Genomic DNA, 55,458 nt, shown 5'->3' with positions numbered 1-55,458 from the left:
CGCGCCGGTGCCACCGGGGGCCGCCCGCACGTATTCGGTGGACAGCCAGACGCTTACGGGCTTGATGCCGCGCGGGAAGTACGCGCCGGCCGGGGACGCGATCACGAAGTAGCGGTACTCCTTGGACGGCCGTACCCCGAGGCCGGGCTCGGTGGCGATGACGAACGGCCGCAGATACAGCGCATCCTCGCCACCGGCCGCAGGCACCCACTGCCCGTCGACCGCGATCAGTTGGCGCAGCGACTCGATGAACACCTCGTCGGGCAGCTCGGGGATTGCCAGCCGCCGGGCTGACGACCGCAGCCGCGCGGCGTTGGCATCCGGGCGGAACGACACGATCGAGTCGTCAGCCCAGCGGTAGGCCTTCAGCCCTTCGAAGATCTCCTGCGCATAGTGCAGCACGATCGCCGACGGGTCCAGCTCGACCGGACCGTAGGGAACCACCCTGGCGTCGTGCCAGCCTTGACCGTCGGTGTAGTCGATGCAGACCATGTGGTCGGTGTGGTGCTGCCCGAACGGCGGGTTCGTTACGAGTGCGGCACGCTGCTCATCGCTCGCCGGGCGCGGATTGCGCTGGACGGTGAACTCGAGAGGACCGCTTTCCATGCGAGCGATTGTACGACGCAGCGCTAGCGAGTTTTTGCCTCGACAAAGGGCAGGTCGACGACCTCGCACTCCAGTTTGCGGCCACGGACGTCGACGTCCACACGCTCGCCGGTTTCCACGCCGGTGGCCGTGTCGATCAACGCCAGGCCGATCCCGAGTTTCAGTGTGGGAGAATAGGTTCCCGACGTAGTGCGGCCAACCGCGGTGGCGCCGCTGAGCACCTCCAGACCTGGGCGCAGCACGCCGCGTCCGGTAGCTTTCAGCCCGCGCAACAGCCGCCGCGGCCCAGACTCACGCTCGGCCAGCAACGCGTCGCGGCCCCAGAACGCGTCTTTGCGCCAGCCAATCGCCCAGCCGCAGCGCGCCTGCAGCGGTGAAATGTCAAGCGAAAGATCGTTGCCGTGCAGCGGATATCCCATCTCGGTGCGCAACGTGTCGCGCGCACCGAGGCCCGCGAGCTCACCGCCCAGGTCGCGGACCGCTTCGGCCAGCGGATCGAATACCACCGCGGCGCTATCCCATGGCGGCAGCAGCTCATACCCGTGCTCACCGGTATATCCGGACCGGCAGACCCGCACCGGCACGCCGTCGAAAGTCGCGTCCGCATATCCCATGTAGTCCATGCCGGTGGGCAGGCTCAGCCGCGTGAGCACCTCGGTTGAACGAGGCCCTTGCACGGCGAGTACCGCGAACGAGCGGTGGAGATCGGAAACTGAAATATCTTGTGGTGCAGCATCTTTCAGTGCAGCCACCACCGCAGCGGTGTTTGCGGCGTTAGGCACCAGAAAGAGCTCCTCGTCGGAGACGTAGTAGACGATCAGATCGTCGACCACTCCCCCGGATTCATTGCAGCACAGTGTGTATTGCGCTTTACCCGGCGCGATCCGGCGAAGGTCGTTGGTGAGCGCCGAATTGACGAACTCCGCGGCATGCGGCCCGCGGACCGACGCTTTGCCGAGGTGGCTGACGTCGAAAAGGCCGACGGTCGTGCGCGTCGCGATGTGCTCGGCGACCGTACCGGCATACGAGACGGGCATCAGCCAGCCGCCGAACTCAGCGAAGGACGCGCCCAGCTCGCGATGGCGCTCTTCAAGGGGCCCGTGCTGGATGTCGGTCACCGCCGCAACCCTAATAGGCTGGGCGGTTGTGAACGCCACCGCAGTCGGCTACCAGCCCCCCTCCGTGACCGTCAGCTCGTCGTTGCCCCGGCGCGGAGCCTCCGACGCGGTGTTGATCGTCCCGGTCGCCAGCGCCGATGACCGCGCAACGGTGGTGGCCGCGGACCGATACCTCGACAGCGATGACGTCGCGGCGATCGAGAGCACGCTTGGCGCCCTCGGCGCAACCGGAGCAGCCGAGCAGCTGCATCGATTCGTTGTGTCCTCGCTGCCGGTTGGCAGCGTGCTGACCGTCGGGCTGGGCCCCGAGCGCGATCAGTGGGCGCCAGAGAAGATCCGTCGCGCCGCCGGCGTCGCAGCCCGTTCGCTGGACAAAGTCGAGGCCGTGATCACCACGCTGTCTGCGTTGGACCTCGCCGCCGCGGTGGAGGGCTTGATCCTCGGCGCCTACAGGTTCAAGGAGTTCCGCAGCGCGAAGACCGCCCCGAAGGAGGAGGTGCGCCTCAGCGACATCACGGTGCTCGCCCCCGACACCAAGGCACCGACGAAGGCCGCGGCAGCGCGCGCCAGTGCGGTCGCAGCCGCTGTCGCCACCGCCCGCAACTTGATCAACACCCCGCCCAGCCACCTCTTTCCCGCAGAATTCGCCTCTCGCGCACAAGCTTTGGCTGAGGCGGCCGGACTCGAGGTCGAGATTCTCGACGAGAAGGCACTGGCCAAGAAGGGATACGGCGGGGTGATGGGTGTGGGCAAGGGGTCCTCGCGGCCCCCGCGGCTTGTCCGACTCACCTACCGTGGCGCCCCAAAACGTAAGGGCGCCAAGACCGTCGCGCTCATCGGGAAGGGCATCACATTCGACACCGGCGGCATCTCGATCAAGCCCGCGCAGAACATGCACTACATGACGTCCGACATGGGCGGCGCAGCGGCGGTGATCGCGACCACGGTGCTGGCCGCGCAGCTCAAGCTGCCGCTCGATGTCATCGCGACGGTGCCGATGGCCGAGAACATGCCGTCGTCCACCGCCCAGCGGCCCGGCGACGTGCTGACCCAGTACGGCGGCACGACTGTCGAGGTGCTCAACACCGACGCCGAGGGCAGGCTCATCCTTGCCGACGCGATCGCCCGTGCGTGCGAGGACGATCCGGACTATCTCATCGAGACATCCACGCTCACCGGCGCGCAGACGGTCGCGCTCGGCGCCCGCACGCCGGGGGTGATGGGCAGCGACGAGTTCCGCGACCGGGTGGCCGGCATCAGCCAGCACACGGGCGAGAATGCCTGGCCGATGCCGTTGCCCGAGGAGCTCAAGGACGACCTGAAGTCGACGGTCGCCGACCTCGCCAACGTCAGTGGTTCGCGCTTCGCCGGAATGCTGGTCGCCGGAACGTTTCTGCAGGAGTTCGTGGCCGAAGGCGTGCAGTGGGCCCACATCGACGTCGCGGGGCCTGCGTACAACACCGGCGGCCCATGGGGCTACACGGGCAAGGGCGGAACGGGTGTGCCGACCCGCACGATGATCGCAGTGCTGGAAGATATCGCCGAGAACGGTTGACGGGCGCTAGATCACCTGTCCACGGGCGGTGCTGCGCAGCGCTTGCGGCGCCAGCCGCGAGGCGCCGTATAGCAGGTAGGCCTCAGGCGTCACCGGACGCATCGCCTTGTTCTTGCGCACCGCCGAGACGATCGCCTTCGCCGCCTTCTCCGGGCCGTATCGCCGGGCGGCGAAGACTTTGTCCCATTGCTTGCGGCGACCACCGGCGCGCGCGGCCTGCCCCGGCGGGGCGTCGAACCGGGCCGTGTTCACGATGTTCGTGTGCACCGGCCCCGGGCAGATAGTCGTCAAACCTACTCCGGCAGAAGATAACTCGGCCCGCAGACAGTCGGAGAACATGTACACCGCCGCTTTGCTGGTGCAGTAGGCATTGAGCGACTGAAGCGGCGCGAACGCGGCCGCGGACGCGACGTTGACGATGTGCCCGCCGGTGCCACGCGCAACGAGCCGGGCCCCAAAGGCCCGGCAGCAGTTCACGACACCACCGAGATTGATGTCGAGCACTCGATCCCACTGTTCGGCTGGCGTGTTGAGGAACCGGCCGGCCTGCCCGACGCCGGCGTTGTTGACAACGATGTCCGGGATTCCGTGTTCGCCGCACACCTCGTCGGCGAACGCCTCGACGGCGTCGGCGTCGGACACGTCGAGTGTGTACGCGTGCGCGACGCCACCCGAGGCGGCGATCTCGGCGGCAGTGGCCCGAACGCTGTCTTCGTCGATGTCGCTGACGACGACTTCGGCTCCCAGCCGGGCGAACTCCTGCGCCGTGGCCCTGCCGATACCGCTGCCCGCACCCGTCACCGACACCAGCGTGTCGCCGAACGGCTCTCTGCGCCCGCCGACCTGAGCGCGCCGCATCGCGCGGCTTGGCGGCCTCCCCTCGACCACGTCGACCATCTCGGCGACGGAGGCCGCCAGCACCTGCGGGTGCGAGAACGGCGACCAGTGGCCTGCCTCGATGTCGCGGCGCCACAGTCGCGACACCCACCGGGGCAGGTAATCGAAGAAGCCAGGGCGAACGAAGCGATCCTTGGTGTTGACGATCACCTGGACCGGGATGTCTATCCGCACGTCTCTGCGAACCTTGCCCGAGAAGGAGCGAAAGTAATTGGCGCGGTAGATCTTCAGCGTGTTAGCGGCTTCGCGGGCGAGGTCGTCGGAGTGGTGGATCTGCTCAGCAGGGATGCCGTCGGCGAGCGAGAGCACGCGCCCGATCCGGCCGGGGCTCGCGATCGCGCGGACGACACCGGGCGTCAACAGGGGCACGGAGAACGCGGCCATGTAGCTCAGCCGCACCACCTGGTCGAGCGCCGTCAAAAACGGCCTCAACCGGTACGGGCGTTTGAGGCTGTCGAATATCCAGCCGACGAGCAGGTCCTGTGAGGGACCCGACACCGACGTGAACGACGCGACGCGGCTGCCCGCCTCCGGTCGCGAAAGGTATTCCCACACCGCCACCGATCCCCAGTCGTGGGCGATCACGTGCACCGGCCCCTCCGGGCTGATCGCGTCGATCACCGCAGCGAAATCGTCGGCCAGGCGGGCCATCGTGTAGTCGGTGTAGGCCTTCGGCGACGACGAGGCGCCGACACCGCGGTTGTCGTAGGTGACGACACGAAAGCGATCGGCCAGCAGCGGCACCACGCCGTCCCACAATCTGTGCGAATCAGGCCAGCCGTGCACCATCACCACCGCGGGCCCGTCGGGATTGCCCTGCGGGTGCACGGCGATCCTCACATCACCGCTGAGGATGTATCCCTGCGCGCGCTCCACCGGCAGTGCTGTCATGTGTCGCGATCGTAGCCAGCCCGTCTTTGCGCACGGCGGCGGGCGTCGTAGTCACGCATCCGCTGTGGATAGCCGACCCGTTGTACGTCGTACATCGGAATACCGAGCTGCTCCCCCAGCCGGCGGGCGCCGGCCTCCCCGCCGGCCCGGCGTCGCGTCCACTCGCCGTCGCTGGCAACCAGGACGACGGTCACTTCCGTCACGCTGGTCCGGGGCTCGACATAGGCCTCCACGCCGGCGTGCGTATGTGCCCACTCGCTCAGGTAGCGGTGATCTGCCGCCGAGTCGGTTTGCGGCCCGCCGCCGCGGCGTCCACGAAATCTGTCGAACAATCCCACCGAAGCTTCTCCTCATCGCACTGTCTTCGATAGTGCCACGGGTCAGAACACCCCCGAGGGCATCGGCGGGTGGCGCTGTGGTGAAGGATGAATCGTGCATTCCACGTCGGTGTACTAACCGCAAGCGAATTAACTGCAAGCTGTACCACCCGCGACGCTGGGCTGTGGTAAGCCAGAGGTCGACCCGTACGAGGCGAGTTCGAGGAGTCAGCAGAGATGGCCTTCTCCGTCCAAATGCCCGCACTCGGTGAGAGCGTGACCGAAGGCACGGTGACCCGTTGGCTCAAGCAGGAAGGCGACACCGTCGATCGCGACGAGCCACTGCTCGAGGTGTCAACAGACAAGGTGGACACCGAGATTCCGTCGCCGGCGTCAGGCGTGTTGGAAAAGATCGTCGCCCAAGAGGACGACACCGTCGAGGTCGGTGGCGAGCTCGCCGTGATTAACGACTCCGGCGAGTCGAGCGCTGACAAGCCCGCGGCCGAGGAAAAGCCCGAGCCGGAGCCCGAACCTGAGCCCGAACCCGAGCCCGAGGCCGAGGCCGAGCCCGAGGAGAAGGCTGCACCCGAGAAGCCTGAGGAGCCGGAGCCCAAACCCGCTGCGAAGCCGGCCGCAAGCGGTGGCGGCAAGTCCACGTCGGTGAAGATGCCCGAGCTCGGGGAGTCGGTCACCGAGGGCACCGTCACCCGCTGGCTGAAGAAGGTCGGCGACCATGTCGAGGCGGACGAACCGCTGCTGGAGGTGTCCACCGACAAGGTCGACACCGAAATCCCGTCGCCGGTCTCAGGGACGCTGGTATCAATCACCGCCGAAGAGGACGACACGGTCGATGTCGGCGGCGAGCTCGCGAAGATTGGCGATGCCGATGCCGATGCCGGCGCGGAAGCCAAAGAGGCCGAAACGAAAAAGCCGGAACCAGAGCCCGAACCCGAGCCGGAACCAGAACCCGAAAAAGAAGAAAAAGAGCCCGAGCCGATTCCGGTCAAGAAGGAAGAACCCAAGCCGGAACCGAAGCCCGAACCTGAGCCGAAAGCAGAGCCGGCGCCGGCTGCGGCGTCCACGGACGGCGACGGCAGCCCATACGTCACCCCGCTGGTGCGCAAGCTGGCTTCGGAGAACAACGTCGATCTCGACAGCGTGAAGGGCACGGGCGTCGGGGGCCGCATCCGCAAGCAGGACGTGCTGGCCGCAGCGGAGAAAGCCAAGGCTCCAAAGGACCAGCCCACCCAAGCGCCGAAGGAACCCGCCAAGGCACCGGCCGCCCAACCGGCAGCGGCATCGTCGGCACTGGCGCACCTGCGCGGCACCACCGCCAAAGCCAGCCGGATCCGTCAGCTCACAGCGAAGAAGACACGCGAATCCCTGCAGGCCACAGCACAACTCACGCAAACCCACGAGGTCGACATGACCAAGATCGTGGCATTGCGCGCACGTGCCAAGACCAACTTCGCCGAGCGTGAAGGCGTCAACCTGACGTATTTGCCGTTCATCGCGCGCGCCGTCATCGACGCGTTGAAGCTGCATCCGAACGTCAACGCGAGCTACAACGAGGACACCAAGGAGATCACGTACTACGACGCCGAACACCTCGGCATCGCGGTCGACACCGAGCAGGGCCTGCTTTCGCCGGTGATCCACAACGCCGGTGACCTGTCGCTGGCCGGGCTGGCACGCGCAATCAAGGATCTCGCGGACCGGGCGCGCACCAACAATCTCAAACCCGACGAGCTGTCGGGCGGCACCTTCACGATCACGAACATCGGCAGCCAGGGCGCACTGTTCGACACGCCGATCCTGGTGCCGCCCCAGGCGGCGATGCTGGGCACGGGCGCGATCGTCAAGCGGCCGCGGGTGATCATCGACGAGTTCGGCAACGAGTCGATCGGCATTCGGTCGGTCTGCTACCTGCCGCTGACCTACGATCACCGGCTGATCGACGGCGCCGACGCCGGCCGCTTCCTGACCACGATCAGGCGGCGACTCGAAGAAGGGGCATTCGAGGCCGACCTGGGTATCTAACCAGCATGGCCGACGCACTGATCGCAATCGCCGGATCCTCCGGACTCATCGGCTCCGCGCTGGTGAGCGCGCTGCGGGCGTCCGACAACCGGGTCATGCGCATCGTCCGGCGGCCTCCCTCGAACCCCGACGAGCTGCACTGGAACCCCGTGACCGGCGACTTGGACGCTCGCGCTCTGCAGGGTGTCGATGCGGTGGTCAATCTGTGCGGCGCCGGTATCGGGGACAAGCGGTGGTCCGGCGCCTACCAGCAAATGCTCCGCGACAGCCGCATCGCCCCGACCGAAGTGCTCGCGACCGCAGTCGCCGATGCCGGCGTGCCGGTTCTGATCAACGCGAGCGCCGTCGGCTACTACGGCAACACCGGCGACCGGGTGGCTGACGAGACCGCCCGGCAGGGAGCAGGCTTCCTCGCGCAACTCTGCGCGGACTGGGAGGCGGCGACGCTGCCCGCGCAGCAAGCCGGCGCACGGGTGGTGCTTGCCCGCACCGGGCTGGTGCTGTCCTCCAGGGGAGGAATACTGGGCCGACTGAAGCCGCTGTTCTCCTTCGCGCTCGGCGCGCGCCTGGGCAACGGCCGCCAATACATGCCGTGGATCAGCCTCGAAGACGAGGTGCGCGCGCTGCTGTATGCGATCTCACACAATCTTGCCGGTCCGGTGAACCTGACCGGCCCCGCACCCGTGACGAATGCCGAGTTCACCGCCGCGTTGGGCCGCGCGGTCAATCGGCCCACGCCGTGGCTGCTGCCTGGCTTCGCGCTGAAGCGGCTGCTCGGCGAATTCGCCAAGGAGACGCTGCTCATCGGGCAGCGCGCGATACCGGCGGCATTGGAACGCGCCGGATTTCAGTTCCACCACAACACGATCGGCGAGGCGCTGTCATACGCCACCATGCAGCCGGTGTCGCACTAGTACCGTCGGGTTATGCGTCCCGTCCGGAAGCACACGACGCCGATCGACGTGCGGCAGCTCGGCATGGTCGAGTATCGCCAGGCCTGGGAGTTGCAGCGGCGACTGGTCGATGCCCGCGTCGCCGACGGCCCCGACACCCTCCTGCTACTCACGCATCCGTCGGTCTACACAGCGGGAAAGCGCACACAGCCCCATGAGCGGCCGCTCGACGGCACCCCCGTCGTCGACACCGACCGAGGCGGCAAGATCACCTGGCACGGACCTGGCCAACTGGTGGGCTATCCGATCATCGGCCTCGCAGACCCGATCGATGTGGTGAATTACGTTCGACGCCTTGAGGATTCGCTGATCGCCGTTTGCGCCGGCGTTGGCCTCGCGGCTGGGCGCGTGGAAGGACGCTCTGGGGTATGGCTGCCCGCCGACGAGGTACGGCCGGCCCGCAAGGTGGCGGCGATCGGCGTGCGCGTGCAGCGCGCCACCACCATGCACGGGTTCGCGCTGAACTGCGATTGCGATCTGAACGCGTTCGGCTCGATCGTGCCCTGCGGGATCCCCGACGCCGGGGTGACTTCGCTCAGCACCGAATTGGGCCGCCGGATCAGCGTCGACGACGTGCGGGCGCGAGTCGCCGACGCGGTGTGCGAGGCCCTCGACGGCCGTCCCGCACTAGCATCGATCTCATGACCGCCCCTCGCGAAGGCCGCAAGCTGCTGCGCCTCGAGGTGCGCAATGCGCAGACCCCCATCGAGCGCAAGCCGCCGTGGATAAAGACCCGCGCCAAGATGGGGCCGGAATACACCGACCTCAAGAACCTGGTCCGCCGGGAAGGTCTGCACACCGTCTGCGAGGAAGCCGGCTGCCCGAACATCTACGAGTGCTGGGAAGACCGCGAAGCGACCTTCCTGATCGGCGGCCAGCAGTGCACCCGTCGCTGCGACTTCTGCCAGATCGACACCGGCCGCCCCGCCGAACTCGACCGCGACGAACCGCGTCGGGTCGCCGAGAGCGTCGCGGCGATGGGCCTGCGGTACTCGACGGTCACCGGTGTCGCTCGTGACGACCTGGCCGACGGCGGTGCATGGCTGTACGCCGAGACCGTGCGGCAGATCAAGGCGCTGAACCCGAACACCGGTGTCGAGCTGCTGGTCCCCGACTTCAACGGCAAGCCCGAGTTGCTGGCGCAGGTCTTTGATTCCCGCCCAGAAGTGTTGGCGCACAACGTGGAAACGGTTCCGCGCATCTTCAAGAGCATCCGCCCGGCGTTCGACTACCAACGCAGCCTCGACGTGCTGACGGCCGCGCGCGACGACGGCCTCGTCACCAAGAGCAACCTGATCCTCGGAATGGGCGAGACCAGCGATGAGGTGCGCATCGCGCTTCGCGATCTGGCCGACGCCGGCTGCGACATCGTCACGATCACGCAGTATCTGCGCCCGTCGGTGCGTCATCACCCCGTCGACCGCTGGGTCCGGCCAGAGGAGTTCGTGGAGCTGTCGGACTTTGCCACCGGACTGGGTTTCGCGGGTGTCCTCGCCGGGCCGCTGGTGCGGTCGTCGTACCGGGCCGGGCGGCTGTATCAGCAGGCCGCCTCGCGGGGGGCTCACGCCTAGCGATGAGCGCTTGCGCGAAGAGCAGATAGCTCAGCCCGACCCGTATCCTTGGCGCATGGCCAAGACCCGGGATCCCAACGCGATCAAGTCCGCCAAGGCGGAGGCGAAAGCAACCCGCAAGGCAGCGTCGAAAGAGCGTCGCAGTCAGTTGTGGCAGGTCTTCAAGCTCCAACGCAAGGAAGACAAGTGGCTCCTGCCGTGGATGATCGGCGCGTTCGTGCTGATCGTCGGTGTTTCGGTCGGCGTGGGCGTGTTCGTGCTCGGCGGAGGCTTCGCGGGGCTGATGCTGATCCCGCTCGGGGTCGTCCTCGGCGCGCTCGTGGCGTTCAGCATCTTCGGCAGGCGCGCCCGGCGGGCGGTCTACACCAAAGCGGAGGGCCAGACGGGCGCCGCGGCCTGGGCGCTGGACAACTTGCAGGGAAAGTGGCGGGTGACACCGGGGGTGGCCGCCACCGGCCACTTCGACGCGGTGCACAGGGTGATCGGGCGCCCGGGTGTCATCTTCATCGGCGAAGGCTCATCCACTCGCGTCAAGCCGCTGCTGGCTCAGGAAAAGAAGCGCACGGCCCGGCTGGTCGGCGACGTGCCTATCTATGACGTGATCGTCGGCACCGAGGAGGGCCAGGTGCCGTTGGGCAAGCTGGAGGCACACCTTCGCAAACTGCCCGCCAACATCACCGTCAAGCAGATGGATTCGCTGGAGTCGCGGCTGTCCGCGCTCGGATCGCGCACCGGCACGGCCGGTCTGCCGAAGGGACCGATGCCGACGCAGGCCAAGATGAAGGGCGTGCAGCGCACGGTGCGCAGGCGCTGACTTACCGCACCACGACGGCGGTGCTGCTGAGGCGGTCCTGCAGGCCGCGGCCGTCGGAATCGGCGAACAGCGGCGGCACGACGAGCGCGACGAGAGCGACGCGGATCACCGCGCGGCCGATCCCCACATGTCGCCGGTCGTCGGCGGACACCACGCGCAGCCCGAGAAGGTATTGGCCCGGCGTGAAAGTGAACAGCCGCACCGAGATTGCGCCAAGCACAAGCCACACGACCTCAAGCGCCAACGCCCGGTAGTGGTCGACATGTCCGGTCCGGTCCAGCACCATCGCCCAAGCGACGAGACCGTAGGCGATCAGCCAGTCGAGAAACAAAGCACCGATGCGCCGGAGGAATGACCCGAGCGAACCAGAGCCGGTCGGCGGCAAGCCCAATCGCTCCCCGGGGTAGGTTGCATCGGTCGGCGTTGTCATCGCCCCAGCATAGGTAGCGGGAGATTGCGTAACGTCGGCGCAACATGCGGTTGACTGGGGTGCAACATCGGCTCCCTAGCGTCATTCGGCGGGTTTGATCAAGCGAAGGAGACCACCGACAGTGAGCGACGAAACGACGGCCGAAGACATCTTCAAGATGATCAACGACGAGGATGTCGAGTACGTCGACATCCGCTTCTGCGACCTTCCCGGCATCGTCCAGCACTTCTCGATCCCGGCCAAAGCGTTCGACGAGAGCGTGTTCGAGGACGGGCTGGCGTTCGACGGGTCGTCGATCAGGGGCTTCCAGTCGATTGACGAGTCGGACATGATGCTTCTGCCGGACCCTTCGACCGCCCAGATCGACCCGTTCCGCGCAGCCAAGACGCTCAACATGAACTTCTTCGTGCACGACCCGTTCACCCGCGAGCCGTACTCGCGTGATCCGCGCAACGTGGCCCGCAAGGCCGAGAACTACCTCAAGAGCACGGGGATCGCCGACACCGCGTACTTCGGTGCCGAGGCGGAGTTCTACATTTTCGACTCGGTCTCATATGACTCCACCATCAACGGCACGTTCTACGAGGTCGACTCGGAGGCCGGCTACTGGAACTCCGGCAATGCCACGGAGGCTGACGGGAGCCCCAACCGGGGGTACAAGGTGCGCCCCAAGGGTGGCTACTTTCCCGTGGCCCCGTACGACCACTACGTCGACCTGCGCGACCAGATGGCCACGAACCTGCAAGACGCCGGCTTCACACTCGAGCGCGGCCATCACGAGGTGGGCACTGCGGGACAGGCCGAGATCAACTACAAATTCAACACCATGCTGCATGCGGCCGATGACCTGCTGCTGTTCAAATACATCATCAAGAACACTGCGTGGCAGGCGGGCAAGACCGTCACCTTCATGCCGAAGCCGCTGTTCGGTGACAACGGGTCGGGCATGCACGTGCATCAGTCGCTGTGGAAGGACGGCACGCCGCTGTTCCACGACGAGTCCGGCTACGGCGGGCTCTCGGAGCTCGCGCGCCATTACATCGGCGGCATCCTGCACCACGCGCCGTCGCTGCTGGCGTTGACGAACCCCACCACCAACAGCTACAAGCGCCTGGTGCCGGGCTTCGAGGCGCCGATCAACCTGGTGTACAGCCAGCGCAACCGTTCGGCGTGCGTGCGCATCCCGATTACCGGCAACAACCCGAAGGCCAAGCGTCTTGAGTTCCGTTGCCCGGACTCGTCGGGCAACCCGTACTTCTCGTTCGCGGCGATGCTGATGGCCGGCATCGACGGCATCAAGAACAAGATCGAGCCGATGGCCCCGGTGGACAAGGACCTCTACGAGCTGCCGCCGGACGAGGCCGCCAACATTCCGCAGGCGCCGACGTCATTGTCATCGGTGATCGACAAGCTCGAGGAAGACCACGAATACCTCACGGAGGGTGGTGTTTTCACGCCCGACCTGATCGACAAGTGGATCGAGTACAAGCGCGAAAACGAGATCCTGCCCGTGCAGGTGCGGCCTCACCCGTACGAGTTCGCGCTGTACTTCGACGTGTAAGCCAGCTAACGCCGCTGACCTGCACGGGCACGCTGATGGCTGCTATTTCGTCCGCAGTCCGTCCGCAGTAAGCCGCAATGAGTCCATCCGCTCGGCAATCACAGCGCCGACAGCTGAGCGGGTGGACTCATCCGCGTCGGGCCACATATGGCCGTACACATCGAGCGTTGTTCGCGCAGTGGCATGCCGCATCCGTTGGTTCCTGCTGCCCGGGTATGAACTCTCTGGGAAGAGGGGTCGGCCCGCCCACCCCCGGAGGATGACGGGATCGACACCTGCTGGCGGGGGGCATTGATGGGCAGTCAGCAGTGACGACATAGCTGCGCTGGAGCGCCACTCTGGCAGTAGAGCTACCGCAAGTCATCGCAAGGAGTAAGCAAGCGGGCAGGAGGGCGTCGGTGTGGCAAGTCTGCCCGTGTATTCGCACCCGGAGGCCGTCACCGGCACCGTGATCTTTCTCGGCTTCTACATCGCTGTGGCAGCCGCAATAGCCCTGGGGTGGTGGCGGCAAACGCAGAGCAAGCATCGCACCCAGAGAATTCGCGGTGTGAGCAAGCCAAAATAGAGAGCCGGCCCGCCACCCAAGCAGGATGACGGGCCGATCTGGCGGGTTGAACCCCGACGAGCAGCCGGAGGGCCTACTTTTGACGCGTGGACATCTTCGGGGTGTACATGCCCCCGGAATTGGACGTGACCGCGATGCTTAAGGGGTTCGTGGCGGCTGCCGATGATCTTGACAGCGCTTGGCGTCAGAGGATGTTCCTTGCGCTTCTCGGTGGCGCAGTGATCGAACAGGGAGAGCGGCTCGGTGCGCTGCGGCATCGTCTCGACGCCGCAGGACGGGACGAATAAGTCGGCCCGCCACCCTCGCGGTAGGTGGCGGGTTGAGGTGCAAGGAACACACCTCATCAGACTCGGACTGGTTCGTTTTAGCGGCGATGGGGACCGGGTTGCGCTGCTGCTGAACGCGGGGCGGGGTTGATACCCCCCCGTCCCCATCGCCTTGCCGAAACGGCTACCCGGCAAGGCTTTTGATAAACGGGGTCGGCCCGCCGCCCCGGAGGATGACGGGGCCGCATGAGGTCAGCTCAGTTGCCAGACACGGACCGTGCCGCCCCATGCCGACACGGTCCCGGTATTGCAGCCTCCGGGCACACCCTCGGCGCGCACCGCAACGAAATGCGAACCAGAGCGCTTTATCGGAATCTCGTATCCGCCGTCGGTCTGGCCGGGATGGACAATGTTGGATCCCCACTCGGCTCCGTCGAAGAAGAGATGGGCGATCATGTCGGCGCAGTGATTCGCGTTCGCGGTGAATTCGACTTTGATCGAGGGTTGGTTGGCGTTAAAGGCGTACTGGATGAGGTTGTTGTTGGGTGTGCCGGCGGGGCAGATTTGACCGGAACCTCCTTGGCGGCTGCAGTCGGCAACCCCAATGTATTTCTGACCGATCAATGTCTCGTCCGCCGATGCTGGGCCGGCCAGCGTGAGTGCGGCCAAGCTAGTCGCGGCGGTGATTACGGCAGCCCGGGTAACGGCCCGACGGGTCCTGGTAGCGGTGGTGGTCATTTGGGCGCCTCCATTTTGGGCTGTTCGTTCCCGACCGCTTCGAAGTTAGCAGTAAATCCGCAGGCAGCTTGGCGTTTCCGCAACAGCGTTCGATTTGCCAGAAGAGTGGGTCCGTGCCCAACAGGGAATCGGCCCGCCACCCGGGAGGATGACGGGCCGACGGGGGTGATGTGACGTCTATCCCCGGATGACGCGAAGCGTTGGAGGGCCAACCGGGCACTGGTCCCGCGACGCGTCTACAGCCCGTCGGCTGCGGGAGAGAACTCGGGCATGGACCGGAGCCAGTACCGCCAAGATTGCAAGGATCTCGGCGGCCGATAAATCCGCCTCTGGGTCGATGTCGTCCATCATCCCGCGGACCACCCACAAGTTGTGTCGCGCCATTACCGTGCTGGTGGCCGACGAGCTGCAAAGCGCGGAGTTGATGCGCTCCTTTAGGTCGGTCAGTGCGGGATCGTCGGTGTCGGATGTGGCGCTCATCGCTTGGCCTCCCTGTCGATTTCGTCGGCCACCTCGATCAGCTGGGCGGCGTAGCGGCGCGCCTCATCAGCAGTCATCAACACGCTGCTGTCCATATCCAGATACTGGTGTTCGACGGGCGGTAAATGTGCAGGTGACGTTTCTTCGAGGCTCAGCGCCACGTAATGATCGCTTCCCCAGCAGGTTTGGTCGGCGCGCCCGGTCTCGGTGACGTGGCCGTTGCCGTCCGTGCACCACGGCGCACACTGCACGGGAGGCAGGAACCGCCGCTTCTCTTCCGTCGTGGTCATCGTCCAACCCACCCGTCGATCTCGTCGGCAGCCGCGATGATCACGGCCGCCAGCTCGCGGGCTTGGGCACTGGTCATGCCTCGGGACTCGGCGTTTTCGACGACCACGTTCGGTGCCTCGACTTTGCCCTAGACATCGATGCTGCCGTCCGTGAATTGTGCTGCTCCGGTCCAGAACTCGATGTCGTAGCCGTCGATGCCGCGACGCTGACCCAAGATCGGCCGGCAGCCGTCCTCCCATGTGTCGGTCGTAGTGCCGTCTGGCACCGGAACATCCGGGTAGGTAGTTTTCGTGGTCATATCTTCCTTTCGCGAATGGCACGGCATTACGCACTTTAAGGTATGCCGTTAAGTGCATACGGGTCAATACCCGTTTAGGCACACACCTTCAAATAGAATCAACTGCTGTGAGGGTGTATCTAAGCGTGAGCGAAGTGGCTGATCGTACCGGCCTCGCGCTGAACACCGTCAAGGCATACAGCCAGGACACTCCGCGACTAATGCCTAAGCCCGACGCCATGATTGGACGCGTCAAGGGGTGGACGGCTCAGACCATCGACGCGTGGCACGCAGGCAAGTCAGGAAACCAGCCGCAACCACGTCCGTCCGCAGTCCGTCCGCAGCAGGGTTAACAACAGCTTGACGTGGCCAACACTCTCAACGCCTTTAGCAGCGGAAATGCGACGTAACCAACGCAGCTAACACTGCGAAACGCACTGCAGGTAGTTCGCGCTGTACTTCGACGTGTAGGAGCTCCGGTCACGAAACCGGCCGCCTGGATTTCTCGCGCGGGCGGTTTCGTTTTCAAGAAGTCTCCAAGACGGACGGCAGATACTTCACAGCAAGTAATCAGAAATCTGCATGGCCCTGTCGAACGGAGACTCAGATGACGGTCTTGGCCCGCTCAAGTGGTATCTCAGCAGCGCCGTGGTGGGTGTTCGCGCTAGCTCTCGGCGGCTTCTTCGTCTTCGGCTATGGCGTGTACTTCGTGACACGCGTGATGGAGAAGAAGCGTCAGCGGCATCGACAATCGGGGCAAGTCGACATCGACCGCGCCGATGGAGCGACCCGGTTCGAGGCAAGTGACATGTGGGGAAAGACCGTCATCGCCGTGGCCCGCGACGGCGTGCTCGTCGACCAAAAGTCCGGCGTGGTCTTCCCTTTCAGCGGGGTGAAGCTGGGACCGTGGACTCACCAGGGAATGTCCATGGGTACGACGCTTCATCTGCTAGCGGACCCTCACCTGTTCGTTGTCGGCGGAGTCGATCACCGCAACGCTGCCACGACGCCGCTCGAAGCACCCGACGTGGAGTACCCCGACGTGACCATGCGGGCACCCGAATTCGGTGAGCTGCTCACCGCGCTCGCCGGCCGTTGTGGGTGGGATGCGCGCCGGCCCACATCAGCGGAACCGACCTGGTGTGTGCTGATTCCGAACACGTCGAAGGCCTGGACGGATTCCATGATGCCGGGGGCCGACTTCATCGCGCGGGGGCGACGCAAGAAGCTACCGCACCTGGCCATCGCCGCCGGCAAAGATGTGATCTGGGTGGTCGACCAGAACAACGCGCCCGTCGCCTCGGCTCCGGTTGCCCAGGTGACGGCGACCCCGGCGTTCTACAACCCCGAGTCGAAAGCAGTCCACGCGGTCACGTCGATCATGAACTCAAGGTCGTGGCAGTACGCGAAGACGCCCGTCCTCGTGCTGAGCGTTCCCGGATTGCCACCGCTGACAATCGGATGTCCCATGAGTCCTCTCACGTCGGCATCCCGGTTCGAGTGGCGCGGGGACGTGCACCGGGAGAAGTCACCTGACTATCTGGTTTCGGGCGCCGACTGGCTGACGCTTGTCGAGGCATTCGGCTTGGCCCCGCGACTGCTGGAGTCGGTATAGAAATCCGCACGCAAGACGCGCCGAATTCTGCACCAGGACTACCGAGACTCAAAATCCGCTGCCCTGGCGCAGGATTCGCGCCCTACTAAGATATTGCTCCAACCTTGCCGAGGAGACTCTGCAGCAAACCGCTCACGGACGTCGGAATGGGTGTCACACTGAGCTCATGGCAGGAAGAGCAACGATTGAAGAAATCGACGAGGCACGGCGCCAGGGGAAGCTCAGCTGGGAGGATTATGCGGCCATGCTGCAGAACCACCCTGATATCGGAACGTTTTTCAACGAGTTTCGTCCGTTCGCAAAGAGCGGACGCGACCGGCACGGCCGATTGCGCGAACTTGAGGATCTCGGAGACTTTCGACCTTAGGAGTCGCGGAGCTAACTACTCCGGGTCCCCCACCAGAGTTGCGACGTGGTCGTCGACGTAGGTTGACAACGCTCGGGGTGGGCGTTGGTAGTCACCGCTGAGCACCGGCCTCTGCGGCAACTCGACCTTCGGATGTTCGACGTCGTAGTAGTCGAACGTCGACAGTAGATGGGCGATCATGTTCAGCCGCGCATGCTTTTTCAGGTCGGATTCGACGACGTACCAAGGACTCAGCGGTGTGTCGGTGTGCACCATCATCTGGTCCTTGGCCCGCGAGTAGTCCTCCCACCGATACACCGATTCCAAGTCCATCGGGCTGAGTTTCCACTGCCTCACTGGGTCGTTGAGCCGTGACCGGAATCGCCTAAGCTGTTCGTCGTCGGACACCGAGAACCAGTACTTGCGCAACAACACACCGTCCTCGATGAGCATCTGCTCGAAGATCGGCGTCTGGCGCAAGAACAACGAATGTTCCTGCGGCGTACAGAATCCCATCACCTTCTCCACCCCGGCGCGGTTGTACCAGGATCGGTCGAACAGCACGATCTCTCCCTTGGCGGGCAGGTGTGCGATGTATCGCTGGTAATACCACTGTCCTCGCTCGCGATCAGACGGGGCCGGAAGCGCTGCAATCCGGGCGACGCGCGGGCTAAGGTACTCGGTGATCCGTTTGATCGTCCCGCCTTTGCCTGCTGCGTCGACCCTCGAAGACGATGACAATGCGAGCGCCGGTGTCGCGGGCCCACTCCTGCAGCTTCACCAATTCCGTTTGAAGACGGAACAGTTCGGCGTCGTAGACGTCGTTCGAGATCTTGTTCTTCTTGTTCTTTTCAGCCTTCTTCTTGCCCACCTGCAAATCGTAGGTGCCGCGCGGGTGTCTTGCCGGACAACGGAAGACCGTCAGCGGGGGTGGACGGACCAGCCTCCTCAGGTGGATGCTGGATGGCAGAGATTCGAAGGGGCCGACATGGCGCTCATCCGCACGATGTTCGCGGCGTTGGCTGCCGCGTTCGCGTTGGCGGTCGCGTCACCAGCGGCCGCCGACCCGGTGTGGCCGGTGGCTGGAGGCGAATCCGCGGCCGAGACGATCCGGGATCTGGAAGACCAGGGCTATACGGTGCAGATCAACTGGGCAAACGGTTACAGCACAGTCCCGCTCTATTTGTGCCAAGTAAACGCGATCCACAATCCCGATCGCTCGGCCGAGTCACCGCCGCCGGAGTTCACGACCGTGTATGTCGATGTTCATTGCCCGGACGATTACAACCACGACTGGGGCCATTTCGGAATCGGCTTCGGATTCTAAGCTTCCCGCATGCGGGTTCTCGTGCAGCGGGTGTCGCAGGCATCCGTCGCAGTCGACGGAGCCGTCGTCGGCTCGATACAGCCCGACGGCCAGGGCCTGGTCGCGTTCGTCGGTGTCACGCACACCGATACCGACGACACCGCAGTCCGGATGGCCGAAAAGCTTTGGCGCCTGCGAATTCTCGATGACGAACGGTCCGCGGCCGACGTCGACGCCCCGATCCTGGTGGTCAGCCAGTTCACGCTGTATGCCAATACCGAAAAGGGACGTAGGCCGTCGTGGAACGCCGCGGCGCCGGGACCGGTCGCCGAACCCTTGGTCACCGCGCTGGCGAACGCGCTGCGCGGACTCGGAGCCACGGTGGAAACCGGCGTGTTCGGCGCGCACATGCAGGTCTGTCTGGTCAACGACGGTCCCGTCACCGTGATGCTTGAGCTGTGACAGCGACACCTCCACAAGTTCACAGACTTGCCGTAACGTCACCGCCATGACGTCACCAGCCATGAATGCGAGACTGGCCACCAACTCTGGGGCAGTCATCAGCCTTTTTCGGTTCATGATTGGACTGCTCTTCGCACTTCACGGCGCGATGATCCTATTCAACTGGCCGCTGACGATGCCGATGAGGATCCCGGTCGGTACCTGGCCGGGCTGGTGGGCCGGGCTGATCGAGTTCGTCACCGGACTGCTGGTGTGCATCGGATTGTTCACGCGCCCAGCGGCTTTTGTGGCATCGGGCACTATGGCGGTCGCTTACTTCTGGCAGCACTGGCCGTTTTGGGAGACGGTCCAACCCTTTTGGCCATTCGACAGGCAAATTGGTGGTAACGGCGGTGAGCCCGCGATCCTCTACTGCTTCGCGTTTTTCCTTCTGGTATTCATCGGGCCCGGGCGATTCGCGGTCGAAACGATGCGCGGCCAACGCGGGCGGGCTACGGGTTACTCCACACCAGAACGCCGCCGCCCAGGGCTGATGAGCCGCTTCGGGCGGCGGCGGTAGCCCCGACGCCGTTAGCCACCAAAGACTTTGCGCACCACGGCCTTTGCGCGGCGTGTCACGCGCAGGTAGTTGTCCAGGAACGCACTGCCGTCCGAATCCGGCCAACCCGCGGCGACGGCGACGGCGTTGAGCTGCCGCCCCGGGCCGGGCAACTGGTCGGAGGGCTTGCCGCGCACCAATACCAGCGCATTGCGTGCGCGAGTGGCCGTCAACCATGCCTGGCGCAGCAGGTCGACGTCGTCTTCGGCGACCAGCTCTGCCGCGCCGATCGCGTCAAGGGTCTCCAGTGTCGAGGTGTTGTGCAGCGCAGGCACCTTGTGCGCGTGGCGTAACTGAAGCAGCTGCACGGTCCATTCGACGTCGGCGAGGCCACCGCGGCCGAGTTTGGTGTGCGTGTTCGGATCGGCGCCCCGGGGCAGCCGCTCGGCGTCCACCCGCGCCTTGATGCGCCGGATTTCCTGCACGACTTCGGCTGACACACCGCCCGACGGATAGCGCGTCGTGTCGGCCATCAGCAGGAATCGGTTGCCGAGCTCCTCATCGCCCGCGACGCGGTGCGCGCGCAGCAGCGCCTGAACCTCCCACGTCTGGGCCCACTGCTCGTAATAGGCGGCATAGGAGTTCAACGTCCGCACCAGCGGACCGTTGCGGCCCTCTGGCCGAAGGTTGGTGTCGACCTCCAGCGGCGGGTCGGCGCTCGGGGTGCCTAGCAGAGCACGCACCTGCTCGGCGATCGTCGTCGACCACCGGACGGCCTTGGATTCCTCGACGCCGTCAGCAGGCTCACAGACGAACATCACGTCTGCGTCGGAGCCGTAACCCAGCTCGCGTCCGCCCAGCCGACCCATTCCGATCACGGCGATACGCGCGGGCGCTTGTCCGGACTCGGGTGTGTTGGCTTTGATCACCGCTTCCAGCGCTGCCTGCAGCACCGCGACCCACACCGAGGTCAGCGTGGCGCACACCCGCCTGACATCGAGTAGCCCGAGCAGGTCCGCCGAAGCGATCCGGCCCAGTTCGCGCCTGCGCATGTTCCGCGCAGTGGCGATGGCGGCCGCAGGGTCGGTGTGCCGAGATGCGGCCACCAACAGCGAGCGCGTCACCTGTTCTGTCGCCACGTCCAGCAGCTTGGGTCCCGCCGGCCCGTCTCCGTACAGCTGGATGACGTCCGGCGCGCGAATCAGTAGTTCGTGCGCGTAGGCCGACGTGCCGAGCACGTGCATCAATCGCTTGGCGACGGCGCCCTCGTCGCGCAGCGTCGACAGGAACCAGCGTTGATCGACCAACGCATCGCTGAGTTTGCGATACGCGAGCAGCCCGGCGTCAGGGTCGGGAGTGTCGGAGAGCCAGTCGAGCAGCGTGGGCAGCAGTACCGCCTGCACCCGGCCGCGGCGCCCGCTGTAACTGGTCAACGCCGCCAGATGGGTCAGCGCGTTCTGCGGCGCCTGATACCCCAGCGCGGCGATCTGCCGTTCGGCGGCCTCAGCGCTCATCCCGTCGGAGATCTCGAGGCTCGCCCCGACGGATTCCAGCAGCGGCTGGTAGAAGAGCTTGGCGTGCAGCCGCGACACCCGCAGGTTCTGCCGCTTGAGTTCTTCGCGCAGCACCCCGAGCGCATCGTGTTGCCCGTCGGGCCGCACGTGGGCGGCACGGGCCAGCCAGCGCATCGCCTCGTCGTCGTCGAATCGGGGCAGCATGTGCGTGCGCTTGAGCCGCTGCAGCTGCAGCCGGTGCTCGAGCAGCCGCAGAAACTCATACGAGGCGGTGAGGTTCGCGGCGTCATCGCGTCCCACATAGCCACCGGCGCCGAGCGCGGCCAGCGCGTCGACCGTCGACGACACGTGCAGGCTCTCGTCGTTGCGGCCATGGACAAGCTGCAGCAGCTGCACCGCGAACTCCACGTCACGCAAACCGCCGGTGCCGAGCTTGAGCTCCCGGTCGCGCACGTCGGCGGGCACGTGTTCGACGACGCGTCGCCGCATGCCCTGAACCTCGGGCACGAAGTCCTCGCGTTCACACGCGATCCACACCATCGGCATCAGCGCCGCGATGTACTCGTCGCCGAGCTCCGCATCACCCGCGGCCGGCCGCGCTTTGAGCAGAGCTTGGAATTCCCACGTCTTGGCCCATCGCTTGTAGTAGGCCACGTGCGACTCGAGGGTGCGTACCAGCGGCCCCTGCTTCCCCTCGGGGCGCAACGCCGCGTCAACTTCAAAGAATGCCTCCGAGGCCAGCCGCATCGTTTCGCCGGCCACCCGGTTGGCGAGGGCATCCGCCTCTTCGCCGACGAAGATGACGTCGACGTCGCTGACGTAATTGAGTTCCCGCCCACCGCATTTGCCCATCGCGATGATGGCCAGTCGCGGCCGCTGCCCGTCCTCGCACGAACGGATCATCGCCAGCTCGAGCGAAGCGGCCAGCGCGGCGTCGGCCAGATCAGACAGATGGGCGCCAATGGTCGACAGCGGCAGCACCGGTTCGTTCTCCACCGTCGGTGCGACGTCGAGAGCCGCGAGCACCATCAGGCGGTTCCGGTACGTCCGACGCAAATCGGGAAGCGTTGCGTCGGCGGGTGTTTCGACGACGATGTCGGCAAACTCGCGACGAAGCTCGTCGGCACTTGGCAACGCGATCTTGCCCGCCAGCAAATGCCACGTCTGCGGGTTGGCCACGAGATGGTCGCCGAGCGCCAACGACGAACCCAGCAGCGCGAACAGCCGACCCCGCAGTGACCGGTCCTTGCGCAGCGCGGCGTCCAGCTCGTCGTAGTCGTCCCCCAGCGCGTCGGCCAGCCGCACCATCGTGCGCAATGCGGCGTCCGCGTCCGGCGCGCGGGACAGCGACCACAACACTTCGACGTAGTCGTCGGTGGTCCAGCCCAGCCGCGCCAGATCGGCGCCTGCCGGCGCCTCGATCAGCCCGAGCCGGCCCGGACTGGGCAATCGGGGACGCTGCGTCTCGGGTTTGGACACGCCCTCGACGGTAACGGACGCGCTACAAGGACAGGTAGGTCTTGAGCTCGTACGGGGTCACCTGGCGGCGGTAGTTCTCCCACTCCGTCTTCTTGTTGCGCAGGAAGAAGTCAAACACGTGCTCCCCCAACGCTTCCGCCACAAGCTCCGAGTTCTCCATCTCCGCAAGCGCGACGCCCAGGCTGCCAGGAAGTTCCTTGTAGCCCATTGCGCTGCGCTCCTCGGGGGTCAGGCTCCAGACGTTGTCCTCGGCCTGCGGCCCGAGCGCGTATTCCTTCTCCACGCCACGCAGTCCCGCGGCGAGCAGCACGGCGAACGTCAGATACGGGTTGCACGCGGAGTCGGGGCTGCGCACCTCGACGCGCCGTGACGAGACCTTGCGCGGCGAGTACATGGGCACCCGCACCAACGCCGAGCGGTTGGCCGCGCCCCAGCAGGCCGATGTGGGTGCTTCGCCACCGACGACCAGGCGCTTGTACGAGTTCACCCATTGATTCGTGATGGCGCTGATCTCGGTGGCGTGCTCGAGGATGCCGGCGATGAACGACTTTGCGACGTCGGACAACTGCAGCGGATCGTCGGCGCTGTGGAATGCATTCGTCTCGCCCTCGAACAGGCTCATGTGGGTGTGCATCGCCGAGCCGGGGTGTTCGCTGAACGGCTTGGGCATGAACGAGGCCCGCACACCGTCGCCAAGGGCGACTTCCTTAACGAGGTAGCGGAACGTCATCACGTTGTCGGCCATCGACAGCGCGTCGGCGTAGCGCAGGTCGATCTCCTGTTGTCCCGGCGCGCCCTCGTGGTGGCTGAACTCCACCGAGATCCCCATCGACTCCAGCGCGTCGATCACGTGGCGCCGGAAGTTCGGCGCCGCCTCGTGCACGGCCTGATCGAAGTAGCCGTCGGTGTCGGCGGGAACCGGATCCGTACCGTCACCGGGCGCGTTTTTCAGCAGGAAGAATTCGATCTCGGGGTGGACGTAGCACGAGAATCCCAGATCGCTGGCCTTCGCCAGCTGGCGGCGCAGCACATGACGTGAGTCCGCCCACGACGGCGAACCGTCGGGCATCGTGATGTCGCAGAACATCCGCGCGGAGTGGTGTTGGCCCCCGCTGGTGGTCCAGGGCAGCACCTGGAAGGTCGACGGATCGGGGCGGGCCACGCAGTCCGACTCAGAGACTCGCGCGAACCCTTCGATCGCGGAGCCGTCGAAACCGATCCCCTCCTCGAAGGCGCCTTCCAACTCTGCCGGCGCGATCGCGACCGACTTGAGGAATCCGAGCACGTCGGTGAACCACAGCCGAACGAAGCGGATGTCGCGTTCCTCCAGCGTGCGGAGCACGAACTCCTTCTGACGGTCCATGACGCGAGCGTAGGTTGGGCCTGTTAATTCTGTGTTACGTGGCGGCTAGCAGTGCAGATCGCCTGGCGGGGTCAGATCGACCAAATAGTTGACCACCGCCGAGTCGATGCACTGGTTGCCCTTGAACACGGCGGTGTGCTGAGTGCCTTCGAACGAGATCAACGAGGCCTCGAGCTGACGCGCAAGGTCGACCCCGGCCTGATATGGCGTCGCCGGGTCGTGCGTCGTCGAGACGACGACGGCCTTGTTGGGGCCCGGGGAGACGGCCACATACGGCGTGGTCGTCGGGGGCACCGGCCAGAACGCGCACACGTCGCGGGGGGCGAAGCCGGTGAACTCGCCGTAGCTCATGAACGGCGCCACCCCACGAATACGCCGGTCGGCCTCCACCCACGTCGCGGAATCGGTCGGCGTCACATAGTCGACGCAGCGGATCGCGGTGAACGCGTCTTGCAGGTTGCTGTAGTGACCCGTCTTGTCACGGCCCTGGTAGTCGTCGGCGAGCAGCAACAGTTCCTCGGCTTCGGTGTGGTTGCTCAGCGCGCCCAGGCCGTTGTACAGAAATTCCCAGAACCGTGGCGTGTACAGCGAATTGGCCGTGCCGGTGATGGCGTCCTGGTAGGACAGCCCGCGGGGATCCATCGTTTTGCCCGGGCTCGTCACCAACGGATTGACCAAGGCGTGGTAGCGATCGACCGCCTTGGCTGGATCCTGCCCGAGTGGACAGTTCGGGCTGGTGGCACACTCGCCGGCGAAATCGTCGAACGCCCTTTGGAATCCAGCCATTTGGCGCACGTTCTTTTCGACGGCGTCAACCTGCGGATCGATTGCGCCATCGAGCACCATGGCGCGGATGTTCTGCGGGAACGCCTGTGCGTATGCCGTACCCAGTTGCGTGCCATAGGAGAAACCGAGGTAATTGACCTGCGCCTCGCCCAGCGCCTGGCGCACCGCGTCCATGTCGCGCGCGACGTTGACGGTTCCGACGTTGGCGAGGAACTCGGCGCCGACGCGGTTGAGGCATGCTGCGGCGAATTGCCGATACAGGTCCTCGATGTGCGCCACACCTGCCGGGCTGTAATCGACCAGGGGTTCCTTGCGGTACGCGTCGAACTGGGCGTCGGTCCGGCACCTCACCTCGGGTGTCGAATGTCCGACGCCGCGCGGATCGAACCCGACCAGGTCGAAATGCTGAGTTATCTCGTTGTCGCCCAACGATGAAGCCATCCCGGCAACGGTGTCGACCGCGGACTGGCCGGGTCCGCCGGGGTTGATCATCAGCACCCCGATCCGCTGACCCCGGGCAGGCACCCTGATCACCGCCAGCTGCGCCTGTGCCCCGTCCGGCTTGCCGTAGTCCACGGGGACCGCCACCGTCGTGCACTGCGCGGTCGGGATGTCGCCGGTGTCGCCCAGCCAACGCTGGCAACTCCCCCAATCCGCTTGCGGGACAGGCACAGCCGTTGCGATCGCAGGTGCGCCGATGCCCGTCACGGCGAAAATAAACGCCATCAGGCTCAAAGGAATCCCCCGCAGCATGGCGACCATGTTCGCATGTCGTGAAACGATTGTTGCCTCCGGTGCCCATCGTGGTAGCGAAACGTTATCTAGCTGGCATTCTTCACTCGTCGCGCAGTTCGCACCGTGCGTCCGGCGGCGGCAGTGTCAGATCCACGAGGTAGCGGGTGGCGATGGCGTCGACACACTCGTCGCCGGAGAACGATGCGGTGTGCTGCGTCCCCTCGGCCGTCAACACGGTCGCTCCGAGCTGCTCTGCCACGTCTAGCCCATCCTGGTAGGGGGTCGCAGGATCGTGCGTCGTCGAGATCACGAGGATCGGCGGCAGTCCGGGCGCGGACAACCGATGAGGCTTGCCGGTGGCAGCTACGGGCCACAAGCCGCAGATTCCCCTGGGCGCATGGCCCGTGAATGAGCCGAACGATTGAAACGGTGAGACTTCGCGAAATCGCTTGTCCGCATCGGCCCACGACTGTTCGTCTCTCGGGTATGCCTGGTCGACGCACATGATGGCGGTGAAGGCGTCTGAGTAGTTCGTGTAAGCGCCGTGCTCGTCGCGCCCGATGTAGTTGTCGCCGATCGCCAGCAGAGCGTCAGTCAGCATTTGGTGTCAGGCGGCGGCGTCTTCAAGTCGACCAGGTAGTTCGTCACGATCTCGTCGACGCACTGGTTGCCCTGGAAAGACGCCGTATGCTGAGTGCCGTTGACACTCAGCAGAACTCCGTTCAGCTGCTTGGCGAGATTCACGCCGTTCTCGTACGGTGTTGCGGGATCTCCGGTTGAGGACACGACGAGCACGGGCGGCAGGCCCGGAGCTGAAATATTGTGGGGCGCAGTCTTGCCCGTAAACGGCCAGAAGACGCACGTCTCCCTGGGCGCATATCCGGTGAAGGGGCCGTAGGTGAACGCCGGCGCGACTTCGCGGGCGCGCTTGTCGGCATCCACCCACGCCTGTGGATCCGACGGAAACTGCTCGTCGGCACAGTTGATGGCGTTGTTGGCATCAGCCAGATTGCTGTACGAGCCATCGGCCTCGCGCTGCCAGTATCCGTCCGCGAGGCTGAGCAGATCATCGGCGGACTCGCCGGCTGCGAGCGCTTGCAGTCCGCTGGTCAGATCGCTCCACGACGACGGCGAGTACATGGCTTGGATCGTTCCCGTGTTCGCGTCCGCGAAGCTCAAGCCCCGCGGATCGCGAGTCTTTGCCGGCTTGTCCACCAGCGGCGCCACTAGTGAGCGGTACACGTCGGTTGCTTTCGCCGGGTCCGTTCCGAGCGGGCAGTCGGGCGATTTTGCACAGTCGGCGGCAAAGTCGTTGAACGCCTTCTGGAATGCCTCCAACTGCTGCAGGCTGGCCTGCAACGGATCAATGTCGGGATCGACAGCTCCGTCGAGCACCATCGCTCTGACGTTCTGCGGATAAGCCTCTGCGTATGCCGAACCCAGCTCCGTGCCGTACGAGAAGCCGACGTAGGACAGCTTGTCGTCGCCCAATGCGGCGCGCAGCTCGTCCATGTCTTTGACGGCCGTGGCGGTTCCGACGTTCTCCAGGAAATCCTTGCCCATCTTGTCGACGCAGCGCTGCACGTAGTCCTTGTTGCGCTGTTCGATTGCGGCTACCCCTTCTGGGCTGTAGTCGACGTCGGGAAAGGTTCGCTCCTCGTCGTTTTGAGCGTCGGAATTGCACCGCACAGCAGGCCGCGAGAAGTTCACGCCACGCGGGTCGAAGCCGACGATGTCGAAGCGCGAGAGTACGTCATCGGGTAGGCCGCGCACGATCCCTGCGGCGAGTTGGACACCCGAGCCGCCGGGGCCACCGGGATTGAACACCAGCGAGCCAATCTTCTTGCCAGTAGCGGGAAATCGCAGGACAGCGATCGTCGCATCGGGTCCGTCGGGCTTGCTGTAGTTAATCGGCACGGCCAGTTCACCGCACTGGGCGCCCTTGGGCAGCGGCCCGACCTCGCACTCGCGCCACTCGATCTTCGGTGCCGACGGCGGCGCCGCCGTGCCGGACGTCGACGGTGGTGCTGTCACCACACCCGGGTGCGCCATTCTCGGTTGGCCGTCGACAAGGTTGGTGCACGAGGTGATCAGAAGCGCCGCAGCGGTGACGCAAGCCCACAGTCTCAGCATCGCGCGTCTTTTGCTGGCAAGTTCAGGTCGACCAGGTACTTCGTCACGATGTCGTCGACACACGTGTTGCCTTGCAGCGCAACGGTGTGCTGGGTGCCGTCATACGTCAGCAGGGAGCCGCTCAATTGGCGGGCGAGGTCGACGCCTGCCTGGTACGGCGTGGCCGGGTCGCCGGTGGTCGAGATCACCAGCACCGGGGGGACATCGCGCACGGAGATGGTGTGGGGCTGGCTGGTCGGCGGCACCGGCCAGAACGCGCACGTGTTCAGCGGCGCGTTTCCGGTGAATTGGCCGTAGCTCATGAAGGGTGCCGCCTCTCGAAGCCGACGGTCCTCGTCGGCCGCTTTGGTGCGATCGGTGACCGGTGGTCGGTCCACACAGCTCACCGCCGAGCGCGCGTCGGTCGCATTGGTGTAGTGGCCCTTTTGATCGCGCTGCATGTACTGGTCGGCCAGCTTAAGCATCTTGTCGCCGCGACCGCCGGCAATCTCTCGCAACGCCGTCGTCAAGCCGGGCCACAGCGATTTCGAGTACATCGGCAAGATGGTGCCGACGATCGCGTCGGAATATGAGAGTCCACGCGGGTCCGTCGTCGCCGCCGGATGGCTCACGAGAGGGTCCACCAGGCTGTGGTATCTCTCGACTGCTTTGACGGGGTCGGTGCCCAGCGGACAGTCAGGTGCACTCGCACAGTTCGCGGCGTACTCGTCGAACGCCTGCTGAAATGCTTTGGCCTGGCGGATGTCTGCCTCAATCGGATCCATGTTCGGGTCGATCGCGCCGTCGAGCACCATCGCGCGCACATTCTCCGGATAGGCCTCAGCGTAGCCGGACCCGATCCGGGTCCCGTACGAGTAACCCAGATAGGTCAGTTTCGCGTCGCCGAGGGCGGCGCGCAACAGGTCGAGATCTTTGACGACGTTTGCCGTCCCGATGTTGGCCAGGAACTCTTTTCCGGTCTTGTCGATGCAGCGCTGCACGAACTCCTTGGTGACCTCTTCGATGTGGGCGACGCCGGCCGGGCTGTAGTCGACCATCGGATCGGCGCGCACCGCGTCGTTCTCGGCGTCCGAGTTGCACCACAGTGCGGGCCTGGACCGGGCCACACCGCGGGGGTCGAAGCCGACGAGGTCGAAGGATTGGCGGATCTCGTCGGGCAACGACTGCGCGAGCGTCAGTGCCGTATTGACCCCGGACTCGCCCGGGCCGCCGGGGTTGATCACCAGCGAGCCGATCTTTTTGCCCGTGGCCGGGAACTTGACCACGAAGATCGAGGCGGTCGCTTCGTCGGGATTGGCGTAGTCGACGGGCACACCGAGCTTGCCGCAGCGCGCGGAGTCGAGCAGCGGGTTCGTCGCACCCGTGGTGGTGATGCACTTGTCCCAGGCGATCGGCGCGCCCACCTTCGGCAACGGCAGCATCGCGTGACCGTTCGTGACCCGCGTACAACCGGCAACCAGGGCCAGCACCGCCAACGTCACTGCCCAGGTCGTCGACTTGCGGATCACACGCACATGGTGCCATGACTGGGCGCGGATCCGCCGGACGCGCCATCACGGGCGATGTTGCGGCATGTGAGGAAGTCCACTTAACCCTGCATTCACGTTCGTCGCCCCAGATGGCAGACTGAACAGGTCAGGCGAACCCGGGGACCCTTGCATGGGCCTCGAGGAGCGACGCGACGATACGAAGGACAGTGATGTCTGAACAGCCGATCTACGGTGGTGCCGGCGGTGTCCGCACCAAGATGCGAACCCACCACCTGCAGAAGATGAAGGCCGAGGGCCATAAGTGGGCGATGCTCACGGCCTACGACTACTCGACCGCGCGGCTCTTCGACGAAGCCGGCATCCCGGTGCTGCTCGTCGGTGATTCCGCAGCGAATGTGGTCTACGGCTACGACACGACCGTGCCGATCTCGGTCGACGAACTCATCCCCCTGGTCCGCGGTGTGGTGCGCGGCGCACCCCATGCGTTGGTGGTGGCCGACCTTCCGTTCGGCAGTTATGAGGCAGGCCCGCAGCAGGCGCTGGCCAGCGCCACCCGTTTCATGAAGGAGGCGGGCGCGCACGCGGTGAAGCTCGAGGGCGGTGAGCGGGTCGTGGAGCAGATCGTCACGCTCACGGCAGCGGGCATTCCGGTGATGGCGCACATCGGGTTCACGCCGCAGAGCGTGAACACACTCGGCGGTTTCCGGGTCCAGGGCCGCGGTGACGCCGCGGAACAGACGATTCACGACGCAATCGCGGTTGCCGAGGCCGGGGCGTTCTCCGTCGTGATGGAGATGGTGCCCGCCGAATTGGCGACCCAGATCACGGGCAAGCTGACGATCCCGACCATCGGCATCGGCGCGGGCCCCAACTGCGACGCGCAGGTGCTCGTCTGGCAGGACATGGCCGGCATGACGAGCGGCAAGACGGCGCGGTTCGTGAAGCGCTTCGCAGAAGTCGGCAGCGAATTATCGCGTGCTGCAAGGCAATACGCGGACGAGGTGGCCAGCGGAGCGTTCCCTGCCGAGGAGCACAGCTTCTAGCTGACGCCGGCGCCACCGGCGGCCGACCTGTTCACTTTGGTGTGGCACCCTGTCAATCCAATGTTCACGAACAGCGTCGGCACCGAAGGGACACTTAGCGCCACCATGGACAGGCATCTGGAGGTTGAGCGCAAGTTCGACGTCGACGACACGACGCTGTCGCCGTCATTCGACGGTCTGGCCGTCGTCGCGCGGGTGCAGAGGGCGCCGTCCCAACAGCTCGACGCCGTCTATTACGACACTCCCGGGCGTGACCTCGCCGCGCACCTCATCACGCTGCGCCGACGCACGGGCGGTTCGGACGCCGGGTGGCACCTGAAGCTGCCCGCGGGACCCGACGCCCGGACAGAGGTGCGAGCGCCGCTCTCCGGCGACGACGAAGTGCCGGCCGAGCTGCGTGAGGTCGTCCTGGCGATCGTTCGCGACCGTCCGCTATCGCCGGTCGCGCGGATTTCGACGAACCGCACCGTCGACCAGCTCTACGGGGTCGGCGGAACCGAGCTCGCCGAATTCGCCGACGACCATGTGACCGCCTGGGCCGACGGCGACGACGCCGAGCAGCACTGGCGCGAGTGGGAACTCGAGCTGGCAGAACAGGCCGCCGCCGACGGGCATGAGGTCGGCGAGCTGATGGGTCGGTTGGCCAACCGCCTTCTGGACGCGGGCGCACAGCCGGCAGGGCACGGCTCGAAGCTGGCGAGGGTGCTGGATCAATCCGCACCGGCTGAAGGTGCCGAGCCCGAGATCGAGGATCCCGTGCACCGCGCGGTCGCCGAGGAGATCGACAACCTGCTGACCTGGGATCGCGCGGTGCGTGCCGACGTCTACGACTCGATCCACCAAATGCGGGTGACGACCCGCAAGATCCGCAGCCTGCTGCAATCCGCGGAATCGGCGTTTGGGCTGTCCGACGACGCGTGGATTCTCGACGAGCTGCGGCAGCTGGCGAGCGTGCTGGGTGTGGCGCGCGACGCCGAGGTGCTCGCCGAGCGGTATGAGAAAGCACTCGACGAGTTGCCGGTCGAACTGGTGCGGGGCCCCATCCGGGACCGGCTGGTGGAGGGTGCCAATCGGCGGTACCGGGCAGGTTGGCGACGGTCGTTGACGGCCATGCGATCTCAACGGTACTTCCGGATGCTGGATGCGCTCGAAGATCTGGTCGCGGCCGAGGCGCCACAGCTGCTGTCCGGCGAGGTGCCGTCGGCCGACGCGACGATCGAGTCGGGCTACAAGCGGGTGCGCAAGCAGGCCAAGCGCGCCGACAACGCCGAGGTCGAGCACCGCGACGAAGCGCTGCACCGAATTCGCAAGGGCGCTAAGCGGTTACGCTATACCGCGGCCGCCACCGGCGCGAAGGGGGTCTCGGACGCCGCGAAAAACATTCAGTCGCTGCTGGGGGATCATCAGGACAGCGTGGTGAGCAGGCAACACCTCAGCCAGCAGGCCGAGGCCGCTCATGCCGCGGGTGAGGACACGTTCACCTACGGGCTGCTGTATGAACGTGAGGCCGACCTCGCCCGCCAGTGCCGCGAGCAATTGGGGCCGGAGTTGAAGGCGCTGAAGAGGGCCGTCAGGAAAGAGCTCTAGGGGTCTCCCGCGCGCCGACATTAACGTTACGTCGACGACACGCCGGTGACGGTCGCCATAACGTCACTTTCGTTGCGGCTCAGGGCTTCCAGCCCCACGAAATCAACGCGGCCCGCGCCTCGGCGGCGACGTCGACGCGGCGGTCCTCTTTGAACGCGCGTACCACGCTCCACCCCATGCGCGCCAAAATCGGCAACACGCGCGCATCTTTGCGGTACTGGTAGCGGTCGGTCTGGTGCTGCTCGCCGTCATACTCCACTGCGACTTTGAACTCGTCCCAAGCCATGTCGACGATGCGGACTAGATATCCGCGGCTGTCGACGATCGGGAACTGAGTCACCGGCTTGGGCAAGCCGGCATCGAGGAATGCCAAGCGCAGCAAGCTCTCCTGGGGGGACGCAGCGCCGCCGTCGACAAGCGGAAGCAACTCACGAAGCTGGCGGATTCCGCGAACGCCCTGGTAGCGCTTGGCCAGTAAGAGGACGTCCTCGGTCGAGAACAGCATCGAACGCATCAACGCGTCCAACCGAACCAGCGCATCACCGCGATCCAGGTGCCGCCCGAGATCGAATGCGGTACGTGCGCGCGTGGTTACAGGGAGCCTTGCGATGCGCGTGATCTCGTCGGCGGCGATCCGTTCTCTGCGGACGACGAGTCCAGGCTGGGGGCGCAGTTGTCGCGAGATCAACTCGATGGGTAGGTCGGCGTCCACCCAGCTGGCACCGTGTAGCGCGGCCGCAGCCACTCCCGCAATCACGCCTTGGCTGCACGTGGAGATCCACGCGCCGACCGTCCGGTCGCGCAGAGTCACGACAGTGGTCCTCGGGACGTACACATCTCGGAAGATTGGCCGGTACCAAGTCCGCAGTTCATGCCACGTCACGGTGCCATCCGCCATCGCTCGGGAACCTAGGAACACCTCGCTCATGGCTGCATCCTGGCGCCAACCACCGACACCTCACCGAAAGTCACGCTACGTAGACGACACGCCGGACGATCGCCATAACGTGACTTTCGAGCGGACTTGAGGCGGACGAGCTGGCCTGTAAGCCGGATTCTGTTCCACGCCGCCGCGGTTGACCACGGCGGCGCGGCGGCGACCATCCATCTGGGCACACCGTTGCCGGGTGCCTCAAGCGGCCTACCCGCGTACTCGGGCGAGCAGCCCTCGAACGCACGCGCAGCCGCACCAGGTGCGGCCTTTTTGGCCTTGCTCCAGGTGGGGTTTGCCTAGCCATCCCGGTCACCCGGAATGCTGGTGCGCTCTTACCGCACCGTTTCACCCTTACCACCGCGAACGGTGGCGGTCTGTTCTCTGTGGCACTATCCCGCGAGTTGCCTCGGATTGCCGTTAGCAATCACCCTGCTCTGAGAAGTCCGGACTTTCCTCGAGTCGTATTGCTACGACCCGCGGCCGCCCGGCCAACTCGTCCGCGCATACATAATATTCCGGTGGTGCAGGTACCTCCCGCCCGCTACCTGCTGCGGGCCAAGGATCTTGTCGATGCCCGGTACGCGGAGCCGATCACAGTCGACGACCTCGCCGCGGCGGCGGGGTTGTCCCGCGCCCACTTCAGTCGGATGTTCAGCAGAACGTTCGGCGAATCCCCTCGGGCATATCTCCAGACTCGCCGGCTCGAGCGAGCGGCGGCGCTGCTTCGCCACACCGACCGCTCAGTGGCCGACATCTGCACGATGGTCGGCCTGACGAGCGTCGGTTCGTTCACCACGTCGTTCGCCCGGGTATACGGCATGCCACCGGCCGCATACCGCGCGAGTATGCCGCCGGCGGCCATCTACGCACGGGTGCCGAGTTGCATACTGCAGCGCGACACCAGGCCACTCGCGGACAGCAGGGTCAAGACAGCACATGGGGAGAAGACGGACGGCGACGGCCGACCGTAGCGTCGTGCACATGATCAAAGTCTCCAGCGCCCAGCTTTGGGTACATGACCAGGAAGTCGCACTCAAGTACTGGACCGAGAAGGTCGGCATGGAAGTTCGCGAGGACGTCTCACTGCCCGAACTCGGCGATTTCCGGTGGCTGACCGTCGGACCGCCAGGACAGGACGACCTGTCGATCGTGCTGATGGCAGTGCCCGGCCCACCCGTGATGGACGAGTCGACGAAAGCCGACGTACTGAACGTTGTCGCAAAGGGCTTCGCGGGCACCGTGTTTCTGACAACAGAAGATTGCCAGGCGTCCTATGACGCAATGAAGGCACGCGGCGTCGAGTTCACCGAAGATCCCCATCAGATGCCGTACGGGATCGACTGCGGTTTCCGTGACCCGTCCGGCAACAGCGTTCGCTTGACCCAGCGGAATCCCTAGAAGGGCGGCGGTGCGTCGGACTCTCATTGTCGTGGAACCTCTTTGACGAGCCCACCTGCAATTCACGATCCTCAACGCCGCTGGATTGCAGGGCACCATGAGCGACGAGCTGGCCTTCAAGAAGTTCAACGAGTCGAAGGAACGCACCGGACAGCGTCTTGTGACCGGGCCGCAGCGTGTATTCATCCCCCGACGCCGGCGACACGCATACTTTTATCTCGAACGGGTCTAGCTCAATTACGTCGTCTTTGGACTGGTGATCACGCCATCTCGTTGGCCATCGCGATATGTCTCCGATTGGCCCAACTCTCCATCGATTTGGCTGCCGGTGCGCGGAATCACATCGAGAAGTCGGCGACCATCGACTCGCTCGCCTCGACGACTCCGTCGCCGACATGGTGTCCTTCGGACTCGGGTATGCCGCGGTGGTCCGCGACGACCATCGCCATTTCGTCGAGGCGTTGCGCGACCGCCGCATCCCGGGCGTCACAGCGACGTAGCAGGATGCCAAATCACGAACACGTCTGCGTAAGGGGACAAATCGGAGGACGATGTCAGGCGGCGGAAGTACACAACTGAACTCGGAGGGCTGGTAATGGTTGACTACAACTTCGTCAGATCGATTTCGCAGGCAGAGTTTGACCAAGCGAAGCCGGCTCAGGCTGACCTCGACGATCCGACGAAGACGACAAAGTCAGACTACGAAGATGTCGCGAAGATGGAACGCCTCCTTGACTTGAAGGACGGGGCTCTAGCCGGTGATCAGTACTATCTGGAACGGCTTGAGTGCTTGCAATGCGGACGGATTCTTACCATGTATGACTTCGTATTCACGGGCCTGGTTGACGCAGGCCACTCGAAGTCTCTGATTGTCCATACCTTTCTCGGAAACAAACTTGTGCTGAACGATGCTCGACCGATCAGGTGTTCGGCATGTGGTCAACTGCAACCACCTCGTCAGACGCTCCTCTTCGACGACGACCCCACCCACCATTCGGGTCCCTGGTATTACATGGAGGGGTACGGCTGCCGTCCCTCCGCCATCGAGAAAACGCTCGGCGCAGATTTCTGAGGCGCAACGCCGCTGTCCTGCCTAAGTTTTGACCTGGAGACTGAGGCTGATCAGACCCGCGTCGTCGACGTGTGCGGGGTACGACCGCACACCGGCGCCGCCGTTGGCGACCTCCTCGCCGGTGGACAGGTCGTAGGTGTAGTTGTGCAGCGGGCAGATCACCACGCGGTCGTCGGCGAGGCCGTCCGACAACGGTCCACCGCGGTGCGGGCAGACCGCGTCCACCGCGCGCACCGAACCGTCGCGCAGCCGGAACACTGCGATCTGACGCCCTTCCACCCCGTATGCACGCCCCTCTCCGAGGGGTATTTCCGCCACGGGCCCGAGGCTGATCACGCTCATCGCACCGGCACCTGCGGCAGCACGACGAGCGGAAGCGAGGTCCGGAACTGCCCCGCCTCCACCGGTTCTCGGCCCTCAAGCCACGGATCGCGGTAAGAGTCGATCGACTTCTGCATGCGTTCGTCGAGGCCGTCAGCGAGCCCCTCGGCGTCGTCGACGACGACCGCGCGGATCTTCTCGATGCCGAATCGCGGCACCCAATCGTAGGTTCGCTCAAGCCAATTCGCCGACTCGCGGTAGTACTGGAGAAATCGCCCGGTCAGTCTGATGACGTCCTCGGCGCTGTCGACGGTCGCGAGCAGGTCGCCCTTGCGGACGTGTGATCCGGCGGCGCCGCCGACGTAGATCTCCCAACGGCCGCCCTCGACGGCGACGACGCCGAGGTCCTTGCACAGCGCCTCCGCACAGTTGCGTGGGCACCCGGTGACGGCGAGCTTCATCTTGCCCGGGCTGGCCAGCCCCTGATATCGATCTTCGATCGCGATCCCCAGCGCGGTCGAATCGCCCACCCCGAACCGGCAGAAGTCAGAGCCCACACAGGTTTTGACGGTCCGGAAGCTCTTCCCGTACGCGTAGCCCGACGGCATGTCGAGATCGGCCCACACCGCAGGCAGGTCCTCCTTGCGCACGCCGAGCAGGTCGATCCGCTGACCGCCGGTGAGTTTGATCATCGGGATCTGGTACTTGTCGGCGACGTCGGCGATCTTGCGCAACTGCTCTGAGCTCGTCACCCCGCCCTTCATCTGCGGCACCACAGAGAACGTCCCGTCGCGCTGGATGTTCGCGTGCACCCTGTCGTTGATGAACCGCCCGTCGCGCTCGTCGACGAACTCGTCACCCCACATCATGTCGAGCAACGACGACAGCGCCATTTTCGAGCCGGCGTGCTCTTGGCCGTCGGGCGCCAGCGCGGCGAACACCGACGACACCGAGTGCAGGTTGAGCTCCCGGATCAGGCGCATCAACTCGGGCTTGGGATAAGGGATTCCGGGCACGTACCAGCTTGCCGACGGGTCTTCCTCGACCGCGCCGCCCGCGGCCCATTCGACGATCTGTGCGACCAGTCCCTTGCACGAGCCGCAGCCCTTGCCCGCCCGAGTGGCCGCCATCACCCCGTTGACCGACTTCTCGCCCCCGCGGACGGCATCGACGATCGTCGACTTCTTCACGCCGTTGCAGTTGCACACCTGCGCGTCGTCGGACAGCTCCCCCGCGCCGACCTCAGGTGCAGGCGTACCGATGTCGAACAACAGCGAGATCCGCTCCTGCGGCAACGGCATGCCTCGGTCGAACGCTTGCATCAGAAATGCGACCTTGCTGACGTCACCCACCAACGTGGCGCCGACGAGCTTGTTGTCGCGCACCACAACGGTTTTGTACACGCCGTGCTTGGGTTCGCTGTACTGCACGAACTCGTCGTCCTCGTGTTCGGGGGCCTTCAGTCCCATCGACGCGACGTCCACGCCCGCGACCTTCAGCTTGGTCGCCATGCGCGAACCGTGGTACGCCGCAGACGGATTCACCCCGGTGATGTGATCGGCCAGCACGGCAGCCTGTTCCCAGAGCGGCGCCACCAGACCGTAGACCTGACCGCGATGCTGCACGCATTCGCCGACAACATAGATGTCATCGTCATCCACCGACCGCATGCGGTCATCAACGACGATGGCGCGTTCTACGGTCAGGCCTGCGCGTTGGGCCAGTCCGACGTTGGGCCGGATTCCCGCGGCCACCACTAGCATGTCGCACGGCAGCTTCTCGCCGTCGGAGAACTCGATCCCGGCCAGCGAGCCGTCCACGTGCAGTGCCTTCGTTGTGCGCTTGCCGGTGTGCACGCCGATGCCAAGTCCTTGCACGGAGCGCCGCAAGATGTCGCCGGCGTTGTCGTCGAGCTGGGCGTTCATCAGCGTCGTCGGGGAATGGACGACGTCGACGGACAGACCTCGGTTCTGCAGGCCGCGTGCAGCTTCCAGCCCCAGCAGTCCGCCGCCGATGACCACCGCCCTTGTCTTGCCACGCGCGAAGTCGATCATCGTCTCGCAGTCATCGAGGCTGCGGAAGCCGAAAATGCCTGGCGTCAGGGTCTTGTCGTCGCGCCACATCCCGTCCATCGGCGGGAAGAACGATCTGCTGCCGGTGGCAAGGATCAACTTGTCATAGCGGATGACGGATCCGTCGTCGGCATAGACCAGATGCGCGAACCTGTCGACTCGCACTACGCGCACGCCCGTGCGCAGATCGATGTCGTTGTCCGCGTACCAGTCCACCGGGTTCAGAAAGATCTCGGACGTGTCGTCCGAGCCGGCCAGCACATTGGACAGCATGATCCGGTTGTAGTTGCCGTACGGCTCGTCGCCGAACACCGTCATCGAGAACTGCTCTCCCCCATCGCGGGTCAAGATTTCCTCGATCGCGCGCACGCCGGCCATGCCGTTGCCGACCACCACCAATGTCGCATTCCCCGTTGCTGATTGGCCGTTGAGCCCAGGTTTGATCTCTATCGTTGTCAACTCGAGATCCCCCTCAGAACTCGACCATGCCCAGGTCCACCACCACGGTGCCGCTGACATCCTCACCTGCGGCCAGGTACAACTCCAGGACCGTGTCGCTCAGCAGGTCTTCCACCACCCGCAACGAGATGTGCGTGCTCCCCTTGGCGGCGATCGGGAAGTACCGCATCGGTGCTCCGTCTCGCATCAGCACGACCGTGATCATCTCGTCGGTCGAGTTGCCTCCCCGGAAGTACACCGGTTGCGTCGTCATGCCCATGGGAACGACGTACCGCAGCGCGGGGTCGACGAGGAACGGACCATCGAAGCCCTTGCCGGTGAAGCTGAAGAAGCCCTGAAGGAATCGGGGCACGCTGGCATCACTCATCGTGGGACCTCTCTAGGCTGACCGCGCACACCTTGAACTCCGGCATGCGCGAATATTTGTCAAGGACAGGGTTTGTCAGCCGGTTGACGTTGCCGATCCCGCCCCAGTGGAACGGCGCGAAGACGGTGTCGGTGCGGATGCCATCGACGACCTGGACCGTCATGACCGCCTCGCCGCGGCGCGTGCGCAACCGCACCTTGTCGCCGTCGGCAGCACCGATCTGGCTTGCCAAACTGTGGTGCATCTGCGCCACGGGATGCGGTTCGGCCTCGCTGAGCGAAGCCACGCGACGCGTCTGGGTACCCGACTGGTACTGCTTGAGCATCCGGCCCGTGGTCAGGTAGTACGGGAACTGGTCGTCGGGCAATTCCGCGGCGCCGCGCTGCTCGACCGGGTGAAAATGTGCACGCCGGTCCGGCGTCGGGAAGTCGACGGTGAAAAGCCTTGGCGTGCCGGGATGCAGCGGCGACGGACACGGCCAGAACACTCCTTGTTCGTCGTCGATCCGCTGGTACGTGATGCCCGAGTAGTCGGCCTTGCCGCCCCGACTGGCTCGCCCGAGCTCTTCGAAAACTTCGCCGGGATCTGGTGAAAAGCCCAACACCCCAATCCGTTTCGCCAAGTCGGCCATCACCTCCAGGTCCGTGCGCACCTCAGCGGGCGGCGACACGGCGCGCCGGCGCCTGATCACTCGCCCCTCAAGGTTGGTCATCGTCCCGGACTCCTCGGCCCACTGCGCGCTGGGCAGCACGACGTCAGCCAGCGCGGCGGTCTCGGACAGGAAGATGTCGGACACGACGAGGAAATCGAGCGCGTTGAGCTTGTCCGCGACGTGGCCCGAATGCGGTGTCGAGACAGCGATGTTCGACGCCATCACCCACAGCGCCCGCACACCGCCTTCCGACCCGATCTCATCGAGCATCTCGTATGCCGAGCGTCCCGGCGACGGAAGATCCGCCGGGTCGATGCCCCATACCTGTGCGACGTGCGCCCGCGCCACCGGATCGTCGAGCTTGCGGTAGCCCGGCAGCTGGTCGGCCTTCTGGCCGTGCTCGCGGCCACCCTGGCCGTTGCCCTGGCCCGTGATGGTGGCGAAGCCCGAGTACGGGCGCCCGACTAGGCCAAGTGCGAGAGCAAGATTGATGTAGGCCAGCACGGTCTCGGTCCCCGAGCGGTGCTGCTCGGCGCCGCGCGCCGTGAGGATCATCGCCCGCTTCGCACCGCCCAACAGCCGGGCGGCAGCGACGATGTCGGCTTCCGGCACGCCGGTGATGCGCTCGACCCGGTCGGGCCAGTACAGCCGCACCGCGCGGCGCACCGCGTCGAAACCTGTGGTGCGCTCCGCGATGTAGTCGACGTCGATGAATTTCTCCCGCAGCGCGACGTTCAGCATGCCGTTGGCCAGCGCGAGGTCGGTGCCCGGCACAGGCTGAAGATGCAGATCGGCGGTTGTTGCGGTCGCCGTCCGGCGGGGATCAACGACGATGTGCTTGGCACCGCGGGCCCGCCCAGAGTCGAAAAACTGCATGGCCGGCGGCGCAGTGTCGGCGATATTGCTTCCGACCATCAGCACCACGTCCGCTTCGGCCACGTCGGCAAGCGGAAACGGCATCCCGCGGTCGATGCCGAAACTCTTGGTGGCCGCGGCCGCCGCCGACGACATGCAGAACCGGCCGTTGTAGTCGATCGCCGACGTGCGCAGCGCGACCCGGGCGAATTTCCCGAACTGGTAGGCCTTTTCGTTGGTCAAGCCTCCCCCGCCGAAGCATCCGACCGCATCGCGGCCGTGCTGATCCTGCAGCTTCTGAAAAGTCGTGACGATGCGGTCGAGCGCTTCTTCCCAGGTCGCTGGGCGCAGCGAGGAGCCACGACTGTCCCGGATCAGAGGAGACGTCAGTCGCTGCGGGTGGTCGAGCAGTTCTGCGGCCGCCCAACCCTTTGCGCACAAGCCGCCCCGGTTGGTCGGGGAATCGTCCTGGGCTCCTAGCGTGACCGCGCCCGGCGATACCTCAAGCGTGATCCCGCACTGCAGCGAGCAGTACGGACAATGTGTTTCGGTGATGGCCACTGGGCGCCAAGCTAAATCGGCGATGTTTCTGACTTGTTGCGCAGCCTGGTCGGCAGGACTACAGAGTCATCACTGTTTCGCGAAGATGTCGTTGAGGTTGACCGACCGCAATTTGCGGTCGCGGATCAAATCGACGAAGTGCCCGTAGACATGGGTCACCGGCGGATGGTTCAAGTGGCCGATGATGACCGTCTGCGGGGTGAAGAACCGATCGGCGGCTTTGACGATCGCATCCTCGCTGATGAGGTTGGAATCCCCGAGGTCTCCCGACCACAGCGCCATAATCGTGTAGCCCAGACCAGCCGCGATTGCGTCGACAGTCGCGTTGTGGGCGCCGTAGGGCGGCCGCAGGTAGGGCCTGGCGTCGACGCCGTACGTGTTCCTCAGGAAGTCGTCGTTGCGGCTGATTTCGTCCATTGCAGCCTTGACCGGGAGGGTGGTCAGGTCGGGATGGGAAAAAGTGTGGTTGCCCAGTTGGATCTGGCCGGATTCGACCAGTGGCGCGAGCAGGTCCTTGTTGTCCTGCCACGAGTTGTAACGCCCGTTGACGAAATACGTGAACCGCAATCCGGTGTCCTTGGCGAACTGCGTGTACATCCGCACGACTTCGCTGTCGACGCCGTCGTCGAGCGTCAACGCCAGACAGTCCCCGTCGCCAGGGAGACTCCACATCGTTCCTCTGCCCGGCAACGCGATTCGCGATTCGGGGCCCGGCGGCGGCAACAAGCCCGGCAGCCGGGACGCCGGCAGCGGGCTCGCCCCGTCACTGGCCGCAGCCAGCACGCGCGGAGTCGCGTCGACTTGCCAGCGGGCCACACCGACGCCCGAAACAATGGCGACGGCAAGACCCGCCATGAATTTGCGGCGGTCCACGGCGACATGGCCCACAGCCGCGTACCGTACCACCAGTAACTCTAGTAACACTGTTCACACGCGGGTGTGGCACCGTATTTGCTGTGCACGACGACATCGACCTGACCGACCTGGACCGGTTCGCCACGGGCTTTCCCCATCGTGTCTTCGACGAGCTGCGTCGCGAATCCCCAGTCTGGTTCCATCCGGCCACGCAGCACTCGCCGGGCGGCGAGGGATTTTGGGTGCTGAGTCGCTACGCCGACGTCGTCGACGCTGCCGCCGACGCCACCACCTACTCGTCAGAGACGGGCGGAGACCGCGAAGGCGGCGGCACGACGCTGGAGGACATGGCCCGCGAGTGGGCAATCGGCGTCCTGCTGAACATGATGGACGACCCTCGGCACGCCAAGTTCAGGCGGCTGCTGACGCCCAGTGTCGCGCCGAGGACATTGGCGGCGATCGAGGACGACCTGCGCCGACGGGCAGCACTGGTGGTCGATCAGGCACTCGCCAAAGCGGACTGCGATTTCCTCGTCGACGTGGCCGCCGAGCTGCCGTTGCAGGCGGTGGCGCAGCTCGTCGGCGTTCCCCAGGAAGACCGTCACCGGCTGCTGGAGTGGGCCAACGTGACGCTTGACTACGAGGACCGCGAAGTGGGCGAGGCCACGGCACGCACGCAGCAGGCGTCGGCCGAGATGTTCGCCTACGGAACCGACCTGCTCGAGCGCAAGCGCGCGGTGCCGGGCGACGATCTGCTGTCGGTGGTGGCCAATGGGCGCATCGACGACGGCGCGCTGTCAGACATGGAGCAGCACATGTTCTTCAGCCTCGTCATCGCGGCGGGCAGCGAGACCACGCGCAACTCGATCGCGATCGGCACGCTTGCACTCTGCGAGAATCCCGATGCGCTGGAGAAGGTTCGCGCGGATCGGTCGCTGTTGTCGGGCACGGTCGAGGAGATTCTGCGGTGGGCGTCGTCGACGCCGTACAACCGCCGCACGGCGACGCGCGACGTCAAGATGTCCGGCCGGCAGATCCGGGCGGGCGACAAGGTGACGCTGTGGTGGGCATCGGCGAACCGCGACGAGGCGGTGTTCACCAACCCGTATGTCTTCGACATCACCAGAAACCCCAACCCGCACCTGGCGTTTGGCCGCGGCACCCATTTCTGCCTTGGAGCGGCGTTGGCACGGATGGAGATTCGCGTCGTGCTCGACGCGCTACTCGACCGTGTCGGTGAGGTGACGTTGACGGGGCCGGTGGAGTACGTCCGCAGCAACAAGCACGCGGGAGTGCGCCACATGCCCGTCCATTTGAGGCCGCTCTAGTCGAGGTAATCGGTCTGGTTCACCAGGCGCACAGATGCCTTGCCGTCAGGGTAGAACTCCGCGATGGACAGCGAGGCGAGGTCCAGGTGCATCCGGTACAGGATGGTCGGGCCCGCGTCGAGCGCGATCTGAAGCATCGTCTTGATCGGCGTCACATGCGAGACGACGAGCACGGTCGCGCCCGGAAACTCGGCGAGGATGCGATCGCGCGCCCGCTCCACCCGCGTGCGCACGTTGCCGAAGCTCTCCCCATCCGGCGGCTCAATCGTGGTGTCGTGCAGCCATTTTCGATGCAACTCAGGATCGTGCTCGGCCGCCTCGCCGAACGTCAGACCCTCCCACGCACCGAAATCGGTCTCGATCAAGTCGTCGTCGACGACGACGCCCAGGCTGAGCGCCTTCGCGACAGCGCCGGCGGTGTCATGGGCGCGTTGCAGCGGTGAGGTGATCACAGCCGCGATGCCGCCGCGGGCGGCGACATACTCGGCAGCGGCGTCGGCTTGACGGCGTCCCAGGTCCGTCAGCGGTGGGTTCCCACGGCCGGAATACCGCCGCTGCACGGAGAGTTCGGTCTGGCCGTGGCGCAACAGGAGCAGCCTCGTCGGTGCGCCCTGTGCGCCGGTCCAGGCAGCAGGTGCAGGGGCCGCTGCCGATGCCGCGGTGACATGCTCTTCGCGCAAGCGCTCATCGGCATCATGCTCTTCGCGCGAGCGCTCATCGGCAACATGCTCTTCGCGCGAGCGCTCATCGGCGTCCATCGCCTCGTTCGCGAGACGGTCGGCGTACGTGTTTTCCTCGCGAGGAACCCACATGAACGAAACGCGACCGAAGCCCGACGCGAGGCTGCGCGCCTGGCCGTGCAGTTCGGCCAGATCCGGATGCTTGACCTTCCAGCGTCCTGACATCTGCTCCACGACGAGCTTGGAGTCCAGCCGCGCCTCCACCTCGGTGGCGCGCAGATGCCCGGCCGCGGTGAGCCCTGCGATCAGACCGCGGTACTCGGCGACATTGTTGGTCGCCGTGCCGATGGCCTCCTTGACCTCGGCAAGCACCGTCGAGTGATCCTCTGACCACACCACAGTGCCGAATCCCGCGGGACCTGGGTTGCCCCGCGATCCGCCGTCGGCTTCCACGATGACTTTCACTGACCGGATCCCTTGACTCTCAACAGGATTGCGCGGCATTCAGGACACCTGAGCACGTCGTCATCGGCGGCAGCCGAGATCCGCGCCAGCTCGCCGCGGTCGAGCTCGATACGGCACGCGCCGCATCGCTTGCCCTGCAGCACACCGGCGCCCACTCCGGTCGACGAGCGAATCCGCTCGTACAGTGCGACGAGCTCGTCGGCGATGCCTGCGAGGAGTTCCGTTCTCCGCTGGGTGCGCTCCTCGGTGGTCTTGTCCAGGTCGGCGAACGTCTCGTCACGAGAATTGTCGACGGTGGCCAGGTCGGCCTCCAGCGTGTTGATCGCGGCCTGTTCGCGGGAGAGGTCGGCTTGCAACTCCTCCCGTTGTTCCATGACCTCCAGCAGGGAGTCCTCGAGGCTGGATTGACGACGCTGCAAGGTCTCGAGTTCGTGTTGCAGGTCGGTGATCTGCTTCGCGTCGGCCCTGCCCGCATCCAGCAGCGACCGATCCCGGTCCTCGCGCTGGCGGACGGCGTCGATCTCCGATTCGAAGCGCTTGACTTGCGTCTCAACGTCTTCCAGGGCGAGTTGCAACGCGGCCACCCGGTCGCCTGCGGCTCGGTGTTCGTCCTTCACTTCCTCGTGGCGCTGCAGTTCGGGCAGATGCGCCCGGCGATACGTGATTCGTGCCAGCTCGGCGTCGATCACCACAACTTCAGCTAGCCAAAGCTGTTGTTCTGCAGCAGCTTTCATTGCACATCAACCTCGATGTTCCATGGATCGGTGCGGATTGTCGACACACGCACGGCCAGCGACGACTCGAACCGGCCTCGCAGTATCCCGGCCGCCTGCTCGCACCAGGGGAATTCGCTCGCCCAGTGCGCGACGTCGACGAGCGCAACCTCCGACGCCCGCCGGTGCTCGTCGGCCGGGTGGTGACGCAAGTCGGCGGTGACGTACACGTCGACGCCCGAGCGGGTCACGTCGGCGAACAGCGAATCGCCGGCTCCGCCGCACATCGCGACGCGCGATACCGGGCTGTCAGGATCGCCTGCCGCCCTGATTCCCCACGACGTCTGCGGCAGCGACCGCTGCACACGGGAGACGAACTCGTGCAACGGCTCTGGCGATGGAAGTGAGCCAACGCGGCCCAAGCCCACGTCGCCCGGCAGCGGCGCGAGCGCGAACACGTCGAACGCGGGTTCCTCGTACGGGTGGGCGGCGCGCATCGCCGTCAGCACAGACGGCCGCATGGGCGCCGGCGCGATCACCTCCACGCGGTCCTCGGTGACCTTTTCGACGGACCCGATGTTGCCGATCGCAGGGGACGCGCCTTGTCCCGGCAGGAATTGCCCTGTGCCGGTGACGCTCCAGCTGCACTGCGAGTAATCGCCGATCTGGCCGGCGCCCGCGGCGAACATGGCCGCGCGCACCGCGTCGGCGTTCTCCAGCGGCACGAACACCACCCACTTGTCGAGCGGGGGGCCTTCGGAGGCCGGCGACAACACGCCGTCGACCTGCACCCCGATGGCGTCCGCCAGCGCGTCGGATACGCCGGGCGACGCGGAGTCGGCGTTGGTGTGCGCGGTGAACAACGCTCGGCCGGAACGAAGCAGACTGTGAACAAGCGAGCCTTTCGGCGTGCTGGCCGCCACGGAGTCGACCCCGCGCAGAAGCAGCGGATGGTGCGCGAGCAGCAGGCCCCCGTCGGGCACCTCGGCGGCCACGGCCGCAGTGGCGTCCACTGCGACGACGACGTCGTCGGCGGAATCAGAGGGGTCGCCGCACACCAGACCCACCGAATCCCACGGCTGGGCCAGTTGCGGCGGGTAGGCTTCCTCGAGCACGGCGATGATCTCGGACAGCCGCACGCTCATGCCAGGACCTCGGCCAGTGCGGCCACCAGCGTCGGCCACTCCGGCTTGACGGCGGCCCGAAGGAACTGCCCGTCCAGGCCGACGAATGTGTCACATCTGCGGACAGCGATTCCCTTGGCGGCCAATTGCTTTCGTGCTAGATGTGCATCCGGGACCTCGAACAACACGAACGGCGCGGCGCCGTCGACTACGTGAACTCTGATCCCTGCCAACGCATCGGCCATCTGTGTGCGTATCTCGACGAGTCCCGCGGCCTGCTCGTCCGCCGCAGCGACGGCATCCGGTTGGCTGCACGCGATCAGCGCCTCGAGCTGCAGGGTGCCCAACGGCCAGTGCGGTCGTGTCGCAGCCATCCGGTTCAAGACGTCGGGCGCACCTAACGCGTATCCGACCCGCAGCCCGGGCAGTGCCCACGTCTTGGTGAGGCTGCGCAGCACGAGCACGTCGGGCAACCGCTCATAGGCCAGCGACTGCGGCTCGTCGGGGATCGCGTCGGCGAACGCCTCGTCGATCACCACGATCCGGCCCGGCCTGCGCAGCCGAAGAATGTGTTCGCGGGGATGCAGCACCGATGTCGGGTTGGTGGGGTTGCCGACGACCACGAGATCGGCCTCGTCGGGAATCTCGACGCCGCCGATACCGAACGGCGCGCGCACCACCACGTGGACGACGGGGACGCCCGCTGCTGCCAGCGCGGCATCGGGCTCGGTGAACGAGGGGGCCAACAGCGCGGCAAGGCGCGGCCGCAGATTTGCCAACAGTCCGAACGCCTCGGTGGCACCGGCGAGCAGCATCACCTCGTCGTCGGGGCAGCCATGGCGCGCACTCACCGCGGCGGTGGCGGCGTGTTCGTCGTGCCGGGTGGGATAACGACCGAGGTCAAGCAGGCGGGCCGCGAGCTTGTCCAGCAACCAGCGCGGCGGCGCTGCTGCGCGCACGTTGACAGCGAAGTCCAGCATCCCCGGTAATGCCGCCTGGTCACCGTGGTACCGCACAGCTTCGACAGTAGTGCGAGGCGATCGGGGAGAATGGAGAGGTGGGGCGAGCGAAGCGACGGGAGAGAAGGTGACCGCACGGCCCGAACTGGTGATCTTCGACCTGGATGGCACCCTGACCGATTCCGCTCGGGGCATCGTTTCGAGCTTCCGCTACGCGCTCAGCCAGGTCGGCGAGCCTGTGCCGGACGATCCGGACCTGGCCGGCATGGTCGTGGGACCGCCCATGCACCACACTCTTGGTCTGATGGGTCTCGGCGAGAAAACAGACGCGGCGATCGCCGCCTACCGCGCCGACTACACCACCCGTGGCTGGGAGCTCAACGAAGTGTTCGACGAAATCCCGGAGCTGCTGGCCGACCTGCGCGGCGCGGGCGTGCGGCTAGCCGTAGCCACGTCGAAAGCCGAACCGACGGCACGACGGATCCTGGCGCACTTCGGGCTGGACGAGCATTTCGAGGTGATCGGCGGTGCGAGCCTCGATGGAACGCGCGCAGCCAAGGCCGACGTCGTCGCGCACGTGCTGTCCCAACTCGACCCGCTGCCCGAGCACGTGTTGATGGTCGGTGATCGCGCGCATGACGTCGAGGGTGCAGCACATCACGGCATCGACACCGTCGTCGTCGAATGGGGTTACGGCGGGCGCGATTTCCAGGACCCCGACGTCGAACGCCCGTTCACGCAGGTGTCGACGGTGGCCGCGCTTCGCGAGGTTCTCGGTGTCTGAGTCGTTCTCCGGGCCGCTGCACGTCACGTTCGTGTGCACCGGCAACATCTGCCGCTCCCCGATGGCGGAAAAGATGTTCGCACACCAGATCTCAGAGCGCGGGCTCGCCGGCCACGTGCGGGTGACCAGCGCAGGAACGGGCGACTGGCACATCGGATCCGGGGTCGACGAACGTGCGCACCGCGTGCTGCGCGCACACGGCTACTCGACACATCACCGCGCAGCCCAGCTCGACAACGACCACCTGAACGCGGATCTGGTTGTCGCGCTTGGCCGCAACCATGTCAGGATGCTCGCCCACCTCGGCGTGCCGACCGAGCGGATCAGGCTGTTGCGTTCGTTCGACCCGCGATCTGGCGCGCATGCACTGGACGTAGAGGACCCGTACTACGGCGATGACGACGATTTCGAGGAAACACACGACGTCATCGTCGCGTCGCTGCCCGGCCTGCACGACTGGGTCGACGAGCAGCTCGCGGCCCGCGGTCTGGTCGGCTGATGCGCAGCAATGCTCTTCGCGCGAGCGCTCATCGCCGCAATTCTCTTCGCGCGAGGGCTCATCGGCGCTGGACGTTCCTGTTGCGGCCGGGCTGGATCGCGCTCGCGCTGGTGGTTGTGGCGTTCGCTTATCTGTGTTTCACCGTGCTGGCTCCGTGGCAGCTCGGGAAAAACACCAGGACCTCACGCGAGAACGACCAGATCGCCTCGTCGATGAACGCCGCACCGGTGCCGGTGACTTCGCTTCTGTCCCAATCTGATTCGGCTCAGTGGCGGCCTGTGACAGCGACAGGCCACTACCTCGCGGATACGACGGTGCTGGCGCGGTTGCGGGTGGTGGAGGGCTCGCCCGCGTTCGAGGTGCTGACGCCCTTCGCCGTCGACAACGGACCGACGGTCCTGATCGACCGCGGATACGTGCGGCCGCTGCAAGGTTCGCGTGTGCCGCCGATGGCGCCGCCGCCGTCCGGCCAGGTGACCGTCACCGCACGGCTGCGAGATTCGGAGGCCAACGCAAGCAAGGCGCCGATCACCGAGGACGGCATGGTGCAGGTGTACTCGATCAACACCCAAGAGGTCGGCACGGTCACCAAAACCCCTCTGGCGCAGCCGTATCTGCAGCTCACCGACAACCAGCCCGGCGGCCTGGGGGTGCTGCCACTGCCCCACCTCGACGCCGGGCCGTTCCTGTCCTACGGAATTCAGTGGATTGCGTTCGGGATCATTGCGCCGATCGGCCTCGGCTACTTCGTGTTTGCCGAACTTCGCGAGCGCCGGCGTGAGGCAGCGGCAGCCCCGGAGCCCGAGGCCCCGGCTACGCCCGAGCAGAAACTCGCCGACCGCTACGGCCGACGGCGATAGCCGCGGCGACGGCGGTCGCGGTCTGCACGATTCGCGATAAGCGGACCGCTCGGCGCAGATCATCAACGTCGGGCGCGCGGCCATCGCCGAGTTCTGGACGGATCTCGAGCGCGTGCGCGTAGCGCGTGGGGCCGCCGAGCCGAACGCCCAGTGCGCCCGCGAACGCGGCCTCGACCACGCCCGCGTTGGGGCTGGGATGCCGCGCCGCGTCACGGCGCCAGACCCGTATCGCACCCGTCGGAGATCCCCCGACGAGTGGGGCACACAGAGCAACGAGCGTCGCGGTGAGCCGAGCCGGGACGAAGTTGGCGATGTCGTCCAATCGCGCCCCCGCCCAGCCGAATCGGAGATACCGGGGCGAGCGGTGGCCGATCATCGCATCGAGCGTGTTGACCGCGCGGTAGGCCAAGGCGCCGGGTGCCCCGCCGACCGCGGCCCAGAACATCGGCGCCACCTGCGCGTCGGAAGTGTTCTCGGCCAAGGATTCGAGCGTTGCCCGGGTCAGCCCGTCGACGTCCAACGACTCGGGGTCACGGCCGCACAGCGCCGGCAACAGCTTTCGAGCATTGTCGACGTCGCCGGCCACCAGCATGTCCGCCATGGCTGACGCCGTCCGCATCAACGACGTTCCGCCGAGCGCTGTCCACGTTGCCAACGCGACACCTGGGCGGCCGGCAACGCGCTCGACACCGACACCGACGAGCGAGACGGCCCCGAGCAGCAGGCCGACGTGCGCTACACCCGCCGACCGATTGTCGCGATACGTTGTCCGCTCCAGTCGGTCGGCCGCAGCACCGAACCCCGCGACTGGGTGTCCTCGCCGCGGATCGGCGAACACCAGATCGGCCAGCCAGCCTGCCAGGATCCCGACAGCGCTCGATCTCGGCGCAAACACCTCGGCAGCGTCTCACATCGTGGTGTACTGCCCGTATGGCGCGACGACCGACGAGGGTCGCAGACCTGCTCAATCCGGCGGCGGTGCTGCTGCCGGCAGCCAACGTCATCATGCAACTGTCGTTACCGGCCGTCGGCTACGGCGTCCTGGAGAGTCCCGTCGACTCCGGCAACGTCTACAAACACCCGTTCAAGAGAGCCCGGACCACCGGCACGTACCTGGCGGCCGCGACCATCGGCACTGAAGCTGATCGCGAACTCATCCGGCGCGCGGTCGACACCGCCCACGCGCAGGTGCGCTCCACCGCGCAAAGCCCGGTGTCCTACAACGCCTTTGACCCCAAGCTGCAGCTCTGGGTGGCGGCCTGCCTGTACCGCTACTTCGTGGACCAGCAGGAGTTCCTGTACGGACCACTCGACGATGCCGCTGCCGACGACGTGTACCGCGACGCGAAGCGGCTCGGCACCACCTTGCAAGTGCCGGAAACGATGTGGCCTCCCGACCGCGCCGCGTTCGACGAATATTGGAAGCGGTCCTTGGACGAGCTGCGGATCGATCCGCCGGTACGACGGCATCTATATGGCGTTGCGAGCCTGGCTTTTCTGCCGTGGCCGTTGCGGATGATCGGCGGCCCACTGAATTTGTTCGCGACGACGGGCTTCTTGCCTGCGGAGTTTCGCGAGCACATGGAGCTGCCGTGGACGGCCGGTCAGCAGCGCCGATTCGAATGGCTGCTGAAGGGGTTGCGGCTGGCCGACCGTGTGATTCCGCGGCAGGTGTGGATCGCCGGATATCAGATGTACTTGCGGGACATGCGATCCCGCGCGCGTCGCGGCAAACGCGTCCTGTAATCACTCACCCGACCGAAGGAGATGACCATGGCCGACTTTCCCGGCCTCGCCCACGTAGCCGTCACCGTGAAGGACGCCGACGCCAGCGGTGCGTGGTACCGCGAGCTGATCGGCGCCGATCCGGTGGTCGACGAGCACACCGACGCCGGCTTTCGGCACCTCGTCTGGGTGCTCCCCGGAGGCACGCTGTTCGGCATTCACCAGCACGAGCGGGGAGTGCCCGACGAACGGTTCACGGAGTTTCGCGTGGGCCTTGACCACGTGGGCTTCGGGGTCGCGAGCCGCGCCGACCTCGAGACCTGGATGGACCGGCTCAACGCGCTCGGCATCAGCCACGGCGGCATCGTCGACGCCGGCTATGGATCAGGGTTGAGTTTCCGTGACCCGGATGGCATCGCGCTGGAGTTGTTCGCGCCACCCGCGGAGTAGCGAGCATGCCGATCCAGGCCGTCATCGCGGTCGGCGACAACCCGTGCTCGGTCGCGGTCAACTCGCGGCGCCATCGCGTGTACGTCGGCAATCTCGGCGACAAGACGGTGTCGGTGATCAACAGCAACACCAACGGCGTCATCGCCACCATCGGAGCGGGCACCGTCGGTGTGTACGGGTTGGCGGTCAGCCCAACCACCGGGCGGGTCTATGTCACCACCACCAGCCTGCTGGTGGTCGACGCCAGCACGAACCAGGTGGTCGATAGCGCCCCTACCGGCAATGACCCGTTCGGGGTCGTGGTCGGCCCGAACGGGCACCGTGCCTATGTCGCCAACGCCGGCGACGGCACCGTGTCGGTGATCAATACGGCCACCGACGATCTCGTCGACACGGTCGCGGTCGGCGACCATCCGTACTCGTTGGCCATCGGCCCGTTCGGCCACCACGTGTATGTCGCCAACAGCGGCGACGACAGCGTGTCGGTGATCGATACCGGCACCAACGATGTGGTCGCCACCGTGGGAGTCCCCAATCCGCTCGCCGTAGCGTTCGGCCCCGGTGGCCACCACGTTTACACGGTCGGCGTGGATACGGTGTCGGTGATCAGCACCGCCACCAATCACGTCACCGCCACCATCAGCGTCGACAGCGCCACAGCGCTGACCGTCAGCCCCGATGGACACCGTGTGTATGTCGCCAGCGGCGCGCACGGCAACGTGTCGGTGATCGGCACGGCCAGCAATACCGTCACCGCCACCCTGCCTGCCGGCAGCAATCCGAGCGCAATCGCCATCAGTGCCGACGGCACCCATCTCTACGTGACCAACAACAGCGGGCCGAACTACACCCTGACGGTGATCAAAATCGTTTGACGCCGGGCCTTTGCGCCGAGACTGTAACCACGCAGGTCCCCACTCGACGTTTTCCGCGTGGAATGCAGTTTCGCGCCGAGCGGTCGGGCTATCGGACGAAACCGATGGTGAACCCGTACAGGTCGAGGCTGTGCGGCAACGGCTTCGCCGGGTCGAGGTTGGTGCCGGAAACTTGGGGTGTGGCCGCGTCAAGCAGGTGTGCGAGGACCGCCTGGCCGAGGAACACCGACAAACCCGCCCCGGGGCAGACCTGCGGGCCGTGGCTGAAGAAGTTGTACGACCAGTCACTTCCCGCGTCCCCGCTCGCCCACTCTCCGGGCGAGAAGCGGTCCGCGTACGGGATCCGATCGCGGTTGCGGTGGTTGAAGACGTTGTATACCAACACCTGTGTACCTTCGGGCACCACGGCGCCGTTGGAGAACTCGACATCGCGAGTGGCCACCCGACCGAACAGCGCCGTCGTAGGCCACAGACGCATCGCCTCCAGCAGGCATCCGGCGAGGTAATCCAAAGAAGCGATGCCGCCGGCAGAGTTGATGTCGGCGTCCGCCATCTCCGCCCGCACCTCGTGTTGCTGCTCCGGGTGTGTCGCCAAGAGGGCAAGCGCTCGAAAAGTGTTGGCCGCTAGCGTATCTCCCATGGCAAAAAGCCAGTGCACCAGTTGCCCCGAAGGCTTGCCCTCGGCCAAAGGAGGTGCTTCGACAATCATCCCGGCAAGGCTGTCGGGCTCGGGATTCACAACGTAGCCATCGATCCGGGCGATGAACTCGTCGTAGCCAGGCGCCGGCTCCCCTGGCATCTTGTTGCCCGCCGACATCAGTTCGCCCAGCATCTCGGACAGCCGGGTGTCGTCTGCCGCTCTGTCGCCGAAGACCACTCGGCGCGTCAACTTCTGGAACGCGTCGTTGAACGTCTGCCAGTTCGCCTCGCGCTGGACCAGGTCCGCGGCGGTCTGCGCTGCGACGCCCGTGAACGGCTGCGCCAACCGGTGCATGGGCTTGCCGGTGTCGAGCACAGCCTCCGCGAAGCGCCGCCGATCCTCCCAGACGGGTTTGCGCGATATTGTCAGCGCCTCGGGTTGAAAGGCGCTCATCCCTTTGCGTTTCGGTGGCGGGTCCGATGCGAACGGATCCGGCGAGGCGCCGAGCACGAACTGCAGGTCATCAGGACTCGTCAGCAGGAGCGCCTCGTCTTTGGCGACGCGGACGTAGAACGGCCCGGGACCGTGGTTGCGGACCAGCCCTTCGACCAGCTGGTAACCGAGGTAGTCAGCGCCGACGGTAGATGCGATCCGCGTCGGCAGTTCCCGCTTATTGAACAGCCCCAGAATGATGTTGGGAGCTCCGATCTGGGCGGTGAACCGAATGCCTTCCAGGACGGACGCGTGCGGGAAATCTGCCACAGTCGATTACCCCCACGGGATGTAGGCGCGGACGGAGTCCGCGAGCTGGACGATCGGATTCTTCTTGCCAGGGGTTGGTGCACCCAGCCGCGGCCACGGCGCGAACACCCGCTCGGCATCGCCGATCACCGGCTCCAGTTCCGGATAGTGGCGCAGCAGAACATCTTTCATAGAAGTGTGATTCACCCAGTCGTACCCGATCTGGGTGTACACCTCGGGCCGGAAGTCGTTGGTGAAGAACCGATCGCTCTTCAGCCGGCGCGACGCCATCAGGATGAAGATGCGAAATGCGGTGTCCGAGAATCCAAAGCCTTTCGGCGGTTTCTCGGCCTGCATCCCGATCTGCAGGTCGACGGCGTCGACGTCGCCGTTGTACACCTCGTTGATCTCCTTGGCCCACTGGGCGTTCGGCGTGATCTCCTCCATCGTTTTGCGGCGCGGCATCCGCAGCGCTTCACGGAAGTCGTTGTACCTGGGAACTCCGCGTTCCCTGTCGCGCACGATGTCCAGAGTGGCCAAGTCCGTGATCTGCCCGTCGACCCGCTTGAGTTCTCGCAGTGCGTTTGGGTAGTTGTGCAGGCACACCGCTCCGGCGCTGGCGATGCCGAACGAGTACCACATATCGCCCATCTCCATGCGGTCCATGAAGTCGCGGGTGAAACGGCCCTGCAGTTCGGTGAAGTATTGATGCTCGAGGTGCTCGCCAGACTCCAGCGAGAAGAAATTCCAGTCGTCGGGAATCAGCGGGTGCATCCGGTAGACCGAGACGAACTCTTCCGTCAACGAGAACGGCGAAGAATGGTGGTCGGACGACGACCCTATGATGCCCGAGAGGACTTCGCTGTCCCCGATCCGACCGATTCGATCCTTGAACGTCTCCCCCAGGGCGCCATACCAGTTGGCGTTCATGCCGATCTGCAGTGCGGGGTGACGCAACACGCACGTCGTCCACTCCACCGTGTGGATCTTGCCGATCAGCGCCGAGACGACCAGGGCCCCGAGCTCGAAGAGTCGTTGGTCGTCGAGACTGGGGTAGGCCTTCTTCAGCGCATCGCACACCGAGTTGTGCTCACGGGCAAACAACGTGTGCAGCAGCCCAACCCCGACCCACCAGTTCTCCCGCATGCCGGTGAGGTCAATACCGGGAATATCGCTCTTGGGCAGCCGCCCGTCGTCGCCGACTTTGACCTTGCCATCGACGAATGTGCGCACCTCAGCCTGGCGCTCCTTGCCGCTGCCATAGACCTGCGAGCCGTCCCACCAATGGGTTTCGACGTTGCCGAACACCGGCGCAGGGCACCCTTGGATGATCTCGCCCCGCATCGGGATCGTGCAGCGGATCCGCATCGGATCCTCGGGGAAATCGTCACCGTCGCGCAGCGGAATGTCGATGGTCTTGTCAGCTTGGCCGTCGCCGTGGAAGAACCAGTTGTGGTTCTCGAACTGCAGCCACGCCGCGGCGAGCGCGTTAATAATGCCTGCCGGCTTGAACTCGTCGCGGGCCATCAACCGGCGGCTGATCATTCGCGGATCGGGGTCGAGCAGCCGCTTGGTGTCCGGAATCGTCTTGGACAGGGGCACGTTGCGGCCGAAGCCGGAACCCTTCGAGCCCATCCACGGGTCGTCGAGGTCGTTCCATGTGCCGTCCGGAGTTCGAGCGCGCTTCACCTCCTCGGTGGGCTCGCCGAGGTCATCCTTGGGCCGGATGCCGTCAGCCTCGAACAGGTTCTTCTCCCGCAAGTCGTCGCGGGCCTTGGCCAGATCCTTGAGTTGCAGGATCAACGACGGGTGCTCATACCACTGGCGACTCACCTGAAACCACCATTCCTTGTCGTAGTTGCCCAGTTCAACGGGGTGTGCGGAGGGCGAAGTAGCCGATCTTGCTGTAACTATCTCCGGAGCCTGATTGTCGCTCGGACAAGCCTCGCTCCGTGTTGAAGAGGATCTTTCCGAGATAGACGCCCCGAACCAGCTCGACGAGCTCGTCGCGGATGCTGCGGATGATCAGACGCGGGTTCTTCTCCACGTCGGCGTAGTCGATCACCATGACCTGAATGTCCGGGTCGTCCTTTCCGGCCTCGACGTATGTCTTGAAGTCGAATGCCAGCTTCCCGGCCTCGGCATCGCGCATCGAGTACAGCGGCCACAGCAACTTGGACACCAGCCCGGTGCTTCGCGTCAGCCGGTTGTCGCCGGTGGCCGAGTCGGAATCGAACCGCTTGCCCTGCCACGGCATCCACAGCGCGGTCACTGCCCGCACGGCCATGTCCAGAGCTGGGTT

Annotated in this window: 56 protein-coding genes, 1 other RNA gene and 2 pseudogenes (1 of these 59 only partly in view); 28 read left to right on the top strand and 31 right to left on the bottom strand. The window is 65.5% G+C overall.

Translation table 11 applies throughout. The features are described 5' to 3' along the window. Both QOH60_RS03190 and gcvT read right to left on the bottom strand, forming a co-directional pair. On the bottom strand, positions 1-606 hold the 5' portion of the coding sequence (locus QOH60_RS03190; protein WP_526417006.1) for a branched-chain amino acid aminotransferase. It extends 501 nt beyond the left edge of the window; the window shows 606 of its 1,107 coding nt (coding positions 1-606); the start codon lies at positions 604-606; its stop codon lies beyond the left edge, outside the window. Positions 607-629: 23 nt separating this feature from the next. After that, positions 630-1,724 carry a glycine cleavage system aminomethyltransferase GcvT gene (gcvT, locus tag QOH60_RS03185; protein ID WP_526417004.1) on the bottom strand — a complete coding sequence of 365 codons (1,095 nt, stop codon included), beginning with the start codon at positions 1,722-1,724 and terminating at the stop codon, positions 630-632. Between the two features lie 28 nt (positions 1,725-1,752). Between gcvT and QOH60_RS03180 the strand changes: the two genes are divergently transcribed. Next, positions 1,753-3,279: a leucyl aminopeptidase gene (locus QOH60_RS03180; protein WP_526417002.1), complete on the top strand. Its 1,527-nt coding sequence runs from the start codon at positions 1,753-1,755 to the stop codon at positions 3,277-3,279. Between the two features lie 6 nt (positions 3,280-3,285). Here the strand turns inward: QOH60_RS03180 and QOH60_RS03175 are convergent, their stop codons facing one another. Together QOH60_RS03175 and QOH60_RS03170 are read right to left on the bottom strand one after the other, a co-directional pair. Next, positions 3,286-5,067 carry an SDR family oxidoreductase gene (locus tag QOH60_RS03175; RefSeq protein WP_526417000.1) on the bottom strand — a complete coding sequence of 594 codons (1,782 nt, stop codon included), beginning with the start codon at positions 5,065-5,067 and terminating at the stop codon, positions 3,286-3,288. Beyond that, on the bottom strand, positions 5,064-5,405 hold the full coding sequence (locus QOH60_RS03170; RefSeq protein WP_526416998.1) for an oxidoreductase: 342 nt from the start codon (positions 5,403-5,405) through the stop codon (positions 5,064-5,066). Before QOH60_RS03170 ends, QOH60_RS03175 begins: the two co-directional genes overlap by 4 nt. Before the next feature lie 216 nt (positions 5,406-5,621). Between QOH60_RS03170 and sucB the strand changes: the two genes are divergently transcribed. The 5 genes from sucB to QOH60_RS03145 are packed head-to-tail and all read left to right on the top strand — an operon-like array spanning position 5,622 to position 10,762. Then, a complete protein-coding gene (sucB, locus tag QOH60_RS03165) occupies positions 5,622-7,424 on the top strand; it encodes a 2-oxoglutarate dehydrogenase, E2 component, dihydrolipoamide succinyltransferase (RefSeq protein WP_526416996.1) in 1,803 nt (600 codons plus the stop codon). 5 nt (positions 7,425-7,429) lie between these two features. Next, complete coding sequence (locus QOH60_RS03160) at positions 7,430-8,338, top strand: TIGR01777 family oxidoreductase (RefSeq protein WP_526416994.1); 909 nt, start codon at positions 7,430-7,432, stop codon at positions 8,336-8,338. 12 nt (positions 8,339-8,350) lie between these two features. Continuing rightward, positions 8,351-9,022, top strand: a complete 672-nt coding sequence (lipB, locus tag QOH60_RS03155; protein ID WP_526416992.1) for a lipoyl(octanoyl) transferase LipB — start codon at positions 8,351-8,353, stop codon at positions 9,020-9,022. Then, complete coding sequence (gene lipA / locus QOH60_RS03150; protein WP_526416990.1) at positions 9,019-9,948, top strand: lipoyl synthase; 930 nt, start codon at positions 9,019-9,021, stop codon at positions 9,946-9,948. Before lipB ends, lipA begins: the two co-directional genes overlap by 4 nt. Positions 9,949-10,003: 55 nt before the next feature. Continuing rightward, a complete protein-coding gene (locus tag QOH60_RS03145) occupies positions 10,004-10,762 on the top strand; it encodes a DUF4191 family protein (protein WP_526416988.1) in 759 nt (252 codons plus the stop codon). Position 10,763: 1 nt separating this feature from the next. On the opposite strand, the gene QOH60_RS03140 is transcribed toward QOH60_RS03145, so the two are convergent. Then, positions 10,764-11,192, bottom strand: a complete 429-nt coding sequence (locus QOH60_RS03140; RefSeq protein ID WP_526416986.1) for an RDD family protein — start codon at positions 11,190-11,192, stop codon at positions 10,764-10,766. 121 nt (positions 11,193-11,313) lie between these two features. Between QOH60_RS03140 and glnA (QOH60_RS03135) the strand changes: the two genes are divergently transcribed. From glnA (QOH60_RS03135) to QOH60_RS03125, 3 genes are all read left to right on the top strand, one after another. Beyond that, a complete protein-coding gene (gene glnA / locus QOH60_RS03135) occupies positions 11,314-12,753 on the top strand; it encodes a type I glutamate--ammonia ligase (RefSeq protein ID WP_526416984.1) in 1,440 nt (479 codons plus the stop codon). A gap of 400 nt (positions 12,754-13,153) precedes the next feature. Continuing rightward, positions 13,154-13,318: a hypothetical protein gene (locus QOH60_RS03130; RefSeq protein WP_526416982.1), complete on the top strand. Its 165-nt coding sequence runs from the start codon at positions 13,154-13,156 to the stop codon at positions 13,316-13,318. Positions 13,319-13,404: 86 nt separating this feature from the next. Further along, positions 13,405-13,605, top strand: a complete 201-nt coding sequence (locus QOH60_RS03125; RefSeq protein WP_526416980.1) for a hypothetical protein — start codon at positions 13,405-13,407, stop codon at positions 13,603-13,605. A gap of 231 nt (positions 13,606-13,836) precedes the next feature. On the opposite strand, the gene QOH60_RS03120 is transcribed toward QOH60_RS03125, so the two are convergent. The 4 genes from QOH60_RS03120 to QOH60_RS03105 form a co-directional block, all read right to left on the bottom strand. Further along, the gene (locus QOH60_RS03120; protein ID WP_526416978.1) at positions 13,837-14,322 is read right to left on the bottom strand and encodes a hypothetical protein; all 486 of its coding nucleotides are present in this window, start codon (positions 14,320-14,322) and stop codon (positions 13,837-13,839) included. Positions 14,323-14,499: 177 nt separating this feature from the next. Further along, positions 14,500-14,802 carry a hypothetical protein gene (locus QOH60_RS03115; RefSeq protein WP_526416976.1) on the bottom strand — a complete coding sequence of 101 codons (303 nt, stop codon included), beginning with the start codon at positions 14,800-14,802 and terminating at the stop codon, positions 14,500-14,502. Beyond that, positions 14,799-15,092, bottom strand: a complete 294-nt coding sequence (locus QOH60_RS03110; RefSeq protein WP_526416974.1) for a hypothetical protein — start codon at positions 15,090-15,092, stop codon at positions 14,799-14,801. Before QOH60_RS03110 ends, QOH60_RS03115 begins: the two co-directional genes overlap by 4 nt. Before the next feature lie 128 nt (positions 15,093-15,220). Next, a complete protein-coding gene (locus QOH60_RS03105) occupies positions 15,221-15,391 on the bottom strand; it encodes a hypothetical protein (protein ID WP_526416972.1) in 171 nt (56 codons plus the stop codon). A gap of 134 nt (positions 15,392-15,525) precedes the next feature. On the opposite strand from QOH60_RS03105, the gene QOH60_RS03100 reads away from it, so the two are divergent. From QOH60_RS03100 to QOH60_RS03090, 3 genes are all read left to right on the top strand, one after another. Next, positions 15,526-15,723 (top strand): hypothetical protein, encoded by a 198-nt coding sequence (locus QOH60_RS03100; protein ID WP_526416970.1) that lies wholly within the window; start codon positions 15,526-15,528, stop codon positions 15,721-15,723. A gap of 254 nt (positions 15,724-15,977) precedes the next feature. Further along, positions 15,978-16,985 (top strand): hypothetical protein, encoded by a 1,008-nt coding sequence (locus QOH60_RS03095; protein ID WP_526416968.1) that lies wholly within the window; start codon positions 15,978-15,980, stop codon positions 16,983-16,985. Positions 16,986-17,151: 166 nt separating this feature from the next. Next, positions 17,152-17,352 (top strand): hypothetical protein, encoded by a 201-nt coding sequence (locus QOH60_RS03090; RefSeq protein ID WP_526416966.1) that lies wholly within the window; start codon positions 17,152-17,154, stop codon positions 17,350-17,352. A 15-nt stretch (positions 17,353-17,367) separates the two neighbouring features. On the opposite strand, the pseudogene ppk2 reads toward QOH60_RS03090, so the two are convergent. Next, positions 17,368-18,202 (bottom strand): annotated as a pseudogene (ppk2, locus tag QOH60_RS03085) (polyphosphate kinase 2). A 117-nt stretch (positions 18,203-18,319) separates the two neighbouring features. Between ppk2 and QOH60_RS03080 the strand changes: the two are divergent. Genes QOH60_RS03080 through QOH60_RS03070 form a run of 3 tightly spaced genes read left to right on the top strand, consistent with a single transcriptional unit; the run spans position 18,320 to position 19,658 of the window. Further along, positions 18,320-18,658 (top strand): hypothetical protein, encoded by a 339-nt coding sequence (locus QOH60_RS03080; protein WP_526416964.1) that lies wholly within the window; start codon positions 18,320-18,322, stop codon positions 18,656-18,658. Positions 18,659-18,667: 9 nt separating this feature from the next. Beyond that, positions 18,668-19,099, top strand: a complete 432-nt coding sequence (dtd, locus tag QOH60_RS03075) for a D-aminoacyl-tRNA deacylase (RefSeq protein WP_526416962.1) — start codon at positions 18,668-18,670, stop codon at positions 19,097-19,099. A gap of 46 nt (positions 19,100-19,145) precedes the next feature. Beyond that, positions 19,146-19,658: a DoxX family protein gene (locus tag QOH60_RS03070; RefSeq protein WP_526416960.1), complete on the top strand. Its 513-nt coding sequence runs from the start codon at positions 19,146-19,148 to the stop codon at positions 19,656-19,658. Between the two features lie 11 nt (positions 19,659-19,669). Here QOH60_RS03070 and QOH60_RS03065 read toward each other — a convergent pair whose 3' ends face one another. The 6 genes from QOH60_RS03065 to QOH60_RS03040 all read right to left on the bottom strand — a co-directional run bounded on the left by QOH60_RS03065 (position 19,670) and on the right by QOH60_RS03040 (position 29,161). Next, entirely contained in the window at positions 19,670-22,630 is a 2,961-nt protein-coding gene (locus tag QOH60_RS03065) for a bifunctional [glutamine synthetase] adenylyltransferase/[glutamine synthetase]-adenylyl-L-tyrosine phosphorylase (RefSeq protein WP_526416958.1), read from the bottom strand. Positions 22,631-22,652: 22 nt separating this feature from the next. Beyond that, positions 22,653-23,993, bottom strand: coding sequence for a type I glutamate--ammonia ligase (glnA, locus tag QOH60_RS03060; protein WP_526416956.1), 1,341 nt, complete (start codon positions 23,991-23,993; stop codon positions 22,653-22,655). A gap of 45 nt (positions 23,994-24,038) precedes the next feature. Beyond that, positions 24,039-25,532 carry an alpha/beta fold hydrolase gene (locus QOH60_RS03055; RefSeq protein ID WP_526416954.1) on the bottom strand — a complete coding sequence of 498 codons (1,494 nt, stop codon included), beginning with the start codon at positions 25,530-25,532 and terminating at the stop codon, positions 24,039-24,041. A gap of 82 nt (positions 25,533-25,614) precedes the next feature. Beyond that, positions 25,615-26,115 carry an alpha/beta hydrolase gene (locus tag QOH60_RS03050; RefSeq protein ID WP_526416952.1) on the bottom strand — a complete coding sequence of 167 codons (501 nt, stop codon included), beginning with the start codon at positions 26,113-26,115 and terminating at the stop codon, positions 25,615-25,617. Beyond that, positions 26,109-27,647 (bottom strand): alpha/beta fold hydrolase, encoded by a 1,539-nt coding sequence (locus QOH60_RS03045; RefSeq protein WP_526416950.1) that lies wholly within the window; start codon positions 27,645-27,647, stop codon positions 26,109-26,111. Before QOH60_RS03045 ends, QOH60_RS03050 begins: the two co-directional genes overlap by 7 nt. Next, positions 27,641-29,161, bottom strand: coding sequence for an alpha/beta fold hydrolase (locus tag QOH60_RS03040; protein WP_526416948.1), 1,521 nt, complete (start codon positions 29,159-29,161; stop codon positions 27,641-27,643). The genes QOH60_RS03045 and QOH60_RS03040 overlap by 7 nt, the downstream gene beginning before the upstream one ends. A gap of 185 nt (positions 29,162-29,346) precedes the next feature. Here QOH60_RS03040 and panB point away from each other — a divergent pair, with 185 nt between their 5' ends. Both panB and QOH60_RS03030 read left to right on the top strand, forming a co-directional pair. After that, the gene (panB, locus tag QOH60_RS03035; RefSeq protein WP_526416946.1) at positions 29,347-30,180 is read left to right on the top strand and encodes a 3-methyl-2-oxobutanoate hydroxymethyltransferase; all 834 of its coding nucleotides are present in this window, start codon (positions 29,347-29,349) and stop codon (positions 30,178-30,180) included. Between the two features lie 60 nt (positions 30,181-30,240). Next, the gene (locus QOH60_RS03030; RefSeq protein ID WP_526416944.1) at positions 30,241-31,767 is read left to right on the top strand and encodes a CYTH and CHAD domain-containing protein; all 1,527 of its coding nucleotides are present in this window, start codon (positions 30,241-30,243) and stop codon (positions 31,765-31,767) included. A gap of 79 nt (positions 31,768-31,846) precedes the next feature. Here QOH60_RS03030 and QOH60_RS03025 read toward each other — a convergent pair whose 3' ends face one another. Beyond that, entirely contained in the window at positions 31,847-32,695 is an 849-nt protein-coding gene (locus QOH60_RS03025) for a DUF559 domain-containing protein (RefSeq protein WP_526416942.1), read from the bottom strand. 102 nt (positions 32,696-32,797) lie between these two features. Continuing rightward, positions 32,798-33,197: RNase P RNA component class A (rnpB, locus tag QOH60_RS03020), an RNA gene on the bottom strand. Between the two features lie 22 nt (positions 33,198-33,219). Between rnpB and QOH60_RS03015 the strand changes: the two genes are divergently transcribed. From QOH60_RS03015 to QOH60_RS03000, 4 genes are all read left to right on the top strand, one after another. Beyond that, entirely contained in the window at positions 33,220-33,672 is a 453-nt protein-coding gene (locus QOH60_RS03015) for a helix-turn-helix transcriptional regulator (RefSeq protein ID WP_526416940.1), read from the top strand. Positions 33,673-33,682: 10 nt separating this feature from the next. Further along, entirely contained in the window at positions 33,683-34,099 is a 417-nt protein-coding gene (locus QOH60_RS03010) for a VOC family protein (RefSeq protein WP_526416938.1), read from the top strand. Between the two features lie 97 nt (positions 34,100-34,196). Then, complete coding sequence (locus QOH60_RS03005) at positions 34,197-34,331, top strand: hypothetical protein (RefSeq protein WP_526416936.1); 135 nt, start codon at positions 34,197-34,199, stop codon at positions 34,329-34,331. 363 nt (positions 34,332-34,694) lie between these two features. Continuing rightward, positions 34,695-35,171, top strand: a complete 477-nt coding sequence (locus QOH60_RS03000) for a DUF8243 domain-containing protein (protein ID WP_526416934.1) — start codon at positions 34,695-34,697, stop codon at positions 35,169-35,171. Between the two features lie 21 nt (positions 35,172-35,192). On the opposite strand, the gene QOH60_RS02995 is transcribed toward QOH60_RS03000, so the two are convergent. From QOH60_RS02995 to QOH60_RS02975, 5 genes are all read right to left on the bottom strand, one after another. Further along, positions 35,193-35,513, bottom strand: a complete 321-nt coding sequence (locus QOH60_RS02995) for a Rieske (2Fe-2S) protein (protein WP_526416932.1) — start codon at positions 35,511-35,513, stop codon at positions 35,193-35,195. Further along, entirely contained in the window at positions 35,510-38,023 is a 2,514-nt protein-coding gene (gene nirB, locus QOH60_RS02990; protein WP_526416930.1) for a nitrite reductase large subunit NirB, read from the bottom strand. The genes QOH60_RS02995 and nirB overlap by 4 nt, the downstream gene beginning before the upstream one ends. A gap of 13 nt (positions 38,024-38,036) precedes the next feature. Beyond that, on the bottom strand, positions 38,037-38,390 hold the full coding sequence (locus QOH60_RS02985; protein ID WP_526416928.1) for a molybdopterin oxidoreductase: 354 nt from the start codon (positions 38,388-38,390) through the stop codon (positions 38,037-38,039). Beyond that, positions 38,383-40,458, bottom strand: coding sequence for a molybdopterin oxidoreductase family protein (locus tag QOH60_RS02980; RefSeq protein ID WP_526416926.1), 2,076 nt, complete (start codon positions 40,456-40,458; stop codon positions 38,383-38,385). The genes QOH60_RS02985 and QOH60_RS02980 overlap by 8 nt, the downstream gene beginning before the upstream one ends. A gap of 69 nt (positions 40,459-40,527) precedes the next feature. Next, a complete protein-coding gene (locus QOH60_RS02975; RefSeq protein ID WP_526417093.1) occupies positions 40,528-41,331 on the bottom strand; it encodes a polysaccharide deacetylase family protein in 804 nt (267 codons plus the stop codon). Positions 41,332-41,414: 83 nt separating this feature from the next. Here QOH60_RS02975 and QOH60_RS02970 point away from each other — a divergent pair, with 83 nt between their 5' ends. Next, positions 41,415-42,641 (top strand): cytochrome P450, encoded by a 1,227-nt coding sequence (locus QOH60_RS02970; protein ID WP_526416924.1) that lies wholly within the window; start codon positions 41,415-41,417, stop codon positions 42,639-42,641. On the opposite strand, the gene QOH60_RS02965 is transcribed toward QOH60_RS02970, so the two are convergent. The 4 genes from QOH60_RS02965 to cobC are packed head-to-tail and all read right to left on the bottom strand — an operon-like array spanning position 42,638 to position 46,603. Then, positions 42,638-43,786 (bottom strand): bifunctional RNase H/acid phosphatase, encoded by a 1,149-nt coding sequence (locus tag QOH60_RS02965; RefSeq protein ID WP_526416922.1) that lies wholly within the window; start codon positions 43,784-43,786, stop codon positions 42,638-42,640. The two genes, QOH60_RS02970 and QOH60_RS02965, sit on opposite strands and share 4 nt — an antisense overlap. Beyond that, positions 43,783-44,520: a zinc ribbon domain-containing protein gene (locus tag QOH60_RS02960; protein WP_526416920.1), complete on the bottom strand. Its 738-nt coding sequence runs from the start codon at positions 44,518-44,520 to the stop codon at positions 43,783-43,785. Before QOH60_RS02960 ends, QOH60_RS02965 begins: the two co-directional genes overlap by 4 nt. Beyond that, positions 44,517-45,644, bottom strand: a complete 1,128-nt coding sequence (locus tag QOH60_RS02955) for a Nif3-like dinuclear metal center hexameric protein (protein WP_526416918.1) — start codon at positions 45,642-45,644, stop codon at positions 44,517-44,519. Before QOH60_RS02955 ends, QOH60_RS02960 begins: the two co-directional genes overlap by 4 nt. Further along, the gene (gene cobC, locus QOH60_RS02950) at positions 45,641-46,603 is read right to left on the bottom strand and encodes an Rv2231c family histidinol phosphate aminotransferase CobC (protein WP_526417091.1); all 963 of its coding nucleotides are present in this window, start codon (positions 46,601-46,603) and stop codon (positions 45,641-45,643) included. The genes QOH60_RS02955 and cobC overlap by 4 nt, the downstream gene beginning before the upstream one ends. A gap of 106 nt (positions 46,604-46,709) precedes the next feature. Between cobC and QOH60_RS02945 the strand changes: the two genes are divergently transcribed. From QOH60_RS02945 to QOH60_RS02935, 3 genes are read left to right on the top strand one after another with little or no spacing between them, the layout of a single operon-like run. Then, positions 46,710-47,366, top strand: a complete 657-nt coding sequence (locus QOH60_RS02945; RefSeq protein WP_526416916.1) for an HAD-IA family hydrolase — start codon at positions 46,710-46,712, stop codon at positions 47,364-47,366. Next, a complete protein-coding gene (locus QOH60_RS02940; protein WP_526416914.1) occupies positions 47,359-47,865 on the top strand; it encodes a low molecular weight protein-tyrosine-phosphatase in 507 nt (168 codons plus the stop codon). The genes QOH60_RS02945 and QOH60_RS02940 overlap by 8 nt, the downstream gene beginning before the upstream one ends. Beyond that, the gene (locus QOH60_RS02935) at positions 47,865-48,725 is read left to right on the top strand and encodes an SURF1 family cytochrome oxidase biogenesis protein (protein WP_526416912.1); all 861 of its coding nucleotides are present in this window, start codon (positions 47,865-47,867) and stop codon (positions 48,723-48,725) included. Before QOH60_RS02940 ends, QOH60_RS02935 begins: the two co-directional genes overlap by 1 nt. Here the strand turns inward: QOH60_RS02935 and QOH60_RS02930 are convergent. Next, positions 48,679-49,620, bottom strand: coding sequence for a cobalamin biosynthesis protein (locus QOH60_RS02930; protein WP_526416910.1), 942 nt, complete (start codon positions 49,618-49,620; stop codon positions 48,679-48,681). The two genes, QOH60_RS02935 and QOH60_RS02930, sit on opposite strands and share 47 nt — an antisense overlap. Positions 49,621-49,655: 35 nt before the next feature. Between QOH60_RS02930 and QOH60_RS02925 the strand changes: the two genes are divergently transcribed. From QOH60_RS02925 to QOH60_RS02915, 3 genes are read left to right on the top strand one after another with little or no spacing between them, the layout of a single operon-like run. Then, positions 49,656-50,471, top strand: a complete 816-nt coding sequence (locus QOH60_RS02925; protein ID WP_526416908.1) for an oxygenase MpaB family protein — start codon at positions 49,656-49,658, stop codon at positions 50,469-50,471. Between the two features lie 27 nt (positions 50,472-50,498). Further along, the gene (locus QOH60_RS02920) at positions 50,499-50,900 is read left to right on the top strand and encodes a VOC family protein (RefSeq protein WP_526416906.1); all 402 of its coding nucleotides are present in this window, start codon (positions 50,499-50,501) and stop codon (positions 50,898-50,900) included. Between the two features lie 5 nt (positions 50,901-50,905). After that, a complete protein-coding gene (locus tag QOH60_RS02915; RefSeq protein WP_526416904.1) occupies positions 50,906-51,775 on the top strand; it encodes a YVTN family beta-propeller repeat protein in 870 nt (289 codons plus the stop codon). A gap of 88 nt (positions 51,776-51,863) precedes the next feature. On the opposite strand, the gene QOH60_RS02910 is transcribed toward QOH60_RS02915, so the two are convergent. The 3 genes and pseudogenes from QOH60_RS02910 to QOH60_RS02900 form a co-directional block, all read right to left on the bottom strand. Beyond that, positions 51,864-53,177: a cytochrome P450 gene (locus QOH60_RS02910; protein WP_526416902.1), complete on the bottom strand. Its 1,314-nt coding sequence runs from the start codon at positions 53,175-53,177 to the stop codon at positions 51,864-51,866. 6 nt (positions 53,178-53,183) lie between these two features. Next, positions 53,184-54,989, bottom strand: a complete 1,806-nt coding sequence (locus tag QOH60_RS02905) for a peroxidase family protein (protein ID WP_526416900.1) — start codon at positions 54,987-54,989, stop codon at positions 53,184-53,186. 34 nt (positions 54,990-55,023) lie between these two features. Beyond that, a pseudogene (locus QOH60_RS02900) lies at positions 55,024-55,458 on the bottom strand (hypothetical protein); the annotation flags it as partial.

The sequence above is a fragment of the Mycobacterium sp. genome, assembly GCF_032159765.1.
Lineage (GTDB): Bacteria > Actinomycetota > Actinomycetes > Mycobacteriales > Mycobacteriaceae > Mycobacterium.
Note: the sequence above shows the minus strand (reverse complement) of the source record. Positions and strands in the feature narration are given on the sequence as shown.

What these genes read in the sequence shown, in the direction of transcription:
- QOH60_RS03175 (WP_526417000.1), bottom strand. Translation starts at nt 5,067, where the DNA reads ATGACAGCACTGCCGGTGGAGCGCGCGCAGGGATACATCCTCAGCGGT.
- sucB (WP_526416996.1), top strand. Translation starts at nt 5,622, where the DNA reads ATGGCCTTCTCCGTCCAAATGCCCGCACTCGGTGAGAGCGTGACCGAA.
- QOH60_RS03160 (WP_526416994.1), top strand. Translation starts at nt 7,430, where the DNA reads ATGGCCGACGCACTGATCGCAATCGCCGGATCCTCCGGACTCATCGGC.
- lipB (WP_526416992.1), top strand. Translation starts at nt 8,351, where the DNA reads ATGCGTCCCGTCCGGAAGCACACGACGCCGATCGACGTGCGGCAGCTC.
- lipA (WP_526416990.1), top strand. Translation starts at nt 9,019, where the DNA reads ATGACCGCCCCTCGCGAAGGCCGCAAGCTGCTGCGCCTCGAGGTGCGC.
- QOH60_RS03145 (WP_526416988.1), top strand. Translation starts at nt 10,004, where the DNA reads ATGGCCAAGACCCGGGATCCCAACGCGATCAAGTCCGCCAAGGCGGAG.
- QOH60_RS03140 (WP_526416986.1), bottom strand. Translation starts at nt 11,192, where the DNA reads ATGACAACGCCGACCGATGCAACCTACCCCGGGGAGCGATTGGGCTTG.
- QOH60_RS03120 (WP_526416978.1), bottom strand. Translation starts at nt 14,322, where the DNA reads ATGACCACCACCGCTACCAGGACCCGTCGGGCCGTTACCCGGGCTGCC.
- QOH60_RS03115 (WP_526416976.1), bottom strand. Translation starts at nt 14,802, where the DNA reads ATGAGCGCCACATCCGACACCGACGATCCCGCACTGACCGACCTAAAG.
- QOH60_RS03110 (WP_526416974.1), bottom strand. Translation starts at nt 15,092, where the DNA reads ATGACCACGACGGAAGAGAAGCGGCGGTTCCTGCCTCCCGTGCAGTGT.
- QOH60_RS03105 (WP_526416972.1), bottom strand. Translation starts at nt 15,391, where the DNA reads ATGACCACGAAAACTACCTACCCGGATGTTCCGGTGCCAGACGGCACT.
- QOH60_RS03095 (WP_526416968.1), top strand. Translation starts at nt 15,978, where the DNA reads ATGACGGTCTTGGCCCGCTCAAGTGGTATCTCAGCAGCGCCGTGGTGG.
- QOH60_RS03090 (WP_526416966.1), top strand. Translation starts at nt 17,152, where the DNA reads ATGGCAGGAAGAGCAACGATTGAAGAAATCGACGAGGCACGGCGCCAG.
- QOH60_RS03080 (WP_526416964.1), top strand. Translation starts at nt 18,320, where the DNA reads ATGGCGCTCATCCGCACGATGTTCGCGGCGTTGGCTGCCGCGTTCGCG.
- dtd (WP_526416962.1), top strand. Translation starts at nt 18,668, where the DNA reads ATGCGGGTTCTCGTGCAGCGGGTGTCGCAGGCATCCGTCGCAGTCGAC.
- QOH60_RS03070 (WP_526416960.1), top strand. Translation starts at nt 19,146, where the DNA reads ATGACGTCACCAGCCATGAATGCGAGACTGGCCACCAACTCTGGGGCA.
- glnA (WP_526416956.1), bottom strand. Translation starts at nt 23,993, where the DNA reads ATGGACCGTCAGAAGGAGTTCGTGCTCCGCACGCTGGAGGAACGCGAC.
- QOH60_RS03055 (WP_526416954.1), bottom strand. Translation starts at nt 25,532, where the DNA reads ATGCTGCGGGGGATTCCTTTGAGCCTGATGGCGTTTATTTTCGCCGTG.
- QOH60_RS03050 (WP_526416952.1), bottom strand. Translation starts at nt 26,115, where the DNA reads ATGCTGACTGACGCTCTGCTGGCGATCGGCGACAACTACATCGGGCGC.
- QOH60_RS03045 (WP_526416950.1), bottom strand. Translation starts at nt 27,647, where the DNA reads ATGCTGAGACTGTGGGCTTGCGTCACCGCTGCGGCGCTTCTGATCACC.
- panB (WP_526416946.1), top strand. Translation starts at nt 29,347, where the DNA reads ATGTCTGAACAGCCGATCTACGGTGGTGCCGGCGGTGTCCGCACCAAG.
- QOH60_RS03030 (WP_526416944.1), top strand. Translation starts at nt 30,241, where the DNA reads ATGTTCACGAACAGCGTCGGCACCGAAGGGACACTTAGCGCCACCATG.
- QOH60_RS03025 (WP_526416942.1), bottom strand. Translation starts at nt 32,695, where the DNA reads ATGAGCGAGGTGTTCCTAGGTTCCCGAGCGATGGCGGATGGCACCGTG.
- QOH60_RS03010 (WP_526416938.1), top strand. Translation starts at nt 33,683, where the DNA reads ATGATCAAAGTCTCCAGCGCCCAGCTTTGGGTACATGACCAGGAAGTC.
- QOH60_RS03005 (WP_526416936.1), top strand. Translation starts at nt 34,197, where the DNA reads ATGAGCGACGAGCTGGCCTTCAAGAAGTTCAACGAGTCGAAGGAACGC.
- QOH60_RS03000 (WP_526416934.1), top strand. Translation starts at nt 34,695, where the DNA reads ATGGTTGACTACAACTTCGTCAGATCGATTTCGCAGGCAGAGTTTGAC.
- QOH60_RS02995 (WP_526416932.1), bottom strand. Translation starts at nt 35,513, where the DNA reads ATGAGCGTGATCAGCCTCGGGCCCGTGGCGGAAATACCCCTCGGAGAG.
- QOH60_RS02985 (WP_526416928.1), bottom strand. Translation starts at nt 38,390, where the DNA reads ATGAGTGATGCCAGCGTGCCCCGATTCCTTCAGGGCTTCTTCAGCTTC.
- QOH60_RS02960 (WP_526416920.1), bottom strand. Translation starts at nt 44,520, where the DNA reads ATGAAAGCTGCTGCAGAACAACAGCTTTGGCTAGCTGAAGTTGTGGTG.
- QOH60_RS02955 (WP_526416918.1), bottom strand. Translation starts at nt 45,644, where the DNA reads ATGAGCGTGCGGCTGTCCGAGATCATCGCCGTGCTCGAGGAAGCCTAC.
- cobC (WP_526417091.1), bottom strand. Translation starts at nt 46,603, where the DNA reads ATGCTGGACTTCGCTGTCAACGTGCGCGCAGCAGCGCCGCCGCGCTGG.
- QOH60_RS02935 (WP_526416912.1), top strand. Translation starts at nt 47,865, where the DNA reads ATGCGCAGCAATGCTCTTCGCGCGAGCGCTCATCGCCGCAATTCTCTT.
- QOH60_RS02925 (WP_526416908.1), top strand. Translation starts at nt 49,656, where the DNA reads ATGGCGCGACGACCGACGAGGGTCGCAGACCTGCTCAATCCGGCGGCG.
- QOH60_RS02920 (WP_526416906.1), top strand. Translation starts at nt 50,499, where the DNA reads ATGGCCGACTTTCCCGGCCTCGCCCACGTAGCCGTCACCGTGAAGGAC.
- QOH60_RS02915 (WP_526416904.1), top strand. Translation starts at nt 50,906, where the DNA reads ATGCCGATCCAGGCCGTCATCGCGGTCGGCGACAACCCGTGCTCGGTC.